This window comes from Streptomyces sp. NPDC058195, from assembly GCF_042883525.1.
Classification (GTDB): Bacteria; Actinomycetota; Actinomycetes; order Streptomycetales; family Streptomycetaceae; genus Streptomyces.
Window position 1 is genome coordinate 369,950 of sequence record NZ_JBHVVM010000002.1, and the last position, 56,311, is coordinate 426,260.

General features: G+C 72.3%; 49 protein-coding genes and 1 riboswitch (1 of these 50 only partly in view). Of the genes, 19 read left to right on the forward strand and 30 right to left on the reverse strand.

Annotated features, from left to right (window positions below; translation table 11 throughout):
- Positions 1-112: 112 nt before the first annotated feature.
- Positions 113-2,554, reverse strand: coding sequence for a DNA helicase PcrA (gene pcrA, locus ACFVWY_RS03720; protein ID WP_389866952.1), 2,442 nt, complete (start codon positions 2,552-2,554; stop codon positions 113-115).
- A gap of 222 nt (positions 2,555-2,776) precedes the next feature.
- Positions 2,777-2,938, forward strand: a riboswitch (cyclic di-AMP (ydaO/yuaA leader).
- A 6-nt stretch (positions 2,939-2,944) separates the two neighbouring features.
- Between pcrA and ACFVWY_RS03725 the strand changes: the two genes are divergently transcribed.
- Complete coding sequence (locus tag ACFVWY_RS03725; RefSeq protein ID WP_389866954.1) at positions 2,945-4,072, forward strand: NlpC/P60 family protein; 1,128 nt, start codon at positions 2,945-2,947, stop codon at positions 4,070-4,072.
- 70 nt (positions 4,073-4,142) lie between these two features.
- Here the strand turns inward: ACFVWY_RS03725 and ACFVWY_RS03730 are convergent, their stop codons facing one another.
- Positions 4,143-4,496, reverse strand: a complete 354-nt coding sequence (locus ACFVWY_RS03730; protein WP_389866956.1) for a hypothetical protein — start codon at positions 4,494-4,496, stop codon at positions 4,143-4,145.
- A 277-nt stretch (positions 4,497-4,773) separates the two neighbouring features.
- On the opposite strand from ACFVWY_RS03730, the gene ACFVWY_RS03735 reads away from it, so the two are divergent.
- Together ACFVWY_RS03735 and ACFVWY_RS03740 are read left to right on the forward strand one after the other, a co-directional pair.
- Positions 4,774-5,820: an NlpC/P60 family protein gene (locus ACFVWY_RS03735; protein ID WP_389866958.1), complete on the forward strand. Its 1,047-nt coding sequence runs from the start codon at positions 4,774-4,776 to the stop codon at positions 5,818-5,820.
- A gap of 79 nt (positions 5,821-5,899) precedes the next feature.
- Entirely contained in the window at positions 5,900-6,661 is a 762-nt protein-coding gene (locus ACFVWY_RS03740) for a GNAT family N-acetyltransferase (protein WP_389866960.1), read from the forward strand.
- 30 nt (positions 6,662-6,691) lie between these two features.
- On the opposite strand, the gene ACFVWY_RS03745 is transcribed toward ACFVWY_RS03740, so the two are convergent.
- On the reverse strand, positions 6,692-7,390 hold the full coding sequence (locus ACFVWY_RS03745; RefSeq protein ID WP_389866962.1) for a LuxR C-terminal-related transcriptional regulator: 699 nt from the start codon (positions 7,388-7,390) through the stop codon (positions 6,692-6,694).
- Positions 7,374-8,672 carry a PspC domain-containing protein gene (locus tag ACFVWY_RS03750; RefSeq protein WP_389866964.1) on the reverse strand — a complete coding sequence of 433 codons (1,299 nt, stop codon included), beginning with the start codon at positions 8,670-8,672 and terminating at the stop codon, positions 7,374-7,376. Before ACFVWY_RS03750 ends, ACFVWY_RS03745 begins: the two co-directional genes overlap by 17 nt.
- A 154-nt stretch (positions 8,673-8,826) precedes the next feature.
- Between ACFVWY_RS03750 and ACFVWY_RS03755 the strand changes: the two genes are divergently transcribed.
- Both ACFVWY_RS03755 and ACFVWY_RS03760 read left to right on the forward strand, forming a co-directional pair.
- On the forward strand, positions 8,827-10,161 hold the full coding sequence (locus ACFVWY_RS03755; RefSeq protein ID WP_389866965.1) for a PspC domain-containing protein: 1,335 nt from the start codon (positions 8,827-8,829) through the stop codon (positions 10,159-10,161).
- The gene (locus ACFVWY_RS03760; protein WP_389866967.1) at positions 10,148-10,411 is read left to right on the forward strand and encodes a hypothetical protein; all 264 of its coding nucleotides are present in this window, start codon (positions 10,148-10,150) and stop codon (positions 10,409-10,411) included. The genes ACFVWY_RS03755 and ACFVWY_RS03760 overlap by 14 nt, the downstream gene beginning before the upstream one ends.
- Here the strand turns inward: ACFVWY_RS03760 and ACFVWY_RS03765 are convergent.
- The 4 genes from ACFVWY_RS03765 to guaA form a co-directional block, all read right to left on the reverse strand.
- Positions 10,318-10,827 (reverse strand): DoxX family protein, encoded by a 510-nt coding sequence (locus tag ACFVWY_RS03765; RefSeq protein WP_389866969.1) that lies wholly within the window; start codon positions 10,825-10,827, stop codon positions 10,318-10,320. The two genes, ACFVWY_RS03760 and ACFVWY_RS03765, sit on opposite strands and share 94 nt — an antisense overlap.
- 90 nt (positions 10,828-10,917) lie before the next feature.
- Complete coding sequence (locus ACFVWY_RS03770; RefSeq protein ID WP_389866971.1) at positions 10,918-12,186, reverse strand: hypothetical protein; 1,269 nt, start codon at positions 12,184-12,186, stop codon at positions 10,918-10,920.
- A 115-nt stretch (positions 12,187-12,301) separates the two neighbouring features.
- Positions 12,302-13,084, reverse strand: coding sequence for a class II aldolase/adducin family protein (locus ACFVWY_RS03775; RefSeq protein WP_389866973.1), 783 nt, complete (start codon positions 13,082-13,084; stop codon positions 12,302-12,304).
- Between the two features lie 180 nt (positions 13,085-13,264).
- Positions 13,265-14,860, reverse strand: a complete 1,596-nt coding sequence (gene guaA / locus ACFVWY_RS03780) for a glutamine-hydrolyzing GMP synthase (RefSeq protein ID WP_389866975.1) — start codon at positions 14,858-14,860, stop codon at positions 13,265-13,267.
- Between the two features lie 341 nt (positions 14,861-15,201).
- Here guaA and ACFVWY_RS03785 point away from each other — a divergent pair, with 341 nt between their 5' ends.
- Positions 15,202-15,522, forward strand: a complete 321-nt coding sequence (locus tag ACFVWY_RS03785) for a chorismate mutase (RefSeq protein ID WP_389866977.1) — start codon at positions 15,202-15,204, stop codon at positions 15,520-15,522.
- 372 nt (positions 15,523-15,894) lie between these two features.
- On the opposite strand, the gene ACFVWY_RS03790 is transcribed toward ACFVWY_RS03785, so the two are convergent.
- The 5 genes from ACFVWY_RS03790 to ACFVWY_RS03810 form a co-directional block, all read right to left on the reverse strand.
- Positions 15,895-17,724, reverse strand: a complete 1,830-nt coding sequence (locus ACFVWY_RS03790) for a GMC family oxidoreductase N-terminal domain-containing protein (protein WP_389866979.1) — start codon at positions 17,722-17,724, stop codon at positions 15,895-15,897.
- 49 nt (positions 17,725-17,773) lie between these two features.
- Positions 17,774-19,402, reverse strand: coding sequence for a succinic semialdehyde dehydrogenase (locus ACFVWY_RS03795; RefSeq protein ID WP_389866981.1), 1,629 nt, complete (start codon positions 19,400-19,402; stop codon positions 17,774-17,776).
- A 167-nt stretch (positions 19,403-19,569) separates the two neighbouring features.
- Entirely contained in the window at positions 19,570-21,279 is a 1,710-nt protein-coding gene (locus ACFVWY_RS03800) for a protein kinase (protein WP_389866983.1), read from the reverse strand.
- Positions 21,280-21,438: 159 nt separating this feature from the next.
- A complete protein-coding gene (locus ACFVWY_RS03805) occupies positions 21,439-24,096 on the reverse strand; it encodes a serine/threonine protein kinase (protein ID WP_389866985.1) in 2,658 nt (885 codons plus the stop codon).
- Positions 24,097-24,353: 257 nt separating this feature from the next.
- Positions 24,354-26,336, reverse strand: coding sequence for a serine/threonine-protein kinase (locus ACFVWY_RS03810; RefSeq protein ID WP_389866987.1), 1,983 nt, complete (start codon positions 26,334-26,336; stop codon positions 24,354-24,356).
- 120 nt (positions 26,337-26,456) lie between these two features.
- On the opposite strand from ACFVWY_RS03810, the gene ACFVWY_RS03815 reads away from it, so the two are divergent.
- Complete coding sequence (locus ACFVWY_RS03815) at positions 26,457-27,566, forward strand: serine hydrolase domain-containing protein (protein WP_389866989.1); 1,110 nt, start codon at positions 26,457-26,459, stop codon at positions 27,564-27,566.
- On the opposite strand, the gene ACFVWY_RS03820 is transcribed toward ACFVWY_RS03815, so the two are convergent.
- Positions 27,563-29,269, reverse strand: coding sequence for a glycerol-3-phosphate dehydrogenase/oxidase (locus ACFVWY_RS03820; protein WP_389866991.1), 1,707 nt, complete (start codon positions 29,267-29,269; stop codon positions 27,563-27,565). The genes ACFVWY_RS03815 and ACFVWY_RS03820 overlap by 4 nt on opposite strands.
- A 260-nt stretch (positions 29,270-29,529) precedes the next feature.
- Here ACFVWY_RS03820 and ACFVWY_RS03825 point away from each other — a divergent pair, with 260 nt between their 5' ends.
- Positions 29,530-30,792 (forward strand): nucleotide sugar dehydrogenase, encoded by a 1,263-nt coding sequence (locus tag ACFVWY_RS03825; RefSeq protein ID WP_389866993.1) that lies wholly within the window; start codon positions 29,530-29,532, stop codon positions 30,790-30,792.
- 103 nt (positions 30,793-30,895) lie between these two features.
- Complete coding sequence (locus tag ACFVWY_RS03830) at positions 30,896-31,483, forward strand: hypothetical protein (RefSeq protein ID WP_389866995.1); 588 nt, start codon at positions 30,896-30,898, stop codon at positions 31,481-31,483.
- A 74-nt stretch (positions 31,484-31,557) separates the two neighbouring features.
- Here ACFVWY_RS03830 and ACFVWY_RS03835 read toward each other — a convergent pair whose 3' ends face one another.
- The 4 genes from ACFVWY_RS03835 to ACFVWY_RS03850 all read right to left on the reverse strand — a co-directional run bounded on the left by ACFVWY_RS03835 (position 31,558) and on the right by ACFVWY_RS03850 (position 35,946).
- Positions 31,558-32,682 carry a GuaB3 family IMP dehydrogenase-related protein gene (locus tag ACFVWY_RS03835; protein WP_389866998.1) on the reverse strand — a complete coding sequence of 375 codons (1,125 nt, stop codon included), beginning with the start codon at positions 32,680-32,682 and terminating at the stop codon, positions 31,558-31,560.
- A 104-nt stretch (positions 32,683-32,786) separates the two neighbouring features.
- Complete coding sequence (gene guaB / locus ACFVWY_RS03840) at positions 32,787-34,289, reverse strand: IMP dehydrogenase (RefSeq protein WP_389867000.1); 1,503 nt, start codon at positions 34,287-34,289, stop codon at positions 32,787-32,789.
- Between the two features lie 171 nt (positions 34,290-34,460).
- Complete coding sequence (locus ACFVWY_RS03845) at positions 34,461-35,036, reverse strand: sigma-70 family RNA polymerase sigma factor (protein ID WP_072486721.1); 576 nt, start codon at positions 35,034-35,036, stop codon at positions 34,461-34,463.
- Positions 35,037-35,334: 298 nt separating this feature from the next.
- The gene (locus ACFVWY_RS03850) at positions 35,335-35,946 is read right to left on the reverse strand and encodes a response regulator transcription factor (RefSeq protein WP_003948568.1); all 612 of its coding nucleotides are present in this window, start codon (positions 35,944-35,946) and stop codon (positions 35,335-35,337) included.
- Positions 35,947-36,358: 412 nt separating this feature from the next.
- Between ACFVWY_RS03850 and ACFVWY_RS03855 the strand changes: the two genes are divergently transcribed.
- Positions 36,359-36,694 carry a WhiB family transcriptional regulator gene (locus tag ACFVWY_RS03855; RefSeq protein ID WP_389867002.1) on the forward strand — a complete coding sequence of 112 codons (336 nt, stop codon included), beginning with the start codon at positions 36,359-36,361 and terminating at the stop codon, positions 36,692-36,694.
- A gap of 145 nt (positions 36,695-36,839) precedes the next feature.
- Here ACFVWY_RS03855 and ACFVWY_RS03860 read toward each other — a convergent pair whose 3' ends face one another.
- Complete coding sequence (locus ACFVWY_RS03860) at positions 36,840-37,730, reverse strand: LysR family transcriptional regulator (protein ID WP_389867004.1); 891 nt, start codon at positions 37,728-37,730, stop codon at positions 36,840-36,842.
- Positions 37,731-37,811: 81 nt separating this feature from the next.
- Between ACFVWY_RS03860 and ACFVWY_RS03865 the strand changes: the two genes are divergently transcribed.
- Entirely contained in the window at positions 37,812-38,510 is a 699-nt protein-coding gene (locus ACFVWY_RS03865; RefSeq protein WP_389867006.1) for an MOSC domain-containing protein, read from the forward strand.
- A gap of 35 nt (positions 38,511-38,545) precedes the next feature.
- Complete coding sequence (locus ACFVWY_RS03870) at positions 38,546-39,319, forward strand: SDR family NAD(P)-dependent oxidoreductase (protein ID WP_389867008.1); 774 nt, start codon at positions 38,546-38,548, stop codon at positions 39,317-39,319.
- A gap of 8 nt (positions 39,320-39,327) precedes the next feature.
- On the opposite strand, the gene ACFVWY_RS03875 is transcribed toward ACFVWY_RS03870, so the two are convergent.
- Positions 39,328-40,545, reverse strand: coding sequence for a hypothetical protein (locus ACFVWY_RS03875; protein WP_389867010.1), 1,218 nt, complete (start codon positions 40,543-40,545; stop codon positions 39,328-39,330).
- Between the two features lie 282 nt (positions 40,546-40,827).
- On the opposite strand from ACFVWY_RS03875, the gene ACFVWY_RS03880 reads away from it, so the two are divergent.
- The 5 genes from ACFVWY_RS03880 (at position 40,828) to ACFVWY_RS03900 (ending at position 46,284) form a co-directional block, all read left to right on the forward strand.
- Complete coding sequence (locus ACFVWY_RS03880) at positions 40,828-41,964, forward strand: substrate-binding domain-containing protein (protein WP_389867012.1); 1,137 nt, start codon at positions 40,828-40,830, stop codon at positions 41,962-41,964.
- 186 nt (positions 41,965-42,150) lie between these two features.
- On the forward strand, positions 42,151-43,476 hold the full coding sequence (locus ACFVWY_RS03885; protein WP_389867014.1) for an ABC transporter substrate-binding protein: 1,326 nt from the start codon (positions 42,151-42,153) through the stop codon (positions 43,474-43,476).
- Positions 43,476-44,369: a carbohydrate ABC transporter permease gene (locus ACFVWY_RS03890; RefSeq protein WP_389867016.1), complete on the forward strand. Its 894-nt coding sequence runs from the start codon at positions 43,476-43,478 to the stop codon at positions 44,367-44,369. Before ACFVWY_RS03885 ends, ACFVWY_RS03890 begins: the two co-directional genes overlap by 1 nt.
- A complete protein-coding gene (locus ACFVWY_RS03895) occupies positions 44,366-45,220 on the forward strand; it encodes a carbohydrate ABC transporter permease (RefSeq protein ID WP_376685980.1) in 855 nt (284 codons plus the stop codon). The genes ACFVWY_RS03890 and ACFVWY_RS03895 overlap by 4 nt, the downstream gene beginning before the upstream one ends.
- 35 nt (positions 45,221-45,255) lie before the next feature.
- A complete protein-coding gene (locus tag ACFVWY_RS03900; protein WP_389867018.1) occupies positions 45,256-46,284 on the forward strand; it encodes a hydroxyacid dehydrogenase in 1,029 nt (342 codons plus the stop codon).
- A gap of 99 nt (positions 46,285-46,383) precedes the next feature.
- Here ACFVWY_RS03900 and groL read toward each other — a convergent pair whose 3' ends face one another.
- Together groL and groES are read right to left on the reverse strand one after the other, a co-directional pair.
- Complete coding sequence (groL, locus tag ACFVWY_RS03905) at positions 46,384-48,009, reverse strand: chaperonin GroEL (protein WP_389867020.1); 1,626 nt, start codon at positions 48,007-48,009, stop codon at positions 46,384-46,386.
- 96 nt (positions 48,010-48,105) lie between these two features.
- Entirely contained in the window at positions 48,106-48,414 is a 309-nt protein-coding gene (gene groES / locus ACFVWY_RS03910) for a co-chaperone GroES (protein ID WP_389867021.1), read from the reverse strand.
- A 312-nt stretch (positions 48,415-48,726) separates the two neighbouring features.
- Between groES and ACFVWY_RS03915 the strand changes: the two genes are divergently transcribed.
- Positions 48,727-49,191, forward strand: coding sequence for a DUF6234 family protein (locus tag ACFVWY_RS03915; RefSeq protein ID WP_389867023.1), 465 nt, complete (start codon positions 48,727-48,729; stop codon positions 49,189-49,191).
- A 2-nt stretch (positions 49,192-49,193) separates the two neighbouring features.
- Here ACFVWY_RS03915 and ACFVWY_RS03920 read toward each other — a convergent pair whose 3' ends face one another.
- Positions 49,194-50,240 carry a polysaccharide deacetylase family protein gene (locus ACFVWY_RS03920; RefSeq protein WP_389867024.1) on the reverse strand — a complete coding sequence of 349 codons (1,047 nt, stop codon included), beginning with the start codon at positions 50,238-50,240 and terminating at the stop codon, positions 49,194-49,196.
- Between the two features lie 82 nt (positions 50,241-50,322).
- Between ACFVWY_RS03920 and ACFVWY_RS03925 the strand changes: the two genes are divergently transcribed.
- Positions 50,323-51,579, forward strand: a complete 1,257-nt coding sequence (locus tag ACFVWY_RS03925) for a methyltransferase domain-containing protein (protein WP_389867025.1) — start codon at positions 50,323-50,325, stop codon at positions 51,577-51,579.
- Here the strand turns inward: ACFVWY_RS03925 and ACFVWY_RS03930 are convergent, their stop codons facing one another.
- The 7 genes from ACFVWY_RS03930 to tsaD all read right to left on the reverse strand — a co-directional run.
- Positions 51,580-51,945 (reverse strand): hypothetical protein, encoded by a 366-nt coding sequence (locus ACFVWY_RS03930; RefSeq protein WP_389867027.1) that lies wholly within the window; start codon positions 51,943-51,945, stop codon positions 51,580-51,582.
- Positions 51,946-51,995: 50 nt separating this feature from the next.
- Positions 51,996-52,661 (reverse strand): hypothetical protein, encoded by a 666-nt coding sequence (locus ACFVWY_RS03935; RefSeq protein ID WP_389867029.1) that lies wholly within the window; start codon positions 52,659-52,661, stop codon positions 51,996-51,998.
- Between the two features lie 36 nt (positions 52,662-52,697).
- Complete coding sequence (locus ACFVWY_RS03940; RefSeq protein WP_389867031.1) at positions 52,698-53,162, reverse strand: VOC family protein; 465 nt, start codon at positions 53,160-53,162, stop codon at positions 52,698-52,700.
- 62 nt (positions 53,163-53,224) lie between these two features.
- The gene (locus ACFVWY_RS03945) at positions 53,225-54,475 is read right to left on the reverse strand and encodes an RNA polymerase sigma factor (protein WP_389867104.1); all 1,251 of its coding nucleotides are present in this window, start codon (positions 54,473-54,475) and stop codon (positions 53,225-53,227) included.
- Between the two features lie 52 nt (positions 54,476-54,527).
- A complete protein-coding gene (locus ACFVWY_RS03950) occupies positions 54,528-54,896 on the reverse strand; it encodes a YciI family protein (protein WP_389867033.1) in 369 nt (122 codons plus the stop codon).
- A 142-nt stretch (positions 54,897-55,038) separates the two neighbouring features.
- Positions 55,039-55,314 (reverse strand): hypothetical protein, encoded by a 276-nt coding sequence (locus ACFVWY_RS03955; RefSeq protein ID WP_389867035.1) that lies wholly within the window; start codon positions 55,312-55,314, stop codon positions 55,039-55,041.
- Positions 55,311-56,311, reverse strand: the 3' portion of a protein-coding gene (gene tsaD, locus ACFVWY_RS03960) for a tRNA (adenosine(37)-N6)-threonylcarbamoyltransferase complex transferase subunit TsaD (RefSeq protein ID WP_389867037.1). The gene runs 100 nt beyond the window's last position; only the last 1,001 of its 1,101 coding nucleotides appear in the window; the start codon falls outside the window, past its right edge; its stop codon occupies positions 55,311-55,313. Before tsaD ends, ACFVWY_RS03955 begins: the two co-directional genes overlap by 4 nt.

A 56,311-nucleotide genomic window follows, 5' to 3' on the forward strand; every position in this document is an offset into this window, starting at 1 on the left:
GGGGGGGGGCGGGGGGGGGGGGGGGTGCGCCGGGGGGCCCCCGGGGGGGCTACGGGGCCCGGGGGGGGGGGCCCGCGGGGGCCACCGCCCGGCGGCCCCGCCCCTCGTGCGTCTACAGCTTCTCGACCGGCGCGTACCGCAGCAGCAGCTTCTTCGGCCGCTCGTCCCCGAAGTCGACCGTGGCCTTCGCCTGGTCGCCGACTCCCTCGACCGCCGTCACCGTGCCGAGCCCGAACTGGTCGTGCGTGACCCGGTCCCCGACCGCCAGCGCGATGGCCGGCTTGTCCGAGGTCCGCCGAGTCGCGAAGCCCGAAGGGCCGGAGCGCGCGCGGGAGGCGGACAGCGAGGACGTGATTCCCGAGGTCGGCCCCGCCGAGGCCGCCATCGGCCCCTTCCGCTTCCACTCCAGGTGCTGGTCCGGGATCTCCTCCAGGAACCGCGACGGCGGGTTGTACGACGGCTGGCCCCACGCGCTGCGCATCGCCGCCCGGGTCAGGTAGAGCCGCTCACGGGCCCGGGTGATGCCCACGTAGGCGAGCCGCCGCTCCTCCTCCAGCTCCTTGGTCTGCCCCAGCGCCCGCATGTGCGGGAAGACGCCGTCCTCCATGCCGGTCAGGAAGACGACCGGGAATTCGAGGCCCTTCGCGGTGTGCAGGGTCATCAGTGTGATGACGCCGGAGCCGTCCTCGTCCTCGTCGGGGATCTGGTCGGAGTCGGCGACGAGCGCGACCTTCTCCAGGAAGTCGGCGAGCGTGCCGGCGCCCTCCTCGCCCGCCTCGCCCCGCTCCTGCTCGAATTCGAGGGCGACCGCGGCGAGTTCCTGGAGGTTCTCGATCCGGGTCTCGTCCTGCGGGTCGGTGGACGCCTGGAGTTCGGCGAGGTAGCCCGTCCGCTCCAGGACCGCTTCCAGGACCACCGCGGGGCCCGCGCCCGACTCGACGATGGTGCGCAGTTCCTCCATCAGCGTGTTGAACCGCTTGACGGCGTTGGCCGAGCGGGCGGCCATGCCGTACGCCTCGTCGACCCGGCGCAGCGCCTGCGGGAAAGTGATCTTCTCGCGCAGGGAGAGGGCGTCGATCATCGCCTCGGCGCGGTCGCCGATGCCGCGCTTGGGCACGTTGAGGATGCGGCGCAGCGGGACGGTGTCCTCGGGGTTGGCGAGGACGCGCAGGTAGGCCAGGATGTCCCGGACCTCCTTGCGCTCGTAGAAGCGCACCCCGCCGACGACCTTGTAGGGCAGGCCGACGCGGATGAAGATCTCTTCGAAGACGCGGGACTGCGCGTTGGTGCGGTAGAAGATCGCGACGTCCCCGGCCCTGGCGTCGCCCGCGTCGGTCAGCCGGTCGATCTCGTCGGCGACGAACTGCGCCTCGTCGTGCTCGGTGTCGGCGACGTAACCGGTGATCCGGGCGCCGGTGCCGGCGTTCGTCCAGAGGTTCTTGGGGCGGCGGCTCTCGTTGCGTTCGATGACGGCGTTGGCGGCGGAGAGGATCGTCTGCGTGGAGCGGTAGTTCTGCTCCAGGAGGATCGTCGTCGCGTCCGGGTAGTCCTCCTCGAACTGGAGGATGTTGCGGATGGTCGCGCCGCGGAAGGCGTAGATCGACTGGTCCGCGTCACCGACCACGCACAGCTCGGCCGGGGCGTCGCCCTCGCCCGCCGGGCCGACCAGCTCGCGCACCAGGGTGTACTGGGCGTGGTTGGTGTCCTGGTACTCGTCGACCAGGACGTGCCGGAAGCGGCGGCGGTAGTGCTCGGCGACGTCGGGGAAGGCCTGGAGCAGGTGGACCGTCGTCATGATGATGTCGTCGAAGTCCAGCGCGTTGGCCTCGCGCAGCCGGGACTGGTACATCGCGTAGGCCTGGGCGAGGGTCTTCTCGAAGCCGTCGGCGGCCTGAGCGGCGAAGGTCTCCTCGTCGATCAGCTCGTTCTTCAGGTTGGAGACCTTGGCCGTGAACGACTTCGGCGGGAAGCGCTTCGGGTCCAGGTCGAGGTCGCGGCAGACCAGGGCCATCAGCCGCTTGGAGTCGGCCGCGTCGTAGATCGAGAACGACGAGGTGAAGCCGAGCCGCTTCGACTCACGGCGCAGGATGCGTACGCACGCGCTGTGGAAGGTCATGACCCACATGGCGTTGGCGCGCGGACCGACGAGCTGCTCGACGCGCTCCTTCATCTCGCCCGCGGCCTTGTTGGTGAACGTGATCGCCAGGATCTGGCCGGGGTGCACCCCGCGCTCGGCGAGGAGATGGGCGATCCGGTGCGTCAGCACCCGGGTCTTGCCCGAACCGGCCCCGGCGACGATGAGCAGCGGGGAGCCCGCGTGGACGACGGCGGCGCGCTGCTCGGTGTTCAGCCCGTCGAGGAGGGCCGCGGCGTCAATGACGGGGCGGGGGGCGCCGTCGCGGTAGTAGGAGTCCCTGGGCGGCGGGCCGTCGAAGACGCCCTCGAACAGACCCTCCGGCACCTCTTCGGGTGCGGCGTCCTCGGGGGGCGGCGGGGGCTGTTCCTCCGAGTGCTGGAGGCTGGCCAGGAAACTGTCGTCAAAGAGGCTGCTCATCGCTTGCCGAGTCTACGGGCTGACCCCTGGCCCCCGGCGGGCGTTCCGCGAGGCGGTACGGAGCGGGACCGGCGCCCCACGGTGGGTGAGCGCCCCTGCCTCCGTCACGCGGGTCACGAAGATGTATCGGGCATATCGAACATCAACCTTCACAGCGGTACCACGGGTTGGCTAGCGTGCTCGACCGGGCGGCCCGACCCCCTTGCGGCGAACCACGCCGAGCGGACGCCCGCGCCGAATCCGGGCTGCCCTCGCGGGAGTCCGGAGCCGGGGGCCCAGACGCAGTACCGGGGTGAATCGGTCCTCCCCCCACACGGACCGTAGGGCGCCTTCCGTTCGTCCGAACCCGACAGCTAACCCGGTAGGCGGTCCACGGAAGGAGATGCCGTTTTGGCATCGCACCGCAAACCGCGCACCCGGGTGCGCTCCACCGCACCGGCCGTCGGGCTCACCACCGCGGCCCTGGCGTCCGTGACGCTGCTCTCCACGCAGAGCGCGGTGGCCGCGCCGGACCCGAAGCCGGGCATCGAGGATGTCCAGAAGAAGGTCGACGACCTCTACCGGCAGGCGGGTACCGCGACCCAGAAGTACAACCAGGCGAAGGAGGCGTCCGCCGCCCAGCGCGCCACGGTCGATGCCCTGCTGGAGGACGTCGCCCAGCGCGCCGACAAGCTCAACGACGCCCGCAGGACGCTGGGCGCCTTCGCCGCCGCGCAGTACCGCAACGGTTCCGTCGCGCCGACCGCCACGTTCTTCCTGGCCGACGACCCGCAGTCGTACTTCGACCAGAACCAGCTGATGGAGCGGATGACCAGCCGCCAGCAGAAGGCGGTCACGGACTTCCGCACCCAGCAGACGAGGACCGCGAAGAAGCGGGCCGAGGCGGTACGGAGCCTGGAGACGCTGACGACGGCCCAGGCCTCGCTGCGCGCCAGCAAGCAGGACGTCCGCACGAAGCTGTCCGAGGCGCGCACGCTGCTGTCGAAGCTGACCGCCGAGGAGAAGGCGCGGCTCGCGGAGATCGAGCGGACGAAGGAGGCGGAGGCCAGGCGCAAGGCCGAGGAGCTGGCCAAGCGGCAGGCCGCAGCCAAGGCCGAGGAGGAGACGAAGAAGCCCGCCGGTACAGGTACAGATACGGGCACAGGCACGGGTACGGGCAGCAGTACCGGCACCAAGGCCGGTCAGGTCCTTGCCTTCGCTCGGGCCCAGATAGGCAAGCCGTACGTGTGGGGCGCGACGGGCCCGGCGTCGTACGACTGCTCCGGGCTGACCCAGGCCGCGTGGAAAGCCGCGGGCGTGGACATCCCGCGGACCACCTGGGACCAGGTCAAGACCGGCACCCGGGTCGCCACGGCGGACCTGCGGCCGGGAGACCTGGTCTTCTTCTACGACGACATCAGCCACGTCGGCATCTACAAGGGCGACGGGATGATGATCCACGCGCCGAAGCCCGGGGCGAACGTGCGCGAGGAGTCGATCTACTACATGCCGATCTACGGCAGCGTGCGCCCCGCGTAGCCGGCGGCGGGCACGCGCGTACCGCGTACCGCGCCCGGCCGCCGGGTCCGCCCGGCGGCCGGGAACGGGATCAGGTCCAGAGCGTGGCGATGAAGATGTTGAGGAGCGTCAGCCCGCCGACCGCGGCGAAGGCGCCCTTGTCGACCTTCTCCTCGTCCCGCTTGATGTAGACCAGCGCGAGGATCACGATCAGGACCAGCAGCTTCACGCCGATCTTGATGTTGTTCACGTGGCCGCCGTCGGTCTCGCGCATCCCGACCAGCGCGACACCGGTGACCAGCATGGCCAGCGCGCCGTGGAGCATCGCCGGGACGAACCGGGCCGTGCCCGCGCCCATCGCCTTCATCTGGGTCAGGAATCCGCCCAGCAGGGAAGCGATGCCGATGATGTGCAGGGCGACGAAGACATGAATGAGTACGTCCATGAGGCCGCAGCCTAGCCGTGGCCATATCACCCCCCGGCAGGCAGGTCCACCTTCGCGGGGCACACACGCCCACGTGTCGCTTCACGTGCACCTGCACCAATTGCATCACTCTGATGCAATTTTTCCGATCAATCGACGGCAATGCCACGCCAAAAACGAGCAATATGCGTCATTACGGCTCCGGCCCGTGCCCCGGGTTTAGCGTCACTCACTGACCGGGTCACCGGGCCCGCCGGTAGCCCCCGTCGGGCAGTCGTCAGGAAGGACGCACGCCCCCGTGGCAGCGCATCGGAAACCCAAGCAGCGCCTGTACAGCGGCCCTGCTGCCCGCACCGCGGCGACCCTCGCCCTCACCGGGGCCGCCACCGCCGCCGCTCTGCCCGGCCCCGCGGCCCACGCCGAACCGCGGCGCACCCCCGCCCAGGTCACGTCCGAGGTGGACCGGCTCTACCACGAGGCGGAGGTCGCCACCGAGCGGTACAACGGCGCGAAGGAGAAGGCCAGCGCCGCGGAGAGGGCCCTCGACGCCCTGCGTGACGAGGCCGCCCGCCGTACCGAGCGCCTCCACGCCTCCCGCCAGGAGCTGGGGTCCTTCGCCGCCGCCCAGTACCGCACGAGCGGCCTCGGCCCCTCCGTGCAGCTGGCGCTCTCCTCCGACCCCGACCAGTACCTGGAGCGGGCGTCGTACCTGGACCGGGTCGCGGACCGCCAGTCCGTCGCGCTCGACCGGGTCCGGCATCAGGTCGCCCGGATCGCCACGCTGCGCGCCCAGGCCACGGGGCAGCTCGCCGACCTGACCCTCCGCCGGACCGAGCTGAGGAAGGACAAGGCGACGATCACGGCCCGGCTGGCCGAGGCGAGACGGCTCCTCAACCGCCTGACCCCGGCCCAGCGCTCCTCGTACGAGGAAACCGGCCACGGCTCGGCGGCCCGCGCGTCCCGTTCCCTGCCGCGCGGCTCCGTCCAGGCGCCCAGCGGCCGTGCCGCCGCGGCCGTCGCCTTCGCGTACGGGGCGCTCGGCAAGCCGTACGTCTGGGGGGCCACCGGCCCCTCCTCCTTCGACTGCTCCGGGCTCACCCAGGCCGCCTGGCGCTCCGCCGGGGTCTCGCTGCCCCGCACCACGTACACCCAGATCAACGCCGGGCAGCGGGTGAGCCGCTCCGAACTCGCCCCCGGGGACCTGGTGTTCTTCTACTCCGGTATCAGCCACGTCGGGCTCTACATCGGCAACGGGCAGATGATCCACGCCCCGCGCCCCGGCGCACCGGTCCGGGTCGCCCCGATCGACCAGATGCCCTTCGCCGGGGCGACCCGGGTGGCATAGTCTCCCCGACGCCGGTCCGGGCCGTCCGCCGCCCCGGCGGCGGCCCGTCGTCGACCAACCGGCCCGAGGACACCCCGACATGCCCATGGACGCCGAGGTCCAGACCCACGCCCGCACGCTCGCCCAGCGTTCCCCGGATCATTTCCGGGCCGGGCCGTTCACCGTCCGGTACAACCCCGTCTGGTCCCTCAAGTACGCCAATTACGCCATACCCGACCAGGACGCGGAGCCGACCGCCGAGGACATCGACGCGCTGGTCGCCGCCTTCCGGGCGCACGACCGGCTGCCCCGGCTGGAATTCCTGCCCGGTGCGGCGCCCGCGGTCGAACCCGCTCTGCTGGCCGCCGGGTTCACCGTCGAGAACCGGGCCCCGGTCATGGCCTGCGCCCCGGGCGAACTGCGGACGCCGAAGCCGGTGGCGGACCTGGCGATCACAGAACCGGCCACCGACGCGGAGTTCGCCGCCGCCGCCCTCATCCAGCACCACGGCTACGGCGGGACCGGCGAGCCCGAGGACGGCCCGGCACAGTGGCTGCGCACGGCCGCCAAGGGCGGCGGGGTCGCGGCCCTCGCCACGCTCGACGGCCTGCCGGTGGCCGCGGGCGGCTGCTCCGTCCCCGTCGGCGGACTCACCGAACTGGCCGGGCTGGCCGTCGCCGACACCCACCGCCGCCGGGGCATCGGCGCCGCGCTCTCCGCGCATCTGACGGCCACCGCGTTCGAGCGCGGCTGCCGGGTGGTCTGGCTGGAACCGGCCGACGAGGCCGTGGAGCGGATCTACGCGGGCATCGGCTTCAACCGGATCGGCGAGAAGCTGAACATCTCGCTCGACCCGGCCTGACGGTCCCGCGGCCCGGTGGCGCCCGGCGGCTCAGACCAGCCGCCGGGCCGTCGCCCACCGGGTCAGTTCGTGCCGGTTGGAGAGCTGGAGCTTGCGCAGCACCGCCGAGACGTGCGACTCGACCGTCTTCACCGAGATGAACAGCTGCTTGGCGATCTCCTTGTAGGCGTAACCGCGGGCGATCAGCCGCAGCACCTCGCGCTCGCGCTGGGTCAGCCGGTCCAGGTCCTCGTCGACCGGCGGCGCGTCCGTGGAGGCGAAGGCGTCCAGGACGAACCCGGCCAGCCGGGGCGAGAACACCGCGTCGCCGTCCTGGACCCGGAAGACCGAGTCGACCAGGTCGGTGCCGGTGATGGTCTTGGTGACGTAGCCGCGGGCACCGCCCCGGATGACACCGATCACGTCCTCGGCGGCGTCCGACACGGACAGCGCCAGGAACCGCACCGGGTTGTCGACGGCCCCCATCAGCGAGGAGCAGCGGCGCAGCACCTCGACGCCGCCGCCGCCCGGCAGGTGGACGTCGAGGAGGACGACCTCGGGGCGGGTCGCCGTGATGACGGTGACCGCCTGGTCGACGTCGGCGGCCTCGCCGATCACCTCGACGCCGGTCTCCTCGGTGCGGCCGATCTCGGCCTGGACGCCGGTGCGGAACATCCGGTGGTCGTCGACGAGCACGACCCGTACCCGGCGCTCCGGGCCCCCGGCCGCCGCCTCAGTGGTCTTGATCATCGCTCGCCCTCTCCATCTCCAGCTCGACTTCCGTGCCCCCGCCGGGCACCGAACGCAGCCGCGCCGTACCGCCGTTGCGCTGCATCCGGCCGATGATTGATTCTCGTACGCCCATTCTGTCCCCCGGTACGGAATCCAGGTCGAAGCCCGGACCCCGGTCGCGGACCGAGACGAAGACCGTGCGGCCCTCGACCTCCGCGTAGACCTGTACGGCGCCGCCCTCGCCACCGTACTTGGCGGCGTTGACCATCGCCTCGCGCGCGGCCTGCATCTGCGCGGCCAGCCTCTCGTCCAGCGGGCAGTCGCCGACGACGACGACCTCCAGCGGGACGCCGTGCTTGTCCTCGACCTCGGCGGCGGCGCGCTTGACCGCCTCGGCGAGGTTCTCGGGCTCGTCGTCCTCGTCCTTGCCGGTGCCCTCGGGGTTGTACAGCCAGTTGCGCAGCTCGCGTTCCTGGGCGCGGGCGAGCCTGCGGACCTCTCCGGCGTCCTCCGCGCGGCGCTGGATCAGGGTGAGGGTGTGGAGCACCGAGTCGTGTACGTGGGCGGCGACCTCGGCGCGTTCCTGGGCCCGGATGCGCATCAGGCGCTCCTCGGAGAGGTCCTGGGTCATCCGGACGAGATAGGGACCGGCGAGCAGGGCGATGCCGGTGAGGACGGCGATCGCGGCGGTCAGGACGTTGCCGAGCTGGACGGCGGAGCCCCGTACGACGACGAAGACGGCCAGGCCCACACCGACCAGGGCGACCCCGGCGAGCCCCCGGGCCAGGTGCAGGACCCGACGGCGGCGGCCGACCTCCATCCAGCGGGCGCGGCGGGCGTTGTCGGCCTGCCGCCACACCAGTACGCAGCCGCCGCCGATCAGCACGGCGGGCCAGATGTAGCGGTTGGCACCGCTGCTCATGTCGACGTTGCCGACGAAGATCATGCCGCCGATGATCAGCGCGATCAGCGCGACGACCTGGCCCCGGTCGGGTTTGCGGAGCTTGCGGCGGCCGTCCGGGCCGGTCTCGAAGACGGGGCGCGGCGTCTCGACGCCGCCGACCCCGAGCGGGACGACGATCCAGAACACGGCGTAGAGCACCGCGCCGAAACCGTCCGCGAAGAACAGGCCGACGAAGAAGAACCGCACCCACAGCACGGGCAGGCCGACGTGCCCGGCCAGGCCGCGCGCGACACCGCCCAGGAACCGCCCGTCGGCGCTGCGGTACAGCTTGCGGGGCGGCGGCTCCTCGGGATCTGCGGGGCGGGAGCCGGGGGCTCGGGTGGTGGCGGCGGACATGCCCCGATCGTCACATGCCCGCGTGGGCCGTGGCATCAGGGTCCGCCCCCTAAGGTCCGGTCCCGGGTCGTCAGGGCTCCGGGGAGCCAATATCAGGGATCGGCCAGGGTCGGTCCCGGTCCCGGTCGGGCCGGTGGGCGGTCACCATGGAGCCATGACCGTTCCCCAGGACGCACCCCCCGGTGCCGCGCCGCCCCAAGCCCCTCCCCCCCTGCTGCGCCGTACCCCGCGGCAGAAGGTCGTGGCTGGGGTCTGCGGCGGGCTCGGCCGGTACTGCGACGTCGATCCGGTGATCTTCCGGATCGTGCTCGGCGTGCTGTCGGTGACCGGCGGCATCGGGCTGATCTTCTACGGCTTCGCCTGGCTGCTGATCCCGGCGGACGGCGAGGAGGAGAACGAGATACGCAGGCTGCTGTCCGGCCGGGTGGAGGGGGCCTCGCTGATCGCGGTGCTGCTCGCGCTGATCGGCTGCGGCCTCTTCCTCTCGATGCTGGGCAACGGCGGCACCCTGTCCTTCTCCGCGCTCCTGTCGCTCGCGGTCGTGGGTTTCGCCGTGTGGACGCAGAACCGCAGGAACGCGGCGGCGGAGGACCCGCAGCGTCCGGCGGCCTCCCAGACGGTGCCGGACGCGCCGCCGGAGGTGCGGGCCCCTCCGTCGCCGGGCAGCCCGTCGTGGTGGCGCGATCCGATCGTCAAGGACGGTACGACGGGGCCGGTCGGCGCCGGCTATCTGTGGGGTCCGGCCGACACGGTGCTGCCGCCCCGTGCGGACCGCCCGGCGGGGCCGCCGGACTCCCCGTTCCGCGCGCCCCGGCCGGAGCGCGGCACGAGGGGCCCGACCTCGATCGGCGGTGCGGTGTTCCTGGCCGCGCTGGTCGCGGGCGGGCTGGGGACGGGGCTGAGCTGGGACACCCAGCCGTTCGGTACGAGCCTGCAGTTCGGGCTGGCCGCCGCGCTGGCGGTGTTCGGGCTCGGGATGCTGGTCAGCTCGTTCCTGGGCCGGACGGGGTTCGGCACGGTGATGCTCGCGATGGTCACGGCCGCGTTGCTGGCGGGCTCCGCCGCGCTGCCCAAGGACATCAGCACCCAGTGGGTGCGCGAGAACTGGCGGCCCGCCTCGGTGGCGGCGGTCCAGCCGCAGTACCGGCTGGGCACCGGGGACGCCCGGCTGGACCTCACCGGGATCACGGTTCCCGAGGGCGACACGGTCACCACCGCGCTGAAGGTCGGGGCGGGCCGCGCGGTCGTCGTCGTACCGAGGGACGTGACGGTGAAGGTGACGGCGCGGGTGACCATCGGTGACATCGCGCTGCCGGTCGGCCGGCTGGACGCCGCGCGGGATCTGGCGGGGCACGAGATGGGCATCAACCCCGCGCAGGAGGAACACCGGACGCTGCCGCCGCCCCCCGGCGGCAAACCGGCCGGGACGGTCGAGCTGACGCTCGACACGAGCATCGGACAGGTGGAGGTCACCCGTGCTGCGTCATGAGATCCGGCCCGGACGGGCGGTGGCGGGCCTGGTCATGCTCGCCCTGGCGGCGGGGTACGCGGCGGACGCCGCGGGCTCCTGGGACGCCCCCTGGACGTTCTTCCTCCCGCTGTTCTTCGGCGGCCTCACCCTGGCCACCCTGGTGACCGGGGTGAACTACCTGATCCGTCGCCGCCGCCTCGCCAGGAAGGCGTCCAGCGAGAACGCCCCGGCCCCGCCGAGCACCAGCGGCAGCCAGGCCATGAGGTAGGCCAGGTCGTTGCCGAAGTAGTACGGGCTGACCGCCCAGCTCACGGTCAGCCACAGGCTCAGCGAGATCAGTGCCCCGCCGAGCGCGGCGATCCTTCCCCACAGCCCGAAGAAGGTGCCGAGGCCCACGAGGAGCTCGCCGATGGCGATGGCGTACCCGAAGAAGCCGGGGCTCTTCAGCGCGAGGTCGACCAGGGCCGGGATCGCGGCCGAGTCGCGCACCGCGTGCATGGTCTCGCCGATGGAGCCGGGGCCGGTGGCCCGGAAGAAGGAGGGTTCGGTCAGCTTGTCGAGCCCGGCGTAGACGAAGGTGACGCCGAGGAAGATCCGCAGCGGCAGCAGGGCGTGCTCCCGCGCCGTCTCCCTGAGCCCCCGCCGCTCACCGAGACCGCGTACGCTCGCTCCGTACCCCTGCATGTGGCTGACCCGCCTTCCGTAGATCCCCGTACCCCCAAGTTTACGTAGCGTACGCAGGGAACGCGCTGCTCACGCCGGTCGGCCATCCGGTCAGTCGGTCACCTCGATCTCGACCGGGTTGGTCTCCACCCCGGCCGCGGTGACGACCTGCACCTCGACCACGCCCGGCTCGACCTCCACCGGAACCGGCACGGTCAGTACACCGTCCGTCGGATTGGCGAAGCCGCCGGTGACCGGGATCAGCGGCACATGGACGTGGACCCGGCCGATCCGGACGACCATCCGGGCCAGCCGGTCCGGTGCTCCGGCGCCCGGCGGCACGAAACCCGCGCCCCGGATCTCGATGTCGTCGCCGGTGCGCACCGGCGCGTCCAGGTCCCCGGCCTCCCGGGCCCGGACCACCGAGAGGATCACCGGCCGTCCGCCCTCCACGTACTTCCCGGCGAAGTAGGCGAGTGCCGAGACCGTGACCAGCAGCGCCAGGCCCCATGGCAGGTCGGGCAGCTGCTCGGGGCGGCGGGCCAGCCGGACCGCGGCGAACACCACGGCGACAGTGCTGATCAGCATGTACTGCACATCGGTGAAGCTGCCCCGCCCCGAGTCGTCGGTGAGCAGGTCGGCGGCGCGCGGCCGGTCGGCCCGCAGCTTCTGCAGCCGTCCCGACAGCGTCCGTACGGTCACCACCCGGCGTACCACGACGGCGACGGCGCAGACCAGCGCGAGCACGGTCACCACCCCGGCGCCCCGCGCCAGGTCCAGTCCCTCGATCAGCGCGTCGCGCTCGGCGTGCCGGGAGGCACCGGCCAGCTGGAGCGCCAGGACGAGCACGGCGAAGACCACGAGCAGCACCCAGGAGACGGCGACGGCCCGGGAGGTGGAGAGCCGGTTGTCCTCGCCGATCAGCGGGGCGAGCAGACCGCCGCGGGCGCGGTGGACATGGGCGGCTCCGGTGAGAAGGGCGGCGGTGACGAGCCCGGCGATCAGCCCCGCCGTACGGGCGTTGGTCCAGCCCGCGCCGATGGCGGTGGCGGATTCCCCGACGACCAGCAGGGCGACGCCGCCCCACACCGCGATCAGGGTGCGCCGCCACACCCGGTACAGCCAGGCGTCGCCCTCCTCACGGCCCCGTTCGGCGACGGTCCGGGCGGACTGGGTGAGCTCGTCCGAGACCCACTGGCGGGTCGCGGACACGGACCGCGCGACGCCGGGCGGCAGCCCCTGCCCGGCGGCGAGTTCGTCCCGCTTGGCCAGGAAGGCGGCCACCGCGCGCCGGTGACCCTCGCGCGCCCCGTGCGGGCAGTCGCCGCAGGTGCAGCCGCCCCGGTGGGCGCCGCCCGCCCTCGCCTCGTCCAACACCACTGGGAACGCCGCCCTCTCCAGCCCCGGTGCAGCCAACTCGGCTGCTATTGCAGCGAATTGTGCCGTACGGAGGGGCTGTGGACCGCATCGGGGCACACGTGCGGAGCGCGTATCGTCAGAATGTGCGACTGATCCGCTGCCACAGGGGCTGGTAGTTGATCCACGCCACCAGGTCGCTGCCCAGCTGGTCCCGGGTGGCCAGGGCGTCCCGGCGCTCGATCAGCACCGGCTTCCCGGCGGACCGGGCGGCCAGCTGCACCTGGCAGGAGCGCTCCAGCGCGATGAACCACCAGGCGGCGGCGTCCACCGAGTCGCCGACGGTCAGCAGTCCGTGGTTGCGCAGCACGATCGCCTTGTGCCCGTCGAGCGCCGCGGCGATCCGGCGGCCCTCCTCCTCGTCGACGACGACCCCGGTGTACGCGTCGTACAGCACATGGTCCTCGTAGAAGGCGCAGGACTCCTGGGTGATCGGCTCGATCAGCTCGCCGAGCGCGGCCAGCGCCCGCCCGTGCACGGAGTGGGTGTGCGCGACGGCGACGACGTCCGGGCGGGCCCGGTGCACGGCCGCGTGGACGGCGAACGCCGCCTGGTTGACGTGGTGGCGGCCCTCGACGACCTGCCCGTCGCCGTTGACCAGGATCAGCTCGTCCGGCGCGAGCCCGTCGAACGGCACCCCGAAGGGATTGACCCAGAAGCAGTCGGCGAACTCGGGGTCGCGGGCGGTGATGTGCCCGGAGACGCCGTCCTCGTAGCCGTACGCCCCGAACAGCCGCAGCGCCCCGGCCAGCCGCTCCTTGCGGTAGGCGCGCTCCTCGGCCGGGGAGCCGTGTACGGGCGGCATCGCGAAGTGGAGCCGGTCCACGGGCAGGGGGGCGGGTACGGGCGTGGGCTCGGTCATGACGGCTCCTCGGGCTCCCGGGCATGGGAAACCGGAAGTTACCGCCGGTTCCCGCAAGTCGCCAGGGGTACGGGGAACAGGGCACCTCTCCGGCGCGCCCGGCACACACGCCGATGCCGCCGCCCGGACGAGCGGGCGGCGGCATCGGCGCTGGCCTGGCGGAACGGCCTCAGGGGGAGATCACTCCCACTCGATGGTCCCCGGCGGCTTGCTCGTCACGTCGAGCACCACGCGGTTGACATCGGCGACCTCGTTGGTGATGCGGGTCGAGATCCGGGCGAGGGTCTCGTACGGCAGGCGCGACCAGTCGGCGGTCATGGCGTCCTCGGAGGAGACCGGGCGCAGCACGATCGGGTGACCGTAGGTGCGGCCGTCGCCCTGGACGCCGACCGAGCGGACGTCGGCGAGCAGGACCACCGGGCACTGCCAGATGTCGCGGTCCAGACCGGCCGCGGTCAGCTCCTCGCGGGCGATGGCGTCGGCGTCGCGGAGCAGGTCGAGCCGCTCCTTGGTGACCTCACCGACGATCCGGATGCCCAGGCCGGGGCCGGGGAACGGCTGGCGCTGGACGATCTCGTCGGGGAGGCCGAGCTCCTGGCCGACCATCCGGACCTCGTCCTTGAACAGCTGGCGCAGCGGCTCGACGAGCTGGAACTCGATGTCGTCGGGGAGGCCGCCCACGTTGTGGTGGGACTTGATGTTGGCGGTGCCGGTGCCGCCGCCGGACTCGACGACGTCGGGGTAGAGGGTGCCCTGGACGAGGAACGCGACGTCCTCGCCGTCGGCGGCGCCCTCGGCGACGATCTCGGCCTGGGCCTGCTCGAAGACCCGGATGAACTCGCGGCCGATGATCTTCCGCTTCTGCTCGGGGTCGGAGACCCCCGCCAGCGCGGCCAGGAAGCGCTCCTCGGCGTCGACGACCTTGAGCTGCACGCCGGTGGCGGCGACGAAGTCCTTCTCGACCTGCTCGGTCTCGTTCTTGCGCATCAGGCCGTGGTCGACGTACACGCAGGTCAGCTGGGAGCCGATGGCCTTCTGGACGAGGGCCGCGGCGACCGCGGAGTCGACGCCTCCGGAGAGGCCGCAGATGGCGCGCTTGGTGCCGACCTGCTCGCGGATCAGGGCAATCTGCTCCTCGACCACGTTGGTCGTGGTCCAGGTCGGCTCGATGCCCGCGCCACGGTAGAGGAAGTGCTCCAGGACCTGCTGGCCGTGCGTGGAGTGCATGACCTCGGGGTGGTACTGGACGCCGTAGAGCTTCTTCTCGTCGTTCTCGAAGGCGGCGACCGGGACGACGTCGGTGGACGCGGTGACGGTGAAGCCCTCGGGGGCGGCGGAACAGGCGTCGCCGTGCGACATCCAGACCGACTGCTCGGCCGGGGTGCCCTCGAAGAGGGTGGAGCCGCTCTTGGAGACGGTGAGCGGGGTGCGGCCGTACTCGCGGGCGCCGTTGTCGTCGACCGTGCCGCCGAGCGTGGTGGCCATCAGCTGGAAGCCGTAGCACATGCCGAAGACCGGGACACCGGCCTCGAAGATCGCGCGGTCCAGGGAGGGCGCGTCCTCGGCGTACACCGAGGAGGGACCGCCGGAGAGGATGATCGCCCGGGGGTTCCTGGCCAGCATCTCGGCCACCGGCATGGTGGACGGGACGATCTCGCTGTAGACCCGGGCCTCACGGACGCGGCGGGCGATGAGCTGGGCGTACTGCGCGCCGAAGTCGACGACCAGGACCACGTCGGTGGTGGAGTCGGGGGCGGCGGGGGGTGCTGCGGGCACGGGCGGCCTTCCGGCGGTGAAGGGGGGTCTGTTTTGTCGATTCTACCGGGGTCGCGGAACGCGGCGTCGTCCTGCCCGTCCGGGGGCCGCCCCGGGCCGCCTCCCGGACAGGGCGTCTCAGCATCCGGGCCCCGTGTTGGCCCGGCCGCGGCGGGCGGGCCATACTGACGGCATGCGTCAGCACACGACCTTCGTCTTTACCTATGGCATCCGGCCCGCCGGCTGCCATGGTCGTGTTGCTTGATCCCAGCAACGTTCCAGGCGCCCCGGGCCGAAAGGCCCGGGGCGCTTTGGCGTTACGGACCATTCGGCTCGGGGCCCGCACCCACCGAGGAGTCAGCATGAGCGCCAGCACCACCACCGAGAAGACCGCCCCCGTGAAGACCGCCGCCGAGAAGACCGGTGCGCACACCGAGGAGGCCGCCGCGGTGATCGACGACGCGCGGAACCGGATCGACACCCTCGACGACCGGATCATCGGGCTCGTCCAGGAGCGGATGGCCGTCTCGGCGGTCATCCAGGAGGCCCGGCTCACCTCCGGTGGCCGCCGGATCAACCTCTCCCGCGAGATGGAGATCCTCGCCTCGTACCGGAACGCGCTCGGGCGGCCCGGCACCTCGCTCGCCATGACGCTGCTGGAGCTCTGCCGCGGCCGGGCCTGACACGGTCCGGAGTCCGGCGCCCGGCCGGGACAGAGGGCCGGGCGTTCGGGCGGGCGTTCGGGCGGGCTCTCACCCGTACGGCGCGTGACCGGGCATGGCGCGGATTCGTTGTTCCTGGTGCGTGTCCGTGCCGGCCGGGGCAGCTCCGGGCGGCACACCACGCGTGACTCCGCCGGAGCGTGTGGCGTGCCTTCGAGTGCGCCGTGGGACCGCGCCCCGGCGTGTGTGACCGGTCGGCAGGGGACAGCAGTCCGGTCACCCCAGGAAACGGCCGGCTCCGGGGACGCCCGGGGCCGGCCGTTTCCGCGTCCGGCGTCAGACGTCCGGCGTCAGACGTCCGGCGTCAGACGTCCGGCGTTCCGCGCGGAGGGGCTACGGCTTCTTCTTCGGCGGGACGGCCGGCATCCCGAGAAACGGCAGCCTGAGCGCACCGAAGGCGTCCTTCGGTACGGCCGGGGCCTGCGGTTCGACGGCGGCCAGCCGGGCGTACGCCTCGCCCTGGCCGGGGCGCGGGTCGGCCTCCCCCTTGTTGGGCCAGAAGGACATGGCGCGCTCGGCCTGCGCGGTGATGGTGAGCGAGGGGTTGACCCCGAGGTTCGCGGAGACCGCCGAACCGTCGACGACGGAGATGCCGGGGTACCCGTAGAGCCGGTGGTACGGGTCGATGACCCCGTCCTCGGCGCTGGCGCCGATCGGGCAGCCGCCGAGGAAGTGCGCGGTGAGCGGGGTGCCCATCAGCTCGCCGACGTTGGACCCCGCGAAGCCGTTGATCTCCTCGGCGAGCAGCGCGGCACCACGGGTCGCCGCCTCGATCTGCGTCGGGTTGGGCGCGCCGTGTCCCTGCCGGGCGGTGAGCAGGCCCTTCCCGAGACCGCCGGGCTTGCGGTAGGTCGTCAGGGAGTTGTCGAGCGACTGCATGACGAGCCCGATGATGGTCCGCTCCGACCAGCGGCGGTTGGACAGCGACCGGGCCGCGAGCGTGGGGTGCCTGACCAGTTCGAGCAGCCACCGGCGGACCCGGTGCGCGCCGTACGGCACCTGGAGGACGGTCAGCGCGCCCATCGAGTTGGAGCCCTTGCCGTACCGGACGGGTTCGATGTGGGTGTTCTCGTCCGGGTGGACCGAGGAGGTGATGGCGACGCCCCGGGTGAAGTCGGCCCCGGCGCCCCCGTGCTTCCTGCGGTAGCGGCGGTCGGTGGTCTGCGCGCCGACCAGCCCCTCGGAGTTGGTACGGGTCAGCTCCCCGAGCCGGGGCGAGATCAGGGGCAGCAGCCCGGTGTCCTTCATCCGGTGCAGCAGGGTCTGGGTGCCGTACGTACCCGCGGCGATGACGACCTCGCGGGCGGTGAACGTACGGCCCTTCCCCTTCTTCCGGTTGTCGGTGGGGAGGGTCTTGACGGCGTAGCCGCCCCGGGTGTTGCCGGTGACGGCGACGACCGAGGTCATCGGATGGATGACCGCGCCCGCCTTCTGGGCGAGGTGGAGGTAGTTCTCGTTGAGGGTGTTCTTCGCGCCGTGACGGCAGCCGGTCATGCACTCGCCGCACTCGGTGCAGGCCTTGCGGGAGGGGCCGACGCCGCCGAAGAACGGGTCGGGGACCTCGCCGCCGGGGCGGGCCGTGGCCGTACCGTCGCCGTCCTCGCCGTCCCCGAAGAAGACGCCCACCGGCGCCAGGTGGAAGGTGTCGCCGATGCCCATGGCCTGCGCGGCCGCCTTCAGATGGACGTCCGAGGGGGTCATCGTCGGGTTGATCCGGACCCCCAGCATCCGCTTGGCCTGGTCGTAGTACGGGGCCAGCTCCTCGTGCCAGTCGGTGATGTCCTTCCACTGCGGGTCGTCGAAGAACGGGGCGAGCGGCTCGTACAGGGTGTTGGCGTAGTTCAGCGAGCCGCCGCCGACGCCCGCACCCGCCAGCACCATGACGTTGCCCAGCAGGTGGATGCGCTGGATGCCGTACAGGCCGAGGGCCGGGGCCCACAGGAAGTTCTTCAGGTCCCAGGAGTTCCTGGGCAGTTCCGACCGGGTGAAACGACGGCCCGCCTCCAGTACCCCGACGCGGTACCCCTTCTCGGTCAGCCGCAGGGCCGACACCGCACCGCCGAAGCCCGAGCCGACCACGATCACGTCGTAGTCGTGGGCGGCGTCGTCACCGCCCGCCTCCGGGGCTGCGGGCCGATTCTGGGCAGGGCTGTCCTGGGACATGGCTCTCCTCGGTGCGAAACGGGCGGGCGGTGCGGCGGGACCGGCGGTGTCAGCGCAGGCGGAACGCCTTCATCGCCTTGAGGCTGGCGCTCATGAGCGCGGCGTACTTCTCGTCGTCCATGCCGAAGGACGGAGCGAGCGGCATCAGCCGCTGCTGGGCGACGGTCTGCGCCTCGGTGTACTTGAGGATGCCCTCGGAGCCGTGCCGTCGGCCGAGCCCGGAGTCCTTCATCCCGCCCATCGGGGACTGGACGCTGCCGTACGCGGGGGCGTAGCCCTCGTTGATGTTGACGGTGCCGGTCCGGAGCCGGGCGGCGACCTGGTGGCCGCGGCGGGAGTCCTTCGTCCAGACGCTGGAGTTCAGGCCGTACGGGGTGGCGTTGGCCAGCGCGACGACCTCGTCCTCGTCGGTGAAGCGGTAGACCGAGACGACCGGGCCGAAGGTCTCCTCGCCGCACACCGCCATCGGCGCCTGGACGCCGTCGAGGATGGTCGGTTCGTAGAAGAGCGGGCCGATGTCGGGGCGGGCGACACCGCCCGCGACGAGCGTGGCGCCCTTCTCGACGGCCTCCGCGACGTGCCGGGTGACGGTCTCCAGCTGGCGCTCGCCGACCAGCGAGCCCATGTCGGCCCCGTAGGCGAGGGAGCCGCCGAGCCGCATGGCCTTGGTACGGGCGGCGAAGCGGGCCACGAAGTCATCGGCGATCGATTCGTGGACGTACAGCCGCTCGATGGAGATGCAGAGCTGGCCTGCGGAGGAGAAGCAGGCGCGGACGGCGCCCGCGGCGGCCTTCTCCACGTCGGCGTCCCTCAGGACCAGCATGGCGTTCTTGCCGCCGAGCTCCAGCGAGACGCCGACCAGCCGGGCCGCCGCGCCCTGCGCGACCTCGCGGCCGGTGCGGGTGGAACCGGTGAACGAGACGTAGTCGGCGTGCTTGACGACCTCGGGGCCCACCACCGGACCGTCGCCGATGACCACCTGGAAGACCTCGGCGGGCAGCCCGGCCTCGATCAGCAGGTCACGGGCCCACAGGGCGGTCAGCGCGGTCTCGGTGTCGGGCTTCATCACGACGGCGTTGCCGGAGACGAAGGCGGGCAGCGCGTCGCCCACGGACAGCTCCAGCGGGTAGTTCCACGGCGCGATCTGGCCGACGACGCCGCGCGGCTGGCGCAGCTCGGTGACCTTGGTGAGGGTGGGAACGACCCCGGTGTGCCGCTTCGGCTTCAGGTAGGCGGCGGCCCGGCGCCCGTAGTGGCGGGCCGCGACGGCGACGGCCTGCACCTCCTCGTGGGCGTGCAGCCGGGCCTTGCCGGTCTCCAGCTGGATCAGGTCGAGCACTTCGGCCTGGCGGCTGAGCACCAGGTCGTGGAAGCGGAGCAGGACGGCGGCGCGGGCGCGGACCGGCGTCGCGGCCCAGGCGGGCTGGGCGGCGCGGGCCCGCTCGAAGGCGTCCGCCACGTCCTCGGGGGTGGACTCCGGCAGGTCGGCCAGCTTCTCCCCGGTGAAGGGGGTGTGGTTGGCCGTACGGCCCGAACCTGCCACCCCCCGGGTCAGCTGGGCGATCACCTCGGGGGTCACCACATCGGCGGCGGTGCGCGCGCCCTTGGGCGCGGCGGCCACCGGGTTGGTGCCGAGCGGGGCTGCGGAGGTGGACGTGGAGGCCTGCGAGTCCGTCATGAGGGCGAGAGTACGTCCAGCCGCACACTTTGGGTACCCGTGGGTAACGGGTTTTCACACTCCCCACAAACGAGCCAGCGATCACTGGCAATAAAGCCCCTGATCAGGGGGGCTTACCTCGCTGGGCGCCCCGGCCGGACACGGCCGAAACGATCCGCCGGGACCGCTCAGCCAGCGCTTTCCGGGGCTCGCCAGCCACGCAGCATCGTGTCGAACCGCTCCCGCGTGGTGTCCCAGTCCTCCTCCGGACCCGTCATGTACAGCCCGTACTCCGGGCCGCCGTTCTCGCCGAAGTACAACTGGTCGATCGCGTGGCGCGGCCCTGGGTGGCTCTTGGTCTCGGTCCAGGAGAACTCCCAGAGCGCCCCCGGACGGTCACGGTAGGTGTTCGACTCCAGGTTCCCGCGCTGGTAGCCGGGGAGCCGCTCGGCGAGCTGCTTCTCCAGGCTGAGCGCGTGCGCGTACGGGTGGTCGAAGTCGGGCGAGGGATCGATGCTGATCCGGATGTAGTGCAGGCCGCCGTCCGGGGTGTAGTCGATCTGGCTGCCCTCCGCCCGGCGCTCCCAGCCGTCGGGTACGACGAGGCTGAAGCCCTCGGGGTCGTCCACCCGGTGCCAGCCGTCGGGTACGTCCTTCGCCCCCTGCGGGCTCTCCCCGGGCTCGGGCGACTTGGCGGGCGGCGGTGCGGGATCCCCCGTGTCGACGGGGCCGGGGGCCACGTTGGCCTGCTCGGTCTTCTTGTCCGCACGGTCCCCGAGCTTCATCGCGACGAGCCCCGCACCGCCGCCGACCAGCGCCGCGGCCAGCACGACCAGCACCGCGGTGCGCCAGCGTCCGCGCCGGGCCGCCGGAGAGGCGGCCGGGGAGGCCGCCGGAGCGGTCACGGGCGCGGGCGCGGCGGCCGGGGTGACGGCCGTCGGGTCCGGGGCCCCGGTCTGCGGGTGCGGCAGCCGCGTCGTGCCGGAGGCGTCCGCCCCCAGTGAGCGCAGCACCTCGTCGGGCACGGCCTGCGTCGGCACGAAGGCCTGCGCCGCCACGGGTTCGCGGCCCTCCATGGCGTCGAGCAGCATCCGCTCCGTCTCGGCGGCCGACGGGCGCTCGTCCGGTTCCTTGCGCAGGAGCGCGGTGATCACGGGGGCCAGCGCGCCCGCCCGGCGGGGCGGCGGGGGCTCCTCGGCGACGACCGCCTGCATGGTGGAGATCGGGGACGTGCGGCGGAACGGCGAGCCGCCCTCGACCGCGGTGTAGAGGGTGGCCCCGAGCGACCACAGGTCGGAGGCCGGTCCCGGGTCGGCGCCCCGGACCCGCTCGGGTGCCAGATAGTCGATGGAGCCGACCAGTTCGCCGGTCCGCGTGATGGTCGAGTCGCCCTCGATGGCGGCGATCCCGAAGTCGGTGAGCAGGACCTGGCCGTCCTTGGCGAGGAGCACGTTGCCGGGCTTCACATCGCGGTGCAGGACCCCCGCCGCGTGCGCGGCGCGCAGCGCGCTCAGCACGTGGAGGCCGATCCGGGCGGCCTCGCGCGGCTCGACCTCGCCGTTCTCCTTCGCGGCGTCGGCGAGCGAGGGGCCGTCCACGTACTGCATGACGATCCAGGGCCGGTGGTCGTACTCCAGCACGTCGTGCACGGTCACCACGCCCGGGTGGGTGATCCGGGCCGCCGCACGGGCCTCCTTCTGCGTACGGGCGTGCAGCACGACCCGGTCGGCCTCGGCCGCGTAGAGCGCAGCGGTCAGCTCCTTGACCGCGACCGTGCGGTGCAGCACCTCGTCGTGCGCGCGCCAGACCTTGCCCATGCCGCCGCGCCCGAGGACTTCGCCCAGCCGGTACCTTCCGGCCAGCAGCAGTCCCGCTTCCGTACTTTGTGATCGGTCCACGTCATCCCCGCCCCGCCCTGTTTCTCGGCTGCCAGATTACGGAGCGGACCTGCGGCCACGGAACCTCGCACCACCCACGAGACCGCACTGTGATGCTTGTCGCTCCGTCAGCGGGCCGGATCGGGGCGGATCGGGCGGGCCGGGGCGTACGCAGCGGCGTCAGCGCGTCACGCGGTAGGAGGAGATGGCCTGTTCGTAGATCTCCGACACCCTGGCGCGCTCGTCCTGCGGGCCGATGACCTGGATGACGTGATACCTGCCCTTCACCACCATCACCAGGTTGCGGGCGTACACCGACCGGCCGGCCGCGTCGCGCCAGGTGAACTGACCCTCCGCCATGGCCTGTCGGCCGACGTCGATCCGGCGCAGTCCGCTCGACCCGGACCAGCTGGAGTCGCGGAACTGCTGCAACTCCCGCTCCTTGTCGGCCTGGTAGGCCAGCGGGTCGTTCCCGGCGGACTCGACCGTGTCGCGGCCGGGCACGATCAGCAGGCTGAAGCCGCCGCTGCCGTAACGGATCTGACGGTCCGCGTTGGCGGGGGTGCGCTGCCAGCTCTTGAGGACACCGACCTCGAAGCCCTCGGAGTCCTTGCGGAGGGTGTAACCGGAGGCGAGGGCGACGGCGGAGCGGCTGGTCTGCGGCTGCTGCTCGCCGGGGGAGTCCGGGGACGCCTGGCCGTCCGGTTCTCCGGCGCCGGGCCGCGGGGTGCCGGAGGAGGAGGCCGCCGGTCCCGTCCCGCCGTCGCCGGACTCGCCCGCCTTGGGCAGGAACACCACGGCGTACGCCACGGCCGCGAGGAGCGCCAGCAGGATCAGCACCAGGAGCAGCCGCCCGAGCCGCCGGGGCGAGCTCCGCTCGCCGTCCCCGGGGCGGGGCGGGGTGCGCAGCGCCTTCGGGGGCCGGGGCTCGCGCGGCTCCCGGGCCGGGCGGGGCGGGCGGGCCTGGCGGGGCGGTTCGGCGGGGCGGTCGGGCTGGTCGAACAGTTCGGTGAGGGGCGTGTCCTGCCGTTCGGCCCTGCCCCTGGCATGACGGTGACGGCCGTGGGCGGCGCCCTTGCCGCGCCGCTTGCGGACCAGCTCGCCCCTGCGGCGCACGATGGGGAGCCGGCCGGTGTCGGCGGAGGGCAGCGGTACGACGTCCAGCCCGGCCTCGGGCTCGGGCGCCGAGCGCACCAGGGAACGCAGCCAGCCGCTCAGCTCCTCGACGTCGGGGCGCTCGGTGGGGTCCTGGCGCAGCAGGGACTCGACGACCGGGCGCAGCGGGCCGCACTCCTCGGCGAAGGCGGGCGGCTCGCCGCAGACCATCTGGACGAGCTCGGCGGCGCTCTCCTCGGGATACGGGGCGTGGCCCTGGACCGCGCGGTAGAGCAGGGCGCCCAGCGCCCAGAGGTCAGTGGCGGGGCCGATCGGCGGGGCCAGCCGCCAGTTCTCGTGGACCGGGCCGCCCTGCTCGGGCGCCCAGCGCTCGGTGACCGGGCCGACCACGGCGATCCTGGCCTGGCGGGCGCGCTCGGCGGCGAGCGGGGTGGCGGGGCCCCGGTAGCCAGAACCGGTACGTCCGCCCGTCTCGCCCTCGTCCCAGCCGCTCGCGCGTTCCGCCCGCTCCGGCTGCACCGGGCGCGGCGCGGGGCGCTGTACGGGCAGGGCCGTGGAGCCGCCCGCGGAAATCTTCCGGAACTGGTCGGTCCGGTCCGCGTCCACCGGTCGCGCGGAACGCTGCACGGGCAGGGTGCCCGCGTCCTGTGCCCCGGCGCGCCGCCGGTCCTCGCTGACGCGTGCGGCGGCGAGGGCGCCCGCCCGGTACGCGGCGATGGCTCCGGAGTGCCCGGCCCGCGTCGGCGCGGCGTCGCCGTCAGGCGCGCCGCCGTCAGGCGCGCCGCCGCCGCCGTGCGCGTCCTCGCCGTACGCGTCCTCGCCGTACGTGCCGTCGCCGTGTGCGCCGTCGCCGGTGTGCGGCCGGGACGGTTCTATCGCCGCCGGGCCGCGCGGGGCGGGCATCTCAGCCGGGGCGGGGGGCGCGGGCGGCAGGAACGGCGGGGGCGGCGGCGCGAAGATCCCGGCCGGACCCGGGTCGGGCGCCGGACGGCCGAACCCCCGCCCGACGTCGAACCCGTCACCGCGCTCGACGCTGAACCCGTCCCCACGTCCGGCGTCGAACCCGTCATCACGTCCGATGCCGAACCCGTCGCCGTACGCCTCGTCCTCGTCGTCCTCGTCGTCCTCGGCGGGTGGTGTCGATACGTACCCGCAGAGCGCTTCCTCCGCCGCCCCGGCCGCCAGCCCGGTCAGCACCACACGGCCGTCGTCGCAGACCAGCACCGTACGCAGGGTGATGTTCCGGTGGGTCCAGCCGTGCGCGTGCAGCACCCGGAGCGCGGCCAGCACGTCGGAGCCGATCTCGGCCGCCCGGAAGGGATTGAGCGGACGCTCGGCGAGCAGCGCGGCGAGCGGGCGGGCCGCGACGAGTTCGCTCACGATCCAGAGGGAGCCCGCCTCCGCGAACACGTCGAAGACCTGGTCGAGCCTGGGGTGGTCGGGCACCTGGGCCGCCGCCCGCGCCGCTTCCACCGCGCGCCGGACGGCCGGGTCGGCGGGCCCGTCGATGTCCCGGCCGACGGCTCGCCGCGAGGCCGGGACCGGCTCGTCGGCGCCGAGCACCTCGGCGTCCACCACCTCGGGCAACGGCACCTGGTGGACCAGGACTTCCTGGCCGCTATAAGTATCGAACGCCCGGGTATCGACCGTTTCGTACGCATCGTCCGAAGACAGCGGAAGGCGGTAGCGGTCGGCGAGCACCCGACCCGCGTAGTCGTCCACGACGCCTCCCCAGAGCGCACTGTCCCCCGGTCACGAAGCCCGCGCCGGTCCCTGACTCCGGCGGACCCGCCAACCGTGCTCACTCACCCGGCAATTGACGTGTCGCCCCGGCCGTTCCGGCTGCGTGCGGTCTTCCGGTTCTCACGATACGTGGCAAGCGGCGGACGCGTCGCCGGGTCCTCGTATCCCGGCCGCATCCTGGCCGCCCCCGCGGCTCCCCGCGGCACCCGGCCCGCTCACTCCTGACCCGCCCGGGGTCAGTCGAGGGACTTGAACGTGCCGAAGGCCGTCTCGCGCAGCGTCCGGCACTCCTCGTCGTTCCACTCGCCGGCCTTGCAGCTGATCATGATCGCGTAGCCGTGGGAGGAGTCGACCTTGAAGCCCCGGTTGAGCACCCGGACCCGCTTCCCCTGCTGGTTGCGCTCGAACTGCCAGTCGGCGACCGTCGGGTAGCCGTTGAACTGGACCTTCTTGATGCCGAGGTGATGGTAGCCGTTGCTGGTGGCCGCGACACCGGCCCGCGCGGCGTTCCAGGCCCCGGCCGCGTTGCCGCCGGGAGAACCGGTGAAGTCGATCTGGATGCGGGGGTAGCCGCCGTCGGCGTTGTAGATGGCGCCGGAGTTCACGCCCGCGATCTTGTCGAACCGAAACTTCTCGGGCAGGGCCAGGCTGAAGTGGAACTGCTTGTTCGTGACCTTGCGGAACCCGTCCGGCAGCGCGTCCCCCGGCTCGCCGTCCTCCTTGCCGCCGTTCTCCTTGCCCCCCTGGTCGCCGTTCTGACCCTGGGTCCGGTTCTGGTCCTGGTTCTGATCGCCGCTCTGGCCCTCGCTCTGCCCCTGGCCCTTGCCGCTGCCGCCCGTGGCGCCGTCCGGCGCGGTGGAACCGCCGGCCGTCTTCGAGGACCCGGCCGAAGTGGCCTTGTCATCCTTGCCCTTGGCTCCGTCGCCCGTGTCGTCCCCGCCGACCGAGAGGGCGACGATGGTGCCGACCACGGCGAGCACGATGACGGCCGCGATGATCGCCAGGTTGCGGCGCGGCACCACGTCCGTGAGGGACGCGCGCGGCGGGGCCGACGGTGCCGGGCGCGGCGGCGGAGGTACGGCGGCGGGCTTCGCGGAGGCACCCTTGACGGCGCTGGCGCTCACGGGCGTGGCGGGGGCCGCCGCGGGCGCCGGGGGTGTGGCGGGGGCCGCGGCACCGGCCGCGGCGGCCGGGGACGGCTTCGCGTTCCGGACGGAGCGCAGCGCGCCGCGCAGCCGGTCCCGCGCGCCCTCGCCCTGCTCCGCGGGCTTCGGCGCGGCCTTGGTGCGGGGCTCGGCCGGGGTCGTGGGCAGGGCCATGATCTGGGTGGCCTCGGCGGGCGGCGGCGTGACGGCCTCCGGCTTCTCCGGGGCGTGGATGACGTCGGTGAGCAGGGCGCGGGCGCCCTCGTCGTCGAGCCGCTGCTCGGGATCCCTGGCGAGGAGACCGTAGATGACGTCCGTCAGCGGACCGGCGTTCTTCGGCGGGTCGAGCGGCTCGGTCATCACCGCCGTCAGGGTGGCGATGGCCGACCCCTTGTCGTACGGCGGGGAGCCCTCGACGCTCGCGTACAGCAGGCCGCCGAGCGACCAGAGGTCGGCGGGCGGCCCCGGCTTGTGGCCCCGGGCACGCTCGGGCGAGATGTACGAGGGGGCGCCGACGAGCATGCCGGTCGAGGTGACCGACGGGTCGCCCTCGACCTGGGCGATGCCGAAGTCGGTCAGCACGACCCGGCCGTCCTCGGCGATCAGTACGTTGGACGGCTTCACATCGCGGTGCAGGATGCCCTCGCGGTGCGCCGATCTGAGTACGTCGAGTACCGCGAGACCGACCTCGGCCGCCCGCTTCGGCGTCAGCACGCCGTCCTCGCGCACCGCTTCGGCCAGCGACTTGCCCTCGATGAGCTCCATCACGATCCACGGCCGGTCGTCCTCGTCGACCACGTCGTAGACCGTCACCGCGCCGTTGTTGCGGATCCTGGCGATCGCCTTCGCCTCACGCAGCGTACGCGTGATCAGCCTGCGCTTCTCGTCCTCGTCGATGGCCGAGGGGAACCGCAGTTCCTTGACCGCGACCGTGCGGCCCAGTGTCTCGTCGACGGCACGCCAGACCGTGCCCATCCCGCCCCGGCCGAGCACCTCCCCGAGCCGGTACCGCCCCGCAAGGAGACGTCCTTCCTTGTCCCGTTGGGGCTCCCGTGCCTGCTCCGCCTCCGACATGCGTCCCCTCTGCGATCAACCCGCCCTGGCAGAGCGTTCATTGTCCCTCACCCCGGCGCAGGTCATGGTGCCGGGTCCGCAGGCCCGTCATGATGTGCCCGGAGAAAGGGAATCCCCGCCATGCCGACATTCAGAGCGCTGCTCGCCGCGTTCCTGACGCTGGCGCTCTTCGGCCTGGGAGCGGCGCCCCTGTCCAGCGAACCACACCTGGGCCCCGCGGCCGCCTACCTCCCCCGGCTCGTCGCCGAGGGCGGTGCGCCCACCGCGGCGCTGCTGGTCCGCGACTCCTCCCCCGCACCGTACGGCACCTATCGCTCCACAGGGCCCAACATCCGGTCGGCGGACCGGTTCCGGGCGGGCAGCCTCACCAAGACCTTCGTCGCCACGGTGGTGCTGCAACTTGCCCAGGAGGGCCGGCTGCGGCTGTCGGACCCGGTGGAGCGCCTGCTGCCGCGCCTGGTGCGCGGCCACGGCAACGACGGCCGCCGGATCACCCTGCGCGCCCTGCTCAGCCACACCAGCGGCCTCTACGACTACACCGCCGATCCCTCGGCCCACCCCCTCTCCGGCACCGCGGCGGTCCGCGTCGCCCTGGCCCACCGCCCGACGGGCACACCCGGCCATTACGCCTACTCCAACACCAACTACGCCGTACTCGGACTTGTCATCCAACGGGTCACCGGACGTGACTACGCCACCGAGATCCGCGACCGCGTCATCACCCCGCTCCGGCTCACCGGCACCTCCTTCCCCGGCGCGCGTACCGCACTGCCCGCCCCGCACGGCCGGGCCTACACCCGCGATCCGGCCGACGGCTCCCTCCGCGACGTCACCGTGCTCGACCCGCGCACGGCGGGCGCGGCCGGTTCGCTGATCTCCACGCTCGACGACCTGAACCGTTTCTACGCGGCCCTGCTGGGCGGCCGTCTCCTCGCGCCCGCCCAGCTCGCCCTGATGATGAACACCCGGGCCACGCGGGGCGTCTACGGCCTGGGCATCTACCCGGAGAAGCTCTCCTGCGGCATCACCGTCTGGGGACACAACGGCTACATCACGGGCAGTCACGTCCGCACCGCCGCCACCCGGGACGGCCGGCACGTTCTGACCTACCGCGTCGACACGGACGCCCTGACCGGCCCCGGCACCCTCGAACCCGGACTGCTGGACGCGGAGTTCTGCACGCCCCGGCCGGGACGATCCGCCCTGGCCGGGGTGCCGGACACCCCCTAGATCGGCACGATGTCCGGGGCCCCGAGCCGGGCCGCGTCGGCCGTGAGGTCGTCGGGCTGCCGCTGCGACTCCCGTTCCGCCTCCACCCGCTTCTCGTAGTGCTCGACCTCCCGGTCGATCTGCCCCTGGTCCCAGCCCAGCACCGGGGCCATCAGCTCCGCGCAGAGCCGGGCGCTGTGCGTGCCCCGGTCGAAGGTCTCTATGGAGATCCGCGTCCGGCGGGTCAGCACGTCGTCGAGGTGGCGGGCCCCCTCGTGCGAGGCGGCGTAGACGATCTCCGCCTTCAGGTAGTCGTCCGCCGCGGGCAGCGGCTCCCCCAGGGACGGATCGCCGACGACCAGCTCAAGGACCTGCTCGGTCATCGAGCCGTACCGGTTGAGCAGATGCTCCAGCCGGGCGGCATGGAGGCCGGTGCGGGCCGCGATCCTGGCACGGGCGTTCCACAGGGCCGGGTAGCCCTCCGCGCCCAGCAGCGGGATGTCTTCGGTGACACAGGCCGCCACCCGCTGGTCCAGGCCGTGCACCGCCTCGTCCACGGCGTCCTTCGCCATCACCCGGTACGTGGTGTACTTCCCGCCCGCCACGACCACCAGGCCGGGCAGCGGATGGGCCACCGTGTGCTCGCGGGAGAGCTTGCTGGTGGCGTCGGACTCGCCGGCCAGCAGCGGGCGCAGCCCGGCGTAGACCCCCTGCACGTCGTCCCGGCTCAGCGGTGTGGCCAGGACCGAGTTGACGTGTTCGAGGAGGTAGTCGATGTCGGCGCTGGACGCCGCCGGGTGCGCCTTGTCCAGGTCCCAGTCGGTGTCCGTCGTGCCGATGATCCAGTGCCGCCCCCACGGGATCACGAAGAGGACGGACTTCTCGGTGCGCAGGATGAGACCGGACGAGGAGTGGATGCGGTCCTTGGGGACGACCAGGTGAATTCCCTTGGAGGCCCGGACGTGGAACTGTCCGCGCTCCCCGATCAGCGCCTGGGTGTCGTCCGTCCAGACCCCCGTGGCGTTGACCACCTGCTTGGCCCTGACCTCGTACTCCCCGCCCGCCTCGACATCCTGCACCCGGGCGCCGACCACCCGCTCGCCCTCCCGGAGGAAGCCGATCACCCGCGCGCGGTTGGCCACCTGCGCCCCGTACCCGGCGGCTGTGCGCACCAGGGTGGCCACATAGCGGGCGTCGTCCATCTGGGCGTCGTAGTACTGCAGGGCCCCCACCAGGGCGTCCTTCCGCAGCGCCGGGGCGACCCGCAGCGCGCGGCGGCGGGAGAGGTGCCGGTGCACGGGCAGGCCGCGGCCATGGCCCGAGGACACCGACATCGCGTCGTAGAGCGCCACGCCGGAGCCCGCGTAGAGGCGCTCCCAGCCCTTGTGCTGCAAGGGGTACAGGAAGGGCACCGGCTTCACCAGATGCGGGGCCAGCCGTTGCAGCAGCAGCCCGCGCTCCTTCAGCGCCTCCCGTACGAGCGCGAAGTCGAGCATCTCCAGATAGCGCAGCCCGCCGTGGATCAGCTTGCTCGATCTGCTCGATGTGCCGGACGCCCAGTCACGCGCCTCGACCAGGCCCGTGGCGAGCCCTCTCGTCGCCGCGTCCAGCGCCGTACCGGCGCCGACCACGCCCGCTCCCACGACCAGCACGTCCAGTTCGCGCTCGGCCATCGCGGCCAGCGCCTCGGCGCGCTCCGCAGGTCCCAGTGTCGCTGTCCTCACTGCTGCCTCCCGGATGGATCGGGGTGGTCCGGCACCGCGGGCAGCGGCCGTCCGGCGGACGGCGCGCTCCGTACCCACCTCTCGATTCTGTCCGCCGTCCCCGACTTCGGCCACCGCCTGTGGACAACACCAGGACGACAGGAAGCCAACAATGCGACATATAGGTCATATATAAGCCTAGTGTTACATTGCGCTGTCCCCAGCGGTTGCGCTTTCTGCCCTCATGCGTCATAGACCGACCGGGAAGGACGGCCGTCCACATGCCCGCAGACCTCGCAGTCATCGGACTCGGCCACCTCGGCCTGCCCCTCGCCCAGGCCGCCGTGGCCGCGGGCGTACAGACCGTCGGCTACGACACCGACCCGCGCGCGTGCACCGAGCTCGCCGCGGGCCGCACCCCCGTCGAGGGGTCGCTCACCGCCTCGGAGATCCGCCGGATGCTCTCGGGCGGTTTCCGGCCCACCACCAACCCGGCCGAGCTGGGCCGGGTCCGTACCGCGGTGATCTGCGCGCCCACCCCGCTCGGCGCCGACCGCTCCCTCGACCTGGGTGCTGTCGGCGACGCGGCCCGCGCCCTCGCCGCCCGGCTGCGCCCGCACACCACCGTCCTGCTGGAGTCGGCCGTACCGCCGGGCACCACCGAGGACTACCTGCGCCCGCTGCTCGAAGAGGGCTCCGGGCTGCGGGCCGGGCGCGACTTCCACCTCGCCTGCTCCCCCGGCCGCCTCGACCCCGGCAGCCGGACCCACGGCTACGCCAACACCCCCAAGGTCATCGGCGGCCTCACCCCCGCCTGCACCGAATCGGCCGCCGCCTTCTACGGACGGCTCACCGACAAGGTCGTCCGGGCCCGCGGTCCGCGCGAGGCCGAGATGACCAAGGTCCTGGAGACCAACTTCCGGCACGTCAACATCGCGCTGGTCAACGAGATGGCGGTGCTCTGCCACGACCTCGGCGTCGATCTGTGGGACGTCATCCGGTGCGCCGAGACCAAGCCCTTCGGCTTCCAGCCCTTCCGGCCCGGCCCCGGTGTCGGCGGCCACGGCGCCCCCGTCGACCCGGGCTACCTCCCGTACCACAGCCGCACCCCCGGCCACCCGCTGCGGATGGTCTCGCTGGCGCAGGAGATCAACGACCGGATGCCGCGGTACGTGATCCAGCGCTGCGCCACCCTGCTGAACGAGCACGGCAAGTCCGTACGCGGCGCCCGGGTGCTGCTGCTCGGCGTCACGTACAAGCCGGACCTGGCCGACCAGGAGGGCTCCCCCGCCCGGGAGATCGCGCACCGGCTGATGGACATGGGAGCCCAGATCGGCTACCACGACCCGTACGTCCACGACTGGCGGGTGCGCGAGCTCCCCGTGCCGCGCGCCGACTCGCTGTACGAGGCGGCGGCCGGTGCCGACCTCACGGTGCTGCTCCAGCACCACCGGACCTACGACCTCCAGGGCCTCGCGGTGAAGGCCCAGCTCCTCCTGGACACCCGCGGAGCGACCCCGGCGGGGGCCGCGCACCGGCTCTGAGCGTCCCGTTTCCCGGATATCGGTGGGCGATGTCACAGGCTGCTGCTAGCCTGCGGCGTCACTTCTCGCACATAGTTGCGTTTCAGCCAGGGGGGATCCCACCATGAGCCAGTCCGTGCCGCCACCGCAGCAGCCCAACGGCGCCCAGCCGGGCGGCGGCAACCCGTTCGCCGGCCAGCAGGGCCAGCAGCCGGGTGATCCGTCCGGCAACCCGTTCGCCGGCCAGCAGGGCCAGCAGCCCGGCGCCCCGTTCGGCGGCGCCCCGTACGCCCCGCCGCCGGCCCCGGCGCGCGACAGCATCGGCCTGGGCCTGGGCGCCGCGGTCGTCGCGGCCGTGGTCGCCGGCGCCCTCTACGGCGTCCTCATCGGCGCCATCGAGCGCGAGATCGGCTACGCGGCCGTGGGCGTCGGCTTCCTCGTCGGCTTCGCCTCCGGCAAGGTCGGCGGGCGCAACCCCGCGCTGCCGGTCGTCAGCGCCGTGCTCGCGCTGGTGGCCGTCTACTTCGGCCAGCTGCTCGGCGAGGCGACGATCGCCGCGAAGAAGCTTCCGGTCACCGTCTCCGAGCTGTTCTTCGACCACTTCAGCCTGCTGAACGAGGCGTGGAAGGCCGACTCGAACTTCCTGACGTACGTCTTCTTCGCCATCGCGGCCGTCGCCGCGTTCTCCGGCAGCAAGAAGGCCGCGGGCTGACCGCACGCACAGACGGGAGGGCCCGGACCGCGCGGTGTGCGGTCCGGGCCCTCCCGTCTGTGCGTGCGGGGTGCTCAGCGGCGGTGCTGCGAGTCCGCGACCGTGACCTCGACGCGCTGGAACTCCTTGAGGTCGCTGTAGCCCGTCGTGGCCATCGCCCGGCGCAGCGCGCCGAAGATGTTCATCGAGCCGTCCGGGGTGTGTGAAGGACCGGTCAGGACCTCCTCGGTGGTGCCGACCGAGCCCAGGTCCACCAGCTTGCCGCGCGGCACGTCCTCGTGGACGGCCTCCATGCCCCAGTGCCTGCCCCGGCCCGGCGCGTCCGTGGCGCGGGCCAGCGGGGAGCCCATCATCACGGCGTCCGCGCCGCAGGCGATGGCCTTGGGCAGGTCGCCGGACCAGCCGACGCCGCCGTCCGCGATCACGTGCACGTAGCGGCCACCGGACTCGTCCATGTAGTCGCGGCGGGCACCGGCCACGTCGGCGACCGCGGTCGCCATCGGGACCTGGATGCCGAAGACGTTGCGCGTGGTGTGCGCGGCGCCGCCACCGAAGCCGACGAGGACACCGGCCGCGCCGGTCCGCATCAGGTGCAGGGCGGCGGTGTACGTGGCGCAGCCGCCGACGATCACCGGGACGTCCAGCTCGTAGATGAACTGCTTGAGGTTGAGCGGCTCGGCGGCGCCCGAGACGTGCTCGGCGGAGACCGTCGTACCGCGGATGACGAAGATGTCCACGCCCGCGTCGACGACGGCCTTGGAGAACTGCGCGGTGCGCTGCGGGGAGAGCGCGGCGGCGGTGACCACACCGGAGTCGCGCACCTCCTTGATGCGCTGCCCGATCAGCTCCTCCTGGATCGGCGCGGAGTAGATCTCCTGGAGGCGGCGGGTGGCCGCCTCGACAGGCATCTCGGCGATCTCGTCGAGCAGCGGCTGCGGGTCGGCGTGCCGGGTCCAGAGCCCTTCCAGGTTGAGAACGCCGAGGCCGCCCATCTCGCCGATGCGGATCGCGGTCTGCGGGGAGACCACGGAGTCCATGGGCGCGGCCAGGAACGGCAGCTCGAAACGGTAGGCGTCGATCTGCCAGGCGATCGAGACCTCCTTCGGGTCGCGGGTACGGCGGCTCGGAACGACGGCGATGTCGTCGAATGCGTACGCCCGGCGGCCGCGCTTGCCGCGCCCGATCTCGATCTCAGTCACGATGGTGTGGCCTTTCCCTCTACGTCTGCGTTGTCCAGTATCCCCGACACACGGCTGAGGGGCGGTCCGGGGAACCCCGGCCGCCCCTCAGCTGCGCTGGTGCGTTACTTCCTGCTGTAGTTCGGTGCCTCGACCGTCATCTGGATGTCGTGCGGGTGGCTCTCCTTGAGGCCCGCGGACGTGATGCGGACGAAGCGGCCCTTGCGCTCCATCTCGTCGACGGAGGCGGCGCCCACGTAGCCCATGGTCTGGCGCAGGCCGCCGACGAGCTGGTGCAGCACGTTGGCCAGCGGGCCGCGGTAGGGCACCTGGCCCTCGATGCCCTCGGGCACGAGCTTGTCGTCCGAGGCCACGTCGGCCTGGAAGTAGCGGTCCTTGGAGTACGAGCGGCCCTGTCCGCGGCTCTGCATCGCGCCGAGCGAGCCCATGCCGCGGTACGACTTGTACTGCTTGCCGTTGATGAACTGCAGCTCGCCCGGCGACTCCTCGCAACCCGCGAGGAGGCTGCCCAGCATGACCGCGTCGGCACCGGCGGCGAGCGCCTTGCCGATGTCGCCGGAGTACTGCAGACCGCCGTCGCCGATGACCGGGACACCGGCCGCGCGGGCGGCGAGGGCCGCCTCGTAGATCGCGGTGACCTGCGGGACACCGATACCGGCGACCACGCGGGTGGTGCAGATGGAACCGGGGCCCACGCCGACCTTCACGCCGTCGACACCGGCGTCGATCAGGGCCTGCGCGCCGTCGCGCGTCGCGACGTTGCCGCCGATGACGTCGACGTCGACGCTGGACTTGATCTTCGCCATCCAGTTCAGCGCGTTGCTGTTGTGGCCGTGCGAGGTGTCGACGATGAGGAAGTCCACGCCCACGGCGGCCAGGGCCTGCGCCCGCTCCAGTGCCTCGGGGCTGGCGCCGACGGCCGCGCCGACGAGGAGGCGGCCCTCGGTGTCCTTGGCGGCGTTCGGGTACTGCTCGGCCTTCACGAAGTCCTTGACCGTGATGAGGCCCTTGAGGACGCCCGCGTCGTCGACCAGCGGAAGCTTCTCGATCTTGTGGCGGCGCAGCAGCTCCATGGCGTCCACGCCGGAGATGCCGACCTTGCCCGTGACCAGCGGCATCGGCGTCATGACCTCGCGCACCTGGCGGCCTCGGTCGGACTCGAAGGCCATGTCGCGGTTGGTGACGATGCCGAGCAGCTTGCCCGCCGGGTCGGTGACCGGGACGCCGCTGATGCGGAACTTGGCGCACAGCGCGTCGGCCTCGGCCAGCGTCGCGTCCGGATGCACGGTGATCGGGTCGGTCACCATGCCGGACTCGGAGCGCTTCACGAGGTCGACCTGGTTGACCTGGTCCTCGATGGACAGGTTGCGGTGCAGGACACCGACGCCGCCCTGCCGCGCCATGGCGATCGCCATGCGGGACTCGGTCACCTTGTCCATCGCCGCCGAGAGCAGCGGGATGTTCACCCGTACGTTGCGGGAGATACGGGACGAGGTGTCGACCGCGTTCGGCAGCACCTCGGATGCGCCGGGCAGCAGCAGCACGTCGTCGTATGTCAGCCCGAGCGTCGCGAATTTCTCGGGCACTCCGTCGACGTTTGCAGTCATGACACCTTCCCCAAATGGCCTTGATCGGTGCGGATGTCCATGCTAACGGCCTTCGGGCGCGTCTCATTCCACGAACAAGATCACTTGGGATTTCTGTAGCTTCGCACGGAACCCGCCGTCCGCGTCCGCGCGGAGTGCGAAGCCGTGACCACGGGCCCGGTTCCGGGTCGCTCACTGCTCGGCGAGCGCCCGCAACCTGCTGAGGGCCCGGTGCTGGGCGACCCGGACCGCGCCCGGGGACATGCCCAGCATCTGCCCGGTCTCCTCGGCGGTCAGCCCTACGGCGACCCGGAGGACGAGCAGCTCGCGCTGGTTGTCCGGAAGATTGGCGAGGAGTTTCTTGGCCCAGGCCGCGTCGCTGCTGAGCAGGGCGCGCTCCTCCGGCCCGAGCGAGTCGTCCGGCCGCTCGGGCATCTCGTCGGACGGCACGGCCGTCGATCCCGGGTGCCGCATGGCGGCCCGCTGGAGGTCGGCGACCTTGTGGCCCGCGATGGCGAACACGAAGGCTTCGAAGGGTCTGCCGGTGTCCTTGTAGCGGGGCAGCGCCATCAGCACCGCCACGCAGACCTCCTGCGCCAGGTCCTCCACGAAGTGACGGGCGTCACCGGGCAGCCGGTTCAGCCGCGACCGGCAGTAACGCAGCGCGAGCGGGTGAACATGGGCCAGCAGATCATGCGTGGCCTGCGCGTCACCCTCGACGGCACGGTGCACCAGGGCACCGATCCCCGTCGTCTCGTCGTCACGCATCGGACCATGGTGCCCCGGAGCCGCACCATCCGTGCCACCGCGTCCGGAGTTGTGCACCGAAGCGTTATGAGCGGGTGCGCCGGAAGTCATGTCCTGCGCCCTCCCCTTCCGCTCGACCGAATCGTTCCCGAGGAACTCCACGTCTCCAAGGATGCGGCATCGGCCGGGAAGCGTCACATACCGCCGGCGCGACGGGCTCCGCGGATGGGGCGGAACCCGTGCGACACCGACCGTTCGCGCCGCCCCGCCCGCCGGTACGCGGACGGGGATACGGTCGGCCGCCGGCCGCGGCCGAGCCTCAGCGGACCAGGCCCCAGCGGAACCCGAGCGCCACCGCGTGCGCCCGGTCCGAGGCGCCGAGCTTCTTGAACAGACGCCTGGCATGCGTTTTCACCGTGTCCTCCGAGAGGAACAGCTCACGGCCGATCTCGGCGTTCGACCGGCCGTGACTCATGCCTTCGAGCACCTGGATCTCCCGCGCGGTGAGCGTCGGCGCCGCACCCATCTCGGCCGACCGCAGCCGACGCGGGGCGAGCCGCCACGTCGGGTCGGCCAGTGCCTGGGTGACGGTGGCGCGCAGCTCGGCGCGGGAGGCGTCCTTGTGCAGATAGCCGCGGGCACCGGCGGCGACCGCGAGCGCGACCCCGTCCAGGTCCTCGGCGACGGTCAGCATGATGATCCTGGCGCCGGGGTCGGCGGAGAGCAGCCGCCGTACCGTCTCCACCCCCCCGAGACCGGGCATGCGTACGTCCATCAGAATCAGATCCGAACGGTCGGCACCCCAGCGGCGGAGGACTTCCTCGCCGTTGGCCGCCGTCGTCACCCGCTCGACCCCGGGCACGGTCGCGACCGCGCGACGGAGCGCTTCTCGGGCAAGCGGGGAGTCGTCGCAGACGAGGACGGATGTCATGACCGTCCTCCGCAGCTGATGCGCGTCACCTTGAGCCTCCAGGCTGTTACAAGTCGTCACCTGTGCGGTTGACACTCTCGGACACCTGCCCGATCGCTTTTTCCGTCAACCGCCTCCGCCTTCTCAACGACGGTCACTCGAAAGAGTTACGGGTCGGACAACCGAATTCGGCACTCTACGTGAGGGGGTGCACACGGAGGAGAACGACGCGGTTCATTTAACCCGCAACCGAAACTTCATGTCCAGGTATGCCCCATTTAGCGGATTTTCTTCCCTTTTGCTGGTGTCTGTGGATAGATTCGCAATCAGTCATATTTACATCTACTTACACCGTAGATGTACGGTCGTGGGCACAGTCGACGACGGACCACAACGACGTTTCCGACTCAGCACGGTTTCGAGGGGACAAGCAATGGCAGATTTCTCCCGCCTTCCCGGACCCAACGCCGATCTGTGGGACTGGCAGCTGCTGGCGGCCTGCCGCGGGGTCGACAGCTCACTGTTCTTCCATCCCGAGGGCGAACGCGGGGCAGCCCGCAGTGCCCGCGAGAACTCGGCGAAGGAGGTGTGCATGCGGTGCCCGGTACGCGCCGAGTGCGCGGCCCACGCCCTGGCGGTGCGCGAGCCCTACGGCGTCTGGGGCGGGCTGACCGAGGACGAACGCGAAGAGCTCATGGGACGGGCCCGCAGTCGGCTGATCCCGGCGACGGCAGCTTCGGGCGTGCCGTCCCCGTCGGCGCACGGCTGACCCCGCCCCACCGCCCACTGCGGTACAGAAACGTTTCCTCGCCTGGCTCCGGCGCAGGCGGGCTTCTCCGTGTGCGCTGAGGCGCGCCGCTCGGTGCGCCGCTGTGTGCGCGCCTCCGTGCTCTTCGCGCTTCCGGGTGGGCCGCTCAGCGGGCGGCGGCCAGGGACAGGTGGTCCAGGGTGGCCGCCACCGCCGGGACCTGGGCCAGGTCCGGCAGGGTCAGCGCGACGATCTCCCGCTCGATGGCGGGCTCCACCGCCACGGTGCGCGCCCCCTTGGGACGTACCGACTCGATGGCCAGCTCCGGCAGCACCGCCACCCCCAGCCCGGCGCCGACCAGGCCGACCACCGCCGGGTAGTCGTCGGTGGCGAAGTCGATCCGGGGGGTGAAGCCGGATTCCTGGCAGACCTCCACGAGCTGGCGGCGGCAGCGCGGGCAGCCCGCGATCCACGACTCGTCGGCCAGTTCGGAGATGCCCACCGCGTCCGCCCCGGACAGCGGGTGCCCCTCGGGGACCAGGCCGATCAGCCGGTCGGCGAGCAGCGGGCGGGCCACCAGGTCGTCCCACTCGCCGCAGTTCGCGCCGTAGCGGAAGGCGAGCGCGATGTCGCAGTCGCCGTCGCGGAGCATCTCGACCGAGCGCGGCGGTTCGGCCTCCACGAGGGAGACCCGGGTGCCGGGATGGGCCTCGCGCAGCGCGGCGAGCGCGCCGGGCACCAGGGTGGAGCTGCCGCTGGGGAACGAGACGAGCCTGACCCGGCCCGCCCGCAGCCCGGCGATGGCGGCGACCTCCTCCTCGGCGGCGGTGAGCCCGGCGAGGATGCCGGAGGCGTGCCGGACGAGCGCCTCACCCGCCTGGGTGAGCCGCATCTCCCGTCCGCTGCGGATCAGCAGCGGAGTGCCCGCGGAGCCCTCCAGGGCCTTCATCTGCTGGCTGACCGCGGGCTGGGTGCAGCCCAGCTCCCGCGCGGCGGCGGAGAACGATCCGGTGGCGGCCACGGCGCGCAGGACACGGAGATGGCGAGCTTCGATCACCCTTCAACCATAAGTGGTACTTGGGGCCGAACGCACATGATTGCCGTGCGGCTTTGAGCGGGCAGTGGTTAGCGTGGCCGCATGACTCCCATGGAACCGGCCCGGCCGTCCCTGCTGAGCGTGAACGCGGGGCGGCCGAAGGCCGTCGAGTACACCGACGCCCCCACCGGCACGACCGGGATCGACAAGCGGCCCGTCGACGGGCCGGTGCTCATCAGCGATCCCGGCCCCAAGGGCACCGGCGGCAGCGGGGTGGCCGGGGACGCCGTGTGCGACCTGCGCCATCACGGCGGATCCGACCAGGCGGTGTACGCCTTCGCGCGCGAGGAGCTGGACGCCTGGGAGCGGGAGCTCGGCCGTCCGCTGGGCAACGGCGCCTTCGGCGAGAACCTGACGACCCGTGGGGTGGAGGTGAGCGGCGCGCTGATCGGCGAGCGCTGGCGGATCGGCCCGGACCTGGTACTGGAGGTGACCTCGGGGCGTATTCCGTGCCGTACGTTCGCGGGCCATGTCGAAGAACCGCGCTGGGTCAGGCGGTTCACGCAGGCGGCGGCTCCCGGGGCCTATCTCCGGGTGATCGAGCCGGGTGCGGTCCGGGCCGGTGACCCGGTCGAGATCGTGCACCGCCCGGACCACGATGTCACCGTGGAGCGGGAGTTCCTGGCCTCGACCACCCGGCGGGAGCTGCTGCCGGGGCTGCTGGCGGCCGGGGAGGCACTGCATCCCGAGTCGCTGCGGGCCGCGCGGGCGTACGTCGCCACGTACGCGGCGGGCGACTGATCACGGCGCGGCGGACAGGCACTAACGTGCCGCGTATGACGACTGCACTGATTACGGGAGCGACCGCGGGGATCGGTGCCGCCTTCTCGCGGCGGCTCGCGGCCGACGGGCACAACCTGGTGCTGGTGGCACGCGACAAGGAGCGGCTGCGCGAGCAGGCGACCGAGCTGCACGACCGGCACGGCATCGAGGCCGAGGTGCTGCGGGCCGACCTGTCCGAGGACGACGGGATCGCCGCGGTCGAGGAGCGGCTGACGGACCGTCGGCACCCGGTCGACCTGCTGGTCAACAACGCCGGGTTCGGCAACAAGGGCCAGTATCTGGACGTGCCCATGGCCGACGAGCTGAAGATGCTGAAGGTGCACTGCGAGGCGGTGCTGCGGCTGACCTCGTCGGCGGCGGCCACGATGCGCGAGCGCGGGCGCGGCGGGGTCGTCAACGTGGCCTCGGTGGCCGCCTTCGTGCCGCGCGGGACGTACGGCGCGTCCAAGGCGTGGGTGGTGCAGTTCACCCAGGGCGCGGCGAAGGACCTGGCCGGTTCGGGAGTGCGGCTGATGGCGCTGTGCCCGGGGTTCGTACGGACGGAGTTCCACGAGCGGGCCGGGATGGGGACCGGCAGCATTCCGAGCTGGATGTGGCTCGACGCGGACAAGCTGGTGGAAACGGCACTGGCGGACCTGGCGCGCGGGAAGTCGCTCTCGGTGCCGGACCCGCGCTACAAGGCGCTGATGGGGCTGGTGAAGGTGACGCCGCGCGGCCTGCTCGGAGGGGTCACCTCCAAGACGGGCCGCAAGTACGGACCGCAGTGAGTGTCCGCTTACTCCGGTCCCCCTGGGCCGCGCCTTTCCCGGCGCCTTTCCCGGCGCCTTTCCTGGCGCCCTTCCTGGCGCCCTTCCTGGCGCCCTTCCCTGCGCCCTTCCTGGCGCACGCCGCGGCCCGCGCAGGCACCGATCGTGGGGGCGCCGGGCTTCAGCGGGTTGGCCAGGCAGTCCCTGCCGCCGTTGTTCTCGATGAGGGCTCCGGCGGCGAGGGCGGGCAAGCCCGCACCGAGCCGGAAGTCGTCCCGGAGTCTCGGGTCGGCGGTGATGCCACCAAGGTTCGGGCGGAGCATCTCGATGCCGTGGAAGAGGTGGTGGCCGGAGGAGAGCCCGGAGGCCGGGTCCTTGAAGGCGTAGCCGCCGGTGCCCTCGCTCACGAAGTCGTTGGTGCGGACGGCCCGTTCGTGCCGGGTGGTCCCGGGGCTGCCCGCGTCGTCCCGCACGAGATAGCCGGGGATCCGCTCCTTGTGGTGGAGGGTGTCGCTGGAGACCCTCGTGCCGAGGACCGGGCCCCGGCGGTTCTGGATCAGGCGGGCGCCGTCGTTCCGGCTGGCGTTGCAGCGGGCTACGGTGCCGGTCGTCCTGGCGCCGCCGTACGGGCAGACCAGCAGGAAGCCGCCCTCGTCGTCGTGGCGGCAGTTGTGCTGGGAGACGGTGTTCCGCGAGGCGCCGTCGGCGTCGGCGTCGGCGTCGGCGTCGGCGTCGGCGTCGGCGTCGGCGTCGGCGTCGGCGTCGGCGTCGAAGGACATCCCGTCATGGGCGTTGCCACCACCGGAGACCTCGTTGTGCTCGACGGTGGTGGCGTCGGTGCCGAAGGCCCAGATGCCCGCGTTGGCGGAGGGCGAGCGGAGCTGGAAGCCGTCGACCCGGTCGCGGTCGACGCGGGCGCCTCTACTGGGGGCCGGGCCCGTGCCGTAGTCGGCGACGGCGAGGAGGGCGCGGGCGGAGGCGCCGCCGGTGGGGGCGAGGGTGCCGGTGCGGGTACTGCCGCGCTTGAACAGGAGCCGGTCGCCTGGGCCGTAGGCGTGGGCGCCGGCCTCGGCGAGGGAGGCCCAGGGGTACGGGGCGCCGCAGGTGGCACCGGCCGGGCTGGCTGCGCAGTCGGCGTGGAAGGTGCGGGCCGGTGCGGCCTGCGCCATGGTCCGGCCCGCGACGATCAGGGCTCCGGCGGCGGTCGGGGCCGCGAGCGCGGCGGCGGTGCCGCGATGTCTCACCATTCCTCCGTACGAACGGTCGGGACCGGAACCGGAACCGGGGTCGGGGCCGGGCTGCGGGTGGGGCTGGGCGCGGGGGCCGGGGGATGCCCCGGTGGCGGACGGGACAGGTCCGCACGGCCGGAATCCTGAACTCGAATTGATCGAACGTCAATGGATCGCACTTGAATGATCGAAACTTCCGTCGTTCGATCATTCTTGGTCTAGGGTCGACACCGGCTCCGGCCGGGCCGCGGACCGGGCCTCACACTGCGACGGGTCACACACTGCGAGGGGACTGCTGCCGTGCGCGAAAGTGCCGCTGAACGTCATGACCGCCTGCTCGGACTGGTGCGCGAGCGGGGTTCGGCCCGGGTCTCGGACCTGGCCGCGCTGCTGGGGGTCTCCCCGGTCACCGCGCGCCGGGACGTGGAGGAGCTGGCCGGCCGGGGGCTTCTGGACCGGGTCCACGGATCGGTGTCCTGGCCGCGGGACGCCGACGCGGGCCCGGCGGACAGGCCCGGCCCGGGTTCCGGCCCGGCTCCCGCTCCCGCGTCCGGTTCCGGGCCCGCGGGCGGCGGGCTGGTCCTCGGCATGCTCGCACCCTCCTCGACGTACTACTTCGCCGAGGTCATCCGCGGCGCCCACGAAGCCGCCGCGCGGGCCGGGGCCCGGCTCGTCCTGCGGATCTCCGACTACCGGCCGCAGGAGGACCAGACGCGCACCGAGGGGCTGCTCTCCGCGGGCGCCGAGGGGCTGCTGGTCGCCCCCGGCTGGCAGGACCCGGGCGACCCCGCCGCGTTCGGCGACTGGATCGCCTCGCTGCCCGCGCCGACGGTGCTGCTGGAACGCAGGCCCGCCGCCGGCTCCCCGCTGGACGGCCTGGACCGGGTCTGCTCGGACCACGCGTACGGGGTGCTGCTGGCGGTGCGCCATCTGGTGCGGCTCGGGCACGGGGCACCGCTGCTGATGGCCCGCGCGGACTCCCCGACCGCCGTCGCGGTGCGTTCCGGGTACGCGGAGGCGCTGGCGGTGCTCGGGCTGCGGGCCCCGCAGGACGTGATCGACTCCGTGCCGTCCGAGCTCTTCCCGGACGCCTTCGAGCAGGCCGTACGGGCGCTGCGCGAGGCGGTCATGACGGGGGTGGCGACGGCGGCGCTGGTCCACAACGACGTGGACGCGATCCAGGTGGTGCAGCGCCTGGCCGAGCTGGGCGTACGCGTGCCGGAGGACCTGGCGCTGATCGCCTACGACGACGAGGTGGCCGCGCTCGCGGACACCCCGCTGACGGCGGTGGCGCCGCCCAAGCGCGAGGTGGGCCGCCACGCGACGGAACTGCTGGTGGAGCGGCTGGGCCAGAGCACGGGCGCGCCCCGGCGGCATCTGACGCTGCTGCCGCAGTTGCGGGTCAGGGGCTCGTGCGGGGCGCGCAACCACCCGTAACCGTACGAGCGGACCCGTTTCCGGCCGGGACGCCGATTCCCGGCTCCGCAGGGTATTCCGCACTCTTCCGTACGTAACTAATCTGATCTTTTTTCGATCAATCGATCTTTCGCTCTTGACTTCGGTCACGGCTGGTCCAAGGATCACGGCCAACGCCAATGTCGCCGCCAGTTCAGGAGCCTCGCTGTGAGCCGCAGTACGAGCAGAACGTCCCTCGCCGTAGTCGGCACCGCCACCGCCCTCGCCCTTCTCACGGCCTGCGGCGGCAGCGGCGACGACGCCGCCGCCGGAAGCGACGGCAAGCCCGTCAGCATCACCTTCTGGGGCTGGGCCAAGGGGTCCAAGGAGGTCGTCGACGCCTTCAACGCCTCGCACAAGAACATCAAGGTGGTGTACGAGGAGATCCCGTCCGGCAACGCGGGCGGCTACGCCAAGATCTCCAACGCGGTGAAGGCCGGAAACGCCCCCGACCTGGTCTCCATCGAGTACCCGCAGCTCCCCGAGTACGTCAGCCAGGGCGCGCTCCAGGACATCGGCGCGTACTTCACCGAGGACATCCGCAAGAAGCTGCTGCCGCAGGCGGTCGAGCTGACCACGCTCGGCGGCAAGAGCTGGGCCGTTCCGTTCGACGCCTCGCCGCAGTCCTTCTACTACCGCAAGGACCTGTTCGAGAAGTACGGCGTCGAGGTCCCCACGACCTGGGACGAGTTCCGCAAGGCCGCCGAGAAGATCAAGAAGGCCGACAAGAAGGTCCGCATCGGCACCTTCTTCCCCGACGACCCGACCACTTTCCAGGCGATGGCCTGGCAGGCAGGGGCCCAGTGGTACAAGCCCGAGGGTGACACCTGGAAGATCGCCACCGCCGACGCGGCCACCAACAAGGTCGCCGACTACTGGCAGGGCCTCCTCGACGACGACCTGATCCGCGCCAACGCCTCGTTCAGCCCCGAGTGGACCAACTCCCTCAAGAGCGGCGGCACCGTCGGCTACCTGGGCGCCGCCTGGGGCGCCGGTGTCCTCAAGGGCACGCTGCCCGAGCAGAGCGGCAAGTGGGCCGTCGCCCCGATGCCCAGCTGGGACGGAAAGCCCTCCAGCGGCATGCTCGGCGGCTCCACCTTCGCGGTGACCAAGACCAGCGAGAAGGCCGAGGCCGCGGTCGAGTTCGCCACCTGGATGTCGACCACCGAGGAAGGCATCAAGGCACGCATCGCGTCCGGCACGTCGAGCGCCTTCCCGGCCGCCGCGTCCCTGCGCCCGGCCGCCAAGAAGTCCTTCGACGCCGGTTTCTACGGCGGTCAGGACATCTACCAGGTCTTCGAGGGCGCCGCGGCGTCCATCGGCCAGAACTGGACCTGGGGCCCGGCGACCGGTACCGCGAACACCACCATCAAGGACCAGTTCGGCAAGGTCGCGAGCGGCGGTACCACCATCAAGGACGCCGTGAAGGCCGGGCACGACGCGACGGTCGCCGAGCTGAAGAAGCGCGGGCTGAAGGTAGAGGACGCAGGCTGATGAAGCGCGCCCGGACGACCAGAGCCGCCGCCATCCTGCTGGGGCCCTTCTTCGTACTGTTCACCGTGTGCATGGTGGTGCCGATCGGATACGCGGTCTGGCTCAGCCTGTTCACCGAGAAACAGTCCGGCCTGGGCTTCGGCGGCAGCGAGACCGTCTTCAGCGGACTCGACAACTACGCGGCGGCGCTGGGCGACCGGGCGTTCCGCGAGGGTTTCGGTGTACTCCTCGGGTACTGCCTGTTCTACATTCCGCTGCTGCTCGCCGGAGCCCTCGCCCTCGCCCTGCTGCTGGACTCCACGCTGGCCCGCGCCCGCCGGTTCTTCCAGCTCGCGCTCTTCCTGCCGCACGCCGTGCCCGGCATCATCGCCGCGCTGATCTGGGTGTACCTCTACACCCCGCAGCTCAGCCCGGTGGTGAGCGCCATGGAGTCCGGCGGGATCGGCTTCGACTTCTTCTCCCCCGACGGCGCCCTCCCCTCCATCGTCAACATCGCCCTGTGGGAGTGGCTCGGCTACAACATGGTGATCTTCTACGCCGCGTTGCAGGCCATCGACCGCTCGGTGCTCGAAGCGGCCACCGTCGACGGGGCGGGCGCCTGGCGCACCGCGCTCTCCATCAAGGTCCCGCTGATCCGCTCGTCCCTGGTGATGGTCGCGCTGTTCACGGTCATCGGCTCGCTCCAGCTGTTCACCGAGCCGCTGATCCTCAACAAGGGGACCGGCTCCGCCGTCTCCTCCACCTGGACGCCGAACATGTACGCGTACACCGCGGCCTTCGAGCGCAATGACTACGGCCTCGCCGCGGCCGCCTCCATCCTGCTGGCGCTCACGGCCGCGCTGCTGTCCTTCGTCGTCACCCGCTTCACCGGCCGGAAGGGCAAGAAAGCATGAACTCCCCCGCCTCCCGCGGCCGCTGGATGTCGAAGACCGCCGTCAACGGCTTCCTCCTGCTCGCCGTCGTCTACATGCTCTTCCCCCTTGTCTGGCTGGTCACGGCCGCCACCAAGGACACCGGCGGGCTGCTCGCGGGCAACGCGTTCTCCTTCGAGGGCTTCAACCTGGGCGAGAACCTGTCGAACCTGGCCTCCTACGGCGACGGCATCTACTTCCGCTGGTACCTCAACAGCCTCCTGTACGCGGGCGGCGGGGCGATCGTCTGCTCGCTGATCTGCGTCGCCGCGGGGTACGCCTTCGACAAGTACGAGTTCCGGGGCAAGGAGAAGCTGTTCGGGCTGGTGCTGATGGGAGTGCTGGTCCCCACCACGGCGCTCGCCCTGCCGATGTACCTCCTGGCCTCGAAGACCGGGCTGGTCAACACCTACTGGTCCGTGCTGATCCCCGTGCTGGTCAACCCCTTCGGCGTGTATCTCGCCCGGGTGTTCAGCACCGGCTACATACCGAACGAGGCCCTGGAGGCCGCCCGTATCGACGGGGCCGGTGAGCTGCGCGTCTTCTGGTCGATCGGACTGCGCATGGTCATGCCGGGCTTCGTGACGGTCTTCCTCTTCCAGTTCACCGCGATCTGGAACAACTTCTTCCTCCCCCTGGTGATGCTCTCGGACCGCAAGCTCTTCCCGCTGAGCCTCGGCCTGTACTCCTGGAACACCAACACCCACGGCGAGCCGAGCTTCTACCCGCTCGTCGTCACCGGCTCCCTCCTCGCCGTCGTCCCCCTGATCGTCGCCTTCGTCTCGCTCCAGCGGCACTGGAAGGCCGGACTGACCGCCGGCAGCGTCAAGTGACCTCATCGCGAGCCCCGAGGAGTACGTGTTCCACCATGCCCCACGCCACTGACAACCGGCCGACGGCCCTGCTCGCGATGGGGCCCGGCATCGCCGGCCGCCTCCTCGCCGACCACCACCGCACCCGGCTGGCCGCCCTCACCCGCACCGACCCGTACCTCGTCGCGCACGACCTGGCCGACCCGGAGCCCGCCGTGGCCGCCGCGCTCGCCGAGGCCGAGGTCCTGTTCACCTGCTGGGGCGCCACCCCGCTCACCCACGAGGTGCTGGCCGCCGCACCCCGGCTGCGCGCCGTCGTGCACGCCGCCGGTTCGGTGAAGCACCACATCACGGACGCCTGCTGGGAACGCGGCATCGCCGTCACCTCGACGGCCGGGGCCAACGCCCTGCCGGTCGCCGAATTCACCCTCGCCGCGATCCTCTTCGCCAACAAGCGCGTCCTGGACAGCGCGCGCCGCTACCGCGAACTGCGCACCGGGCACGACTGGCTCGCGGAACTCGACGGGTCCGGAAACTACCGCCGTACCGTCGGCATCGTCGGCGCCTCCCGCATCGGCCGCCGTGTGATCGAGCTGCTGCGCCCCTTCGACCTGGACGTGCTGCTGTACGACCCGTACGTGGACGACGCACAGGCGGCGCTGCTGGGTGTGCGGTCCGTCCCGCTCGACGAGCTGTGCGCGCGCAGCTCCGTGGTCTCGGTGCACGCGCCGCAGCTCCCGGAGACCCGCCATCTGATCGGTGCGGCGCAGCTGGCCGCCATGGCGGCCGGGGCGACGCTGATCAACACGGCCCGGGGTTCGCTGGTCGACGAGAAGGCGCTGCTGACGGAGCTGACGGCCGGGCGGCTGCGGGCGGTGCTGGATGTGACGGACCCCGAACTGCCGCCCGCCGACTCGCCGCTGTACGAGCTGCCGAACGTGCTGCTCACCCCGCACGTGGCGGGTTCGCTCGGCGACGAGCTGCACCGGATGGCCGATCAGGCGCTGGACGAGCTGGAGCGCTTCGCGGCCGGTCTGCCCTTCGCGGACCCGGTCCACTCCGGCAGCCTGAGCCACTCGGCCTGAGAGCGCCGAAAGGCCCGTGTCACCGCGAAAGGCCCCCTGCCCCACCGTCGAGCGGTGGGGCAGGGGGCCTTCTTCGGCTGTGCGCCTGACGGCTGTGCGTCAGTGGGAGTGGCCGTGACCGCCGTGACCGGCCTCGGCCTCTTCCTCGGCCGGCTTCTCGACGACCAGGGTCTCGGTCGTGAGCAGCAGCGACGCGATGGACGCGGCGTTCTCCAGCGCGGAGCGGGTGACCTTGACCGGGTCGATGACGCCGGCCTTCACCAGGTCGCCGTACTCACCGGTGGCGGCGTTGAAGCCCTGGCCCTTGTCGAGCTCGGCGACCTTGGAGGTGATGACGTAGCCCTCAAGACCGGCGTTCTCGGCGATCCAGCGCAGCGGCTCGACCGCGGCGCGGCGCACGACCGCGACACCGGTGGCCTCGTCGCCGGTCTTGCCGAGGTTGCCCTCCAGGACCTTGACGGCGTGGACGATGGCGGAGCCACCACCGGAGACGATGCCCTCCTCGACCGCGGCGCGGGTCGCGGAGATGGCGTCCTCCAGACGGTGCTTCTTCTCCTTGAGCTCCACCTCGGTGGCGGCACCGACGCGGATCACGCAGACGCCACCGGCCAGCTTCGCGAGGCGCTCCTGGAGCTTCTCGCGGTCCCAGTCGGAGTCCGTGGCCTCGATCTCGGCCTTGATCTGGTTGACCCGGCCCTTGACGTCGCCGGGCTCGCCGCCGCCGTCCACGATCGTGGTGTCGTCCTTGGAGACGGTGACGCGGCGGGCGGTGCCCAGCACGTCCAGACCGGCCTGGTCGAGCTTGAGGCCGACCTCCTCGGCGATGACGGTCGCACCGGTGAGGGTGGCGATGTCGCCGAGCATGGCCTTGCGGCGGTCACCGAAGCCCGGGGCCTTCACGGCGACGGCGTTGAAGGTGCCACGGATCTTGTTGACGACGAGGGTCGACAGCGCCTCGCCCTCGACGTCCTCAGCGATGATCAGCAGCGGCTTGGAGCCACCGGCCTGGATGACCTTCTCCAGCAGCGGGAGCAGCTCCTGGATGGAGCCGATCTTGCCCTGGTGGACGAGGATGTACGGGTCGTCGAGGACGGCCTCCATACGCTCCTGGTCGGTCACCATGTACGGGGACAGGTAGCCCTTGTCGAAGGCCATGCCCTCGGTGAAGTCGAGGTCCAGACCGAAGGTGTTGGACTCCTCGACGGTGATGACGCCGTCCTTGCCGACCTTGTCCATCGCGTCCGCGATGAGCTCGCCGACCTGCGGGTCCTGCGCGGAGAGCGCGGCCACGGCGGCGATGTCGGTCTTGTCCTCGATCGGGCGGGCGGTCGCGAGGAGTTCCTCGGACACGGCCTTGACCGCGGCGTCGATGCCCTTCTTCAGGGAGGCCGGGGAGGCACCGGCGGCGACGTTGCGCAGGCCCTCGCGGACGAGCGCCTGGGCCAGGACGGTGGCGGTGGTGGTGCCGTCACCCGCGACGTCGTTGGTCTTGGTGGCGACCTCCTTCACCAGCTGGGCACCGAGGTTCTCGTACGGGTCGTCGAGCTCGACCTCGCGCGCGATGGTGACACCGTCGTTGGTGATGGTGGGGGCACCGAACTTCTTGTCGATGACGACGTTGCGGCCCTTGGGGCCGATCGTCACCTTGACCGTGTCGGCAAGCTTGTTGACGCCGCGCTCAAGGGCGCGACGGGCGTCCTCGTCGAACTTCAGGATCTTCGCCATGGGAGCTGAGCTTTCCTCTCGAACGAACCGCGCCCCCGGCCACCCGGCTGGTTATCGCAGGGGGGCCAGGGGCGCAGCACAGAAAACGTGGGTGAATTACTTCTCGATGATCGCGAGCACGTCGCGAGCCGAGAGGACGAGGTACTCCTCGCCGCTGTACTTCACCTCGGTGCCGCCGTACTTGCTGTAGAGCACGACGTCGCCGGTCTTGACGTCGAGCGGAAGACGCTCGCCGTTCTCGAAGCGGCCCGGACCCACGGCCAGGACGACGCCCTCCTGGGGCTTCTCCTTGGCGGTGTCCGGAATGACCAGGCCGGAGGCCGTGGTCTGCTCGGCGTCGAGCGGCTGGACCACAATGCGGTCCTCGAGCGGCTTGATCGCAACCTTGGAGCTGGCGGTCGACACGATCCGGTCTCCCCCTTCGGAGATCTCACGGGGTAACAGTCTTGGGTGGCGACCAGGCCGATCCGTCGTCGCGGGTGCCGGACCTGCCAGTCGCGCAGTGGTGTTGGCACTCTCCAGTGGTGAGTGCCAGAAGTGAGACTATGACCGCGATTAGCACTCGGTCAAGCGGAGTGCCAATTCGAGCGATCGTGGCGTCGTCGGACCGGGCCCGGCCGGGGCCGGTCCGACGCCCGGACAGCAGTCCGGACAACAGCCCGGACACCATGAGGGCAACGTACGGACGGACCGGACCGTTCCGTACGACCGTGGGGCGTGACCGATTCCCCTCCTGCCCCGGGAACGCACCGCCCGGCCTCGGTGAACGGCTGCCTCGATGCGGCGCCCGGGCTGGCGCTCCTCCTCCTGGAGGGGGCGGTCTGCGCGGTCGTCCTCCTCCCGTCGGCCCTCTCGCGTTCCGGCCCCGGCGCTCCGGAGCCGGAACGGGCAGAACCGCCGCCGGTGTTCTGGCCCCCCGTCCTCGTGTCCGGCGCCTCCGGCGCGGTGACCCTCCTGTTCGCCGTCGTCCTGACGCGCAGCCGCTGGCCCCTGGCGGGCAGGACGCAACTGGTGGCCGTGCCGGCGCTGAGCGCGATGGCGGTCCCGAGCGGCGCCGAGGACGCTGGCCGCGCGCGTCCGCCCGTCGCGCCCGCGCCCTCGCACATGGACGGCCCGGGGCACCGCGGCCACCCGTACCTCGGCGGCGGGAACAGCCGCGGGCGCCCCGGCTCACGCGGCTGACGTCATACGTAGTCCTCCAGCCGGGCCACGGCGTAGCCCCGCTCGGTGACGGTTCTCATGACGGTCCGCACCAGGTCGGTCATGCTGCCGCCCCACGCGGCCCGGCCCCGGAAGTGGGTGAGGATGATGTCGCCCGGATGCAGGTCCCGGTCCGCCTCGCGCCACTCCATGCGGTCCGGGAAGGCCTCGGCACTCCACAGCGGCACGGCCTTGATCCCGCAGGACCGCGCGGCCCGGAGCGTGTCGCCGTCGTAGTTGCCGTACGGCGGGCGGAAGAGGCGGGGCCGTTTCCCGGACCACTCCTCCACGGCGTCCTGCTGACCGCAGATCTCGCGCCGCTGCTCGTCATACGAAAGGCCGGGCAGGTACGGGTGGTGGAGGGTGTGGTTGCCGAGGACGGTGCCCAGCCGCTGCGCCTCGCCGAAGTAGCCGTAGTTGTCCTTCACCTCGGTATCGCTGAGGAACGCGCTGTACGGGATGTCCAGCTCGTCCATCATCTGGAGCAGCTCGGGGTCCTTCTCGGCGCCGTCGTCGATCGTCAGGAAGACGACCCGGTCCGTGGTCGGGACGGTGGTGAAGACCGGCGGCAGCGCGTCGTCCCCGCCCTCCACCTCGAAGCCCTCACGGGTGGTGAGGCGCGGTTTCACGACGGGTGGCAGCGGGGCGATCAGCGGCGGCCTGCCGAGCCCCCACTTCGCGGCGATCCTCGCCCGGACCGCGGGGGTCAGCCGGGCGTTCTCGTAGCGCTCGCCGGGCAGGCGGGCCAGGCCGCGGCGGAGCCCGGGGACGCCCGGCAGACCGGCGGCGGGGTTCAGGCCCGCCTGCGGGCCCGGGTTCCCGGCGAGGGCCCGGTCCCGGGATCCGGCCTCGCCCGGCACCCGCCCGCCGGACTCGGAGGCGCAGCCCGAGCCGACCGCCGCGACCAGGAGTGCGGCCAGCACGGCGACGGCAGGCCGCCGCGGACCACGGCCATGCCGTCGCCGGTCCGGCTCCGCGGACGGTCTGGGAGGTTTTGCGGTTGATTTGTCGTTTTGTCGTACAAGTTGCATGGCGCCGCATCCTGCCAGCAGGCGACCGGCCTCCCGGCCCGACACCGCCGCCGGGCCCGCCGGTCTACCCGGCTGGCTCACAATGGGGCGGGTGAACGCTCTCGCCCCGAACGACCCGTCCGCCACCGGCCGGTCCGACGCCCCCGACCCGCTCGCCGGCTTCCTGGCCCTGCGCACCCCCGAGGGCGCCGCGCTCCTGGCCGGACTGCGCGACTACGACCCCGCCCAGGAACTCGCCACCGCCACCCGGCTGCGCCGCACCCACCCGGCCGCCCTGGTCTCGGCGGCGCTCGGGCAGGCCCGGCTCCGGCAGCGGGCGGTGGCGAAGTTCGGCGCCGAGGACGCGCACCGGATGTTCTTCACGCCGAACGGCGTCGAGCAGGCCACCCGCACCTCGGTGGCCGCCCACCGCGCCCGGCGGTTCGCGGCTGGGGGCGAGGTCCGCCACGTCGCCGACCTCTGCTGCGGGATCGGCGGCGACGCGATCGCGCTGGCCCGTGCGGGCATCCGCGTAACTGCCGTGGACCGCGACCCGCTGACCGCCGAGGTGGCCCGCGCCAACGCGGCCGCCCTGGGGCTGGCCGACCTGATCGAGGTGCGGTGCGCCGATGTCGCCGCCGTCGACACCTCGTCCTGCGACGCGGTCTTCGTCGACCCGGCCCGGCGCGGCGGCCGGGGCCGGATCTTCGACCCCGAGGCGTACTCGCCCCCGCTGTCCTGGGCGACCGGCGCCGCCCTCGCGGCCCCCCGCGCCGCCCTGAAGATCGCCCCCGGCATCCCGCACGAGGCGATCCCGGAGCAGGCGGAGGCCGAGTGGATCTCGGACGGCGGCGACGTGAAGGAGGCGGTGCTCTGGTTCGGCGAGGGCTTCACGCCCGGCGCGTACCGCGCCACGCTGCTCCCGGCGGGCGCCACCCTGTGGTCCGCCGCTCCGCTGCCCGCCCCGCCGGTGGGCCCGGTCGGCCGCTACCTGTACGAGCCGGACGGCGCCGTGATCCGCGCCCGTCTGGTCGCCGACCTGGTCGCGCGGTGCGAGGGACGACTGATCGACGAGACCATCGCGTACATCACCGGCGACCGGCCGTACACCTCCCCGTACACCACCGGGTACGAGATCACCGACCAGCTGCCGTTCGGCATGAAGAAGCTGAAGGCGCTGCTGCGGGAGCGGAAGGTCGGCGTGCTGACCGTCAAGAAGCGCGGTTCGGCGGTCGAACCGGAGGAGCTGCGGCGCCGGATGAAGCTCCAGGGGCCGAACTCCGCGACGGTCTTCCTGACCCGGGTGGCCGGTGCGCCGACGATGCTGATCGGCCACCCGCTGACCGGCTCCGACGGCTGATCAGACGAGGTCGGTCAGGTCCTCCGCGTACACCTGCGAGAGCGGCTGCGGGCCCACGTACTGCTGGCAGTTGCACTGACCGGACTCGAAGCGGACCGGCTTCTTGGTCTCGTCCCAGGCCGTCGGCACCTCGACCCGCTCGTGGCAGCGGCCCTGCTTGTCGTGCTTGGCGAGGTGGTGCGTGCAGCCGCAGACCGGCTCCGGCGGCTTGCTCGCCGCTTCGACGGCCAGTCGCTCCTGCCGGGCCGTCTCCAGCAGTTCGAGCTTGCGTTCATGCCGATGGCGCAACGCCGTACGGACGTTGTCGACGACCCATCCGAAGCCGCCCATCCAGAAGATGATCAGCACCCACCAGTACCACTCCATGACGCCCTCCCCCTGCGTGCCGCATGTGCCCTGCAAGGATAGGGCGCCGGTCAGCGGTGGGAACCGCCCCCGACGGAGAACAGCGGCGCCGGGGCGGGCGCCCCGGCCAGGACCCGCAGCACCCAGCGCCGGTGGGCGAACGCCTTGACCAGGCCGATCAGCCCGACCAGCCAGGCGATCATCCCGAGCCCCATGACGAGGACGGCCAGGCTCGGGCTGTACCCGTCCGGCGGGGCGTTCACCGGGAAGACGAAGCAGGTGCCGAGGCCGGCCGCGCAGAGCACGAACGACAGCACCAGCCAGACACTGGACGCGCCCGGCATCCGCAGCGCCGCGTCCCGCGCCGGATCGCGGTCCAGACCGCCCCAGGCGTCGAGCAGCCGACGGACCCGGCCGTCGCGGCGCAGCCCGATGACGACGAGCACGACGGCGGGCACCAGGCAGCAGACGCCCAGGACGAGCAGCAGGAAGCCCACCCCGGCGCTGATCACGTCGTACGTCTCCTCGAAGGTGAGCAGCGCCGAGCCCACCAGCAGCCAGCCGAACGCGCCGAGCGAGCCCCACAGCCAGAGCGCCACCAGCCGCCCCGGTCCCACATGGACGCGCACCAGATGCCCGAGCACCGCGGCCCGGTCGGTGAGCAGCGCCTCCCGGTCGGGCCAGGAGCGTATCTCCACGGGCGGCGGCGGGGGCGGCAGTGGTGCGCGAGGGGACATGGGCATGACCCTACCGACCGGGCGGTGCGGGAAGGTTCAGGCGTTGCGCAGTGCTTCGAGGTCCAGCTTGCGCATGCCCATCATGGCCGCGGTGGCGCGCTGTGCCCTGGCCGGGTCGGGGTCGGCCATGACCTCGGTGAAGCCGCGCGGCACGAGCTGCCAGGACAGGCCGTACCTGTCCTTGAGCCAGCCGCACCGGCCTTCCTCGCCGTCCTTGGTGAGCTCGGCCCACAGGACGTCGGTCTCCTCCTGCGAGGCGCAGTCCACGGCGAGCGAGACCGCCTCGGTGAAGGGGAACTGCGGGCCGCCGTTGAGCGCGACGTACTCCTGGCCGGCCAGCCGGAACCGTACGGTCATGGCCGTGCCCGCCCGGTCCGGTACGGCGTCGTTGTAGTGGGTGACGTCCAGGACCTCCGAGTCGCCGCCGAAGACGGACACGTAGTAGCGCGCGGCTTCCTCGGCCTGGGTGTCGAACCACAGGAAGGTCGTGATCTTCTGCATGGTCTGCTCCTGTCGTGTGGTGCCGGTCCGGTGAAAGGGTGGACCGCTCCGGGGACCGGAACTCATCGGCCGTCGCGGGCCGGATGCCCGGCACGGTCCAGGAGCATGGCCCGCTCCCGCGCGTTACGGGTCAGCCCGGCGGCCCGTACGAACTCGGCGCGCGCCTCCCCCGTACGCCCCGTCCGGGCCAGCAGGTCACCGCGCACGCTGGGCAGCAGGTGGTAGCCGTCCAGCGCCGGATCGGCGGCCAGGGCGTCGACCAGGGCGAGCGCGGCCTCGGGGCCCCGCGCCATGGAGACGGCCACGGCCCGGTTCAGGGCGACGACCGGGGACGGCGCGATCGCGGCGAGCCGGTCGTAGAGGGCGACGATGGTGTCCCAGTCGGTGTCCCCGTACGCCGCCGCCCGCGCGTGGCAGGCGGCGATCGCGGCCTGCACGGTGTACGGGCCGAGCCCGCCCCCGTCGGCCGCCGCGACGGCCCGCTCCAGGGCGGCGACCCCACGCCGGATCAGCAGCCGGTCCCAGCGGGCCCGGTTCTGGTCGGCGAGCAGCACCACCGCGCCGTCCGGGCCGGTCCGGGCCGCGGTGCGGGAGGCCTGGAGCTCCAGCAGCGCGGCCAGCCCGTGGACCTCGGGCTCGCGTTCCATCAGCCCGGCGAGCACCCGGGCCAGCCGCAGCGCGTCCTCGCAGAGCGCCGGACGCAGCCAGTCGCCGCCCGCGGTCGCCGTGTAGCCCTCGTTGAAGACCAGGTAGATCACTTCGAGGACGGAGCCGAGACGGGCGGCCCGGTCGGGCCCGTACGGCACCTCGAAGGCGACGCCCTCGCGGCCCAGGGTCCGTTTGGCCCGGACGATGCGCTGGGCGACGGTCGGTTCGGGGGCCAAAAAAGCGCGGGCGATCTCCTCCGTGGTGAGGCCGCCCAGGAGCCGCAGGGTGAGGGCGATCCGGGCCTCGGTGGAGAGGACCGGATGGCAGGCGGTGAAGATCAGCCGGAGCAGGTCGTCGTCGATGGCGTCCGGCTCGGCGGGCTCGGGCGACGGCACGTCCTCCAGCGACCGGCCCACCTCGGCCAGCTTGCGCGCGTAGGTCTCCCTGCGGCGCACGAGGTCGATCGCGCGGTGTCTGGCGGTGGCCATGAGCCAGGCGCCCGGCTTCTCCGGGACGCCCGACTCGGGCCACTGTTCCAGCGCGGCGACCAGGGCGTCCTGCGCGAGTTCCTCGGCGATGCCGAGGTCGCGCACGACGCGGGTGAGACCCGCGACGATCCGCGGGGACTCGATCCTGAAGACCGCCTCGACCGCCGCGGTTGTCACTGTCACGGTCCCCCATCCCAGCAGCAGGGCCGGGACGGGGCAAGCCGGGCCGTCAGCCGACCACGGTGGCCTCGTCGATCTGCCGGACCTCGCTGGTCACGGTCCAGCTCTCCGGGTGGGCGCTGAGGAAGCGGCGGGTCCACTCCAGGGCCTCCGCCATGTCCTTGGCCTGGAGGATGGCATAGCCGCCGACGACCTCCTTGGTCTCGGTGAAGGGTCCGTCGGTCCGGCTGAGCCGCCCGCCGGACCAGGTGAGCCGGGTGCCCTCGGAGGTCGGGGTGAGCCCGGCCGTCTCCAGCATGACCCCGGCCTTGGTGATCTCCTCGAAGAGGGCGCCCATGCGCTTCTCGAAGTCGGCGTCCGGGGCCTTGTCGGGCAGGTTCTGCTCGTCGATGCGGATCAGCGTCATGAAGCGCGGCATGGTGACTCCCGGGTCTGCGCGGCGGGGGCTCTCCCCGCCTCTCACCCTTGCGTCGAACGGGATCCGGCCGGATCGACAGTTCCCGCGAAATTCTTTCGGGAAACCGTCCGGCCGGCCACCGGAGCACGGGCGACCCGCGCGGTCAGCCGCCCGCCCCGGTGACCTCCACGGACTCGAAACGCCAGCGGTGCACCGGGCGGGTGACCAGCGCGGCGTCCGGTTCGGGCAGCTCGGGGAGCGCGTCGTCGTGGCCGCCCTCCCACCAGGTGATCACCAGGACCCGGTCCTGCGAGGCGCGCAGCAGCTCGCGGCGGAGCGGCTCACGGGCCAGCTCGGCGGCGCGGGCCCGCGCCCACTCCAGGAGCTCGGCGCCCCGGCCAGCCGTGGCACGGGCCTCCCACATGAGGGCGACGGTCATGAGTAGAGGTTGTCCTTGCTGATCTCGTGGACGTGGTCGTGGGTGTGCGCGTGGGCGCCCGGTACGTGGGGGTCGGTCACCGGCAGCGAGGAGTCGGCGGACAGCTCCAGGTCCGAGACCGGACGGTTGCGGGCCACCATCTCGGCGCCCAGCGCGGCGACCATCGCGCCGTTGTCCGTGCACAGCCCGGGGCGGGGCACCCGCAGCCGGATCCCGGCCCGCTCGCACCGCTCCTCGGCCAGCGCCCGCAGCCGCGAGTTGGCCGCGACGCCGCCGCCGATCATCAGGTGGTCGACGCCCTCGTCCTTGCAGGCCCGTACGGCCTTGCGGGTGAGCACGTCCACCACGGCCTCCTGGAAGGACGCCGCCACGTCCCGTACCGGCACCTCCTCGCCCGCCGCGCGCTTGGCCTCGATCCAGCGGGCCACCGAGGTCTTCAGCCCGGAGAAGGAGAAGTCGTACGCGGCATCGCGCGAGCCGGTCAGGCCGCGCGGGAAGGCGATCGCCGCCGGGTCGCCCTCCTTGGCCAGCCGGTCGATGACCGGGCCGCCGGGGAAGCCGAGGTCCAGCACCCGGGCGATCTTGTCGAAGGCCTCGCCCGCCGCGTCGTCGATGGTCGCGCCGAGCGGCCGTACGTCGGCGGTGATGTCCGGTGCGAGCAGCAGCGAGGAGTGGCCGCCGCTGACCAGCAGCGCCATCGTGGGCTCGGGCAGGGGGCCGTGCTCCAGCTGATCCACGCAGATGTGCGAGGCGAGGTGGTTCACGCCGTAGAGCGGCTTGTTCAGCGCGTAGGCGTACGCCTTCGCCGCCGATACGCCGACCAGCAGCGCCCCGGCCAGGCCGGGGCCCGCGGTGACGGCGATCCCGTCGAGGTCGCGGGCGCTGACGCCGGCTTCCTTCAGGGCGCGCTCGATGGTGGGGACCATCGCCTCCAGATGGGCGCGGGAGGCGATCTCCGGGACGACGCCGCCGAAACGCGCGTGGGTGTCCACGCTCG

Bases quoted from the DNA above. Each gene is read 5' to 3' on its own strand.
- ACFVWY_RS03895 (WP_376685980.1), top strand. From the start codon at position 44,366: ATGAACTCCCCCGCCTCCCGCGGCCGCTGGATGTCGAAGACCGCCGTC.
- ACFVWY_RS03750 (WP_389866964.1), bottom strand. From the start codon at position 8,672: ATGTCCGCCGCCACCACCCGAGCCCCCGGCTCCCGCCCCGCAGATCCC.
- ACFVWY_RS03775 (WP_389866973.1), bottom strand. From the start codon at position 13,084: ATGACCGAGCCCACGCCCGTACCCGCCCCCCTGCCCGTGGACCGGCTC.
- ACFVWY_RS03920 (WP_389867024.1), bottom strand. From the start codon at position 50,240: ATGCAACTTGTACGACAAAACGACAAATCAACCGCAAAACCTCCCAGA.
- ACFVWY_RS03830 (WP_389866995.1), top strand. From the start codon at position 30,896: ATGAGCCAGTCCGTGCCGCCACCGCAGCAGCCCAACGGCGCCCAGCCG.
- ACFVWY_RS03765 (WP_389866969.1), bottom strand. From the start codon at position 10,827: ATGCAGGGGTACGGAGCGAGCGTACGCGGTCTCGGTGAGCGGCGGGGG.
- ACFVWY_RS03825 (WP_389866993.1), top strand. From the start codon at position 29,530: ATGCCCGCAGACCTCGCAGTCATCGGACTCGGCCACCTCGGCCTGCCC.
- ACFVWY_RS03955 (WP_389867035.1), bottom strand. From the start codon at position 55,314: ATGACCGTCGCCCTCATGTGGGAGGCCCGTGCCACGGCTGGCCGGGGC.
- ACFVWY_RS03855 (WP_389867002.1), top strand. From the start codon at position 36,359: ATGGCAGATTTCTCCCGCCTTCCCGGACCCAACGCCGATCTGTGGGAC.
- ACFVWY_RS03890 (WP_389867016.1), top strand. From the start codon at position 43,476: ATGAAGCGCGCCCGGACGACCAGAGCCGCCGCCATCCTGCTGGGGCCC.
- ACFVWY_RS03950 (WP_389867033.1), bottom strand. From the start codon at position 54,896: ATGCCGCGCTTCATGACGCTGATCCGCATCGACGAGCAGAACCTGCCC.
- ACFVWY_RS03755 (WP_389866965.1), top strand. From the start codon at position 8,827: ATGACCGTTCCCCAGGACGCACCCCCCGGTGCCGCGCCGCCCCAAGCC.
- ACFVWY_RS03935 (WP_389867029.1), bottom strand. From the start codon at position 52,661: ATGTCCCCTCGCGCACCACTGCCGCCCCCGCCGCCGCCCGTGGAGATA.
- ACFVWY_RS03850 (WP_003948568.1), bottom strand. From the start codon at position 35,946: ATGACATCCGTCCTCGTCTGCGACGACTCCCCGCTTGCCCGAGAAGCG.
- ACFVWY_RS03940 (WP_389867031.1), bottom strand. From the start codon at position 53,162: ATGCAGAAGATCACGACCTTCCTGTGGTTCGACACCCAGGCCGAGGAA.
- ACFVWY_RS03870 (WP_389867008.1), top strand. From the start codon at position 38,546: ATGACGACTGCACTGATTACGGGAGCGACCGCGGGGATCGGTGCCGCC.
- ACFVWY_RS03795 (WP_389866981.1), bottom strand. From the start codon at position 19,402: ATGACGGACTCGCAGGCCTCCACGTCCACCTCCGCAGCCCCGCTCGGC.
- ACFVWY_RS03865 (WP_389867006.1), top strand. From the start codon at position 37,812: ATGACTCCCATGGAACCGGCCCGGCCGTCCCTGCTGAGCGTGAACGCG.
- ACFVWY_RS03785 (WP_389866977.1), top strand. From the start codon at position 15,202: ATGAGCGCCAGCACCACCACCGAGAAGACCGCCCCCGTGAAGACCGCC.
- ACFVWY_RS03790 (WP_389866979.1), bottom strand. From the start codon at position 17,724: ATGTCCCAGGACAGCCCTGCCCAGAATCGGCCCGCAGCCCCGGAGGCG.
- guaB (WP_389867000.1), bottom strand. From the start codon at position 34,289: ATGACTGCAAACGTCGACGGAGTGCCCGAGAAATTCGCGACGCTCGGG.
- ACFVWY_RS03730 (WP_389866956.1), bottom strand. From the start codon at position 4,496: ATGGACGTACTCATTCATGTCTTCGTCGCCCTGCACATCATCGGCATC.
- pcrA (WP_389866952.1), bottom strand. From the start codon at position 2,554: ATGAGCAGCCTCTTTGACGACAGTTTCCTGGCCAGCCTCCAGCACTCG.
- ACFVWY_RS03875 (WP_389867010.1), bottom strand. From the start codon at position 40,545: ATGGTGAGACATCGCGGCACCGCCGCCGCGCTCGCGGCCCCGACCGCC.
- ACFVWY_RS03810 (WP_389866987.1), bottom strand. From the start codon at position 26,336: ATGTCGGAGGCGGAGCAGGCACGGGAGCCCCAACGGGACAAGGAAGGA.
- ACFVWY_RS03900 (WP_389867018.1), top strand. From the start codon at position 45,256: ATGCCCCACGCCACTGACAACCGGCCGACGGCCCTGCTCGCGATGGGG.
- ACFVWY_RS03925 (WP_389867025.1), top strand. From the start codon at position 50,323: ATGGGGCGGGTGAACGCTCTCGCCCCGAACGACCCGTCCGCCACCGGC.
- ACFVWY_RS03845 (WP_072486721.1), bottom strand. From the start codon at position 35,036: ATGCGTGACGACGAGACGACGGGGATCGGTGCCCTGGTGCACCGTGCC.
- groL (WP_389867020.1), bottom strand. From the start codon at position 48,009: ATGGCGAAGATCCTGAAGTTCGACGAGGACGCCCGTCGCGCCCTTGAG.
- ACFVWY_RS03930 (WP_389867027.1), bottom strand. From the start codon at position 51,945: ATGGAGTGGTACTGGTGGGTGCTGATCATCTTCTGGATGGGCGGCTTC.
- ACFVWY_RS03815 (WP_389866989.1), top strand. From the start codon at position 26,457: ATGCCGACATTCAGAGCGCTGCTCGCCGCGTTCCTGACGCTGGCGCTC.
- ACFVWY_RS03745 (WP_389866962.1), bottom strand. From the start codon at position 7,390: ATGATCAAGACCACTGAGGCGGCGGCCGGGGGCCCGGAGCGCCGGGTA.
- ACFVWY_RS03740 (WP_389866960.1), top strand. From the start codon at position 5,900: ATGCCCATGGACGCCGAGGTCCAGACCCACGCCCGCACGCTCGCCCAG.